Origin of the sequence: Ideonella aquatica (assembly GCF_018069755.1) — a bacterium.
Taxonomy (GTDB): domain Bacteria; phylum Pseudomonadota; class Gammaproteobacteria; order Burkholderiales; family Burkholderiaceae_C; genus Ideonella; species Ideonella aquatica.
The window spans coordinates 1-56,303 of sequence record NZ_JAGQDE010000024.1 but is presented as its reverse complement, the minus strand read 5'-3'; the positions used below and the strand labels follow the sequence as shown (position 1 = coordinate 56,303).

Annotated in this window: 48 protein-coding genes and 1 other RNA gene (1 of these 49 running past the window's edge); 25 read left to right on the top strand and 24 right to left on the bottom strand. The window is 69.7% G+C overall.

Annotated elements, in window-relative coordinates:
* The 6 genes in view from KAK06_RS19965 to gyrA are tightly spaced (at most 35 nt apart) and all read right to left on the bottom strand, a layout consistent with a single transcriptional unit that may run on beyond the window.
* Positions 1–1,755 carry the 5' portion of a bifunctional 3-phosphoshikimate 1-carboxyvinyltransferase/cytidylate kinase gene (locus KAK06_RS19965; RefSeq protein ID WP_210803916.1) on the bottom strand. 264 nt of this gene lie to the left of the window's left edge, so 1,755 of the gene's 2,019 nt are visible here — the first part of the coding sequence; the start codon lies at positions 1,753–1,755; its stop codon lies beyond the left edge, outside the window.
* Positions 1,756–1,790: 35 nt separating this feature from the next.
* A complete protein-coding gene (locus tag KAK06_RS19960) occupies positions 1,791–2,669 on the bottom strand; it encodes a prephenate dehydrogenase (protein WP_210803915.1) in 879 nt (292 codons plus the stop codon).
* 19 nt (positions 2,670–2,688) lie between these two features.
* Positions 2,689–3,822, bottom strand: coding sequence for a prephenate dehydratase (gene pheA, locus KAK06_RS19955; RefSeq protein ID WP_210803914.1), 1,134 nt, complete (start codon positions 3,820–3,822; stop codon positions 2,689–2,691).
* Positions 3,815–4,909, bottom strand: a complete 1,095-nt coding sequence (gene serC, locus KAK06_RS19950; RefSeq protein ID WP_210803913.1) for a 3-phosphoserine/phosphohydroxythreonine transaminase — start codon at positions 4,907–4,909, stop codon at positions 3,815–3,817. The genes pheA and serC overlap by 8 nt, the downstream gene beginning before the upstream one ends.
* On the bottom strand, positions 4,906–5,484 hold the full coding sequence (locus tag KAK06_RS19945; RefSeq protein ID WP_210803912.1) for a DUF2059 domain-containing protein: 579 nt from the start codon (positions 5,482–5,484) through the stop codon (positions 4,906–4,908). Before KAK06_RS19945 ends, serC begins: the two co-directional genes overlap by 4 nt.
* Entirely contained in the window at positions 5,481–8,108 is a 2,628-nt protein-coding gene (gene gyrA, locus KAK06_RS19940) for a DNA gyrase subunit A (protein WP_210803911.1), read from the bottom strand. The genes KAK06_RS19945 and gyrA overlap by 4 nt, the downstream gene beginning before the upstream one ends.
* Positions 8,109–8,379: 271 nt before the next feature.
* On the opposite strand from gyrA, the gene ompA reads away from it, so the two are divergent.
* From ompA to ssrA, 4 genes are all read left to right on the top strand, one after another.
* Positions 8,380–9,042 (top strand): outer membrane protein OmpA, encoded by a 663-nt coding sequence (ompA, locus tag KAK06_RS19935; protein WP_210803910.1) that lies wholly within the window; start codon positions 8,380–8,382, stop codon positions 9,040–9,042.
* A gap of 140 nt (positions 9,043–9,182) precedes the next feature.
* Entirely contained in the window at positions 9,183–9,887 is a 705-nt protein-coding gene (ubiG, locus tag KAK06_RS19930) for a bifunctional 2-polyprenyl-6-hydroxyphenol methylase/3-demethylubiquinol 3-O-methyltransferase UbiG (protein ID WP_210803909.1), read from the top strand.
* The gene (gene gph, locus KAK06_RS19925; RefSeq protein ID WP_210803908.1) at positions 9,884–10,549 is read left to right on the top strand and encodes a phosphoglycolate phosphatase; all 666 of its coding nucleotides are present in this window, start codon (positions 9,884–9,886) and stop codon (positions 10,547–10,549) included. Before ubiG ends, gph begins: the two co-directional genes overlap by 4 nt.
* A 14-nt stretch (positions 10,550–10,563) precedes the next feature.
* Positions 10,564–10,935: a transfer-messenger RNA gene (gene ssrA, locus KAK06_RS19920) on the top strand.
* 64 nt (positions 10,936–10,999) lie between these two features.
* Here the strand turns inward: ssrA and KAK06_RS19915 are convergent.
* Positions 11,000–12,823: a DUF885 domain-containing protein gene (locus tag KAK06_RS19915; RefSeq protein WP_247653002.1), complete on the bottom strand. Its 1,824-nt coding sequence runs from the start codon at positions 12,821–12,823 to the stop codon at positions 11,000–11,002.
* A 115-nt stretch (positions 12,824–12,938) separates the two neighbouring features.
* On the opposite strand from KAK06_RS19915, the gene KAK06_RS19910 reads away from it, so the two are divergent.
* The 11 genes from KAK06_RS19910 to KAK06_RS19860 all read left to right on the top strand — a co-directional run bounded on the left by KAK06_RS19910 (position 12,939) and on the right by KAK06_RS19860 (position 24,244).
* On the top strand, positions 12,939–13,751 hold the full coding sequence (locus KAK06_RS19910) for a TIGR00266 family protein (RefSeq protein WP_210803906.1): 813 nt from the start codon (positions 12,939–12,941) through the stop codon (positions 13,749–13,751).
* Positions 13,752–13,868: 117 nt separating this feature from the next.
* Positions 13,869–14,906: a YncE family protein gene (locus KAK06_RS19905; RefSeq protein ID WP_210803925.1), complete on the top strand. Its 1,038-nt coding sequence runs from the start codon at positions 13,869–13,871 to the stop codon at positions 14,904–14,906.
* Positions 14,890–15,681, top strand: coding sequence for a polysaccharide deacetylase family protein (locus KAK06_RS19900; protein ID WP_210803924.1), 792 nt, complete (start codon positions 14,890–14,892; stop codon positions 15,679–15,681). Before KAK06_RS19905 ends, KAK06_RS19900 begins: the two co-directional genes overlap by 17 nt.
* A complete protein-coding gene (locus KAK06_RS19895) occupies positions 15,678–16,706 on the top strand; it encodes a sterol desaturase family protein (RefSeq protein WP_210803905.1) in 1,029 nt (342 codons plus the stop codon). Before KAK06_RS19900 ends, KAK06_RS19895 begins: the two co-directional genes overlap by 4 nt.
* A 14-nt stretch (positions 16,707–16,720) precedes the next feature.
* A complete protein-coding gene (locus KAK06_RS19890; RefSeq protein ID WP_210803904.1) occupies positions 16,721–17,593 on the top strand; it encodes an EI24 domain-containing protein in 873 nt (290 codons plus the stop codon).
* On the top strand, positions 17,590–18,375 hold the full coding sequence (locus KAK06_RS19885) for a competence/damage-inducible protein A (protein WP_210803903.1): 786 nt from the start codon (positions 17,590–17,592) through the stop codon (positions 18,373–18,375). The genes KAK06_RS19890 and KAK06_RS19885 overlap by 4 nt, the downstream gene beginning before the upstream one ends.
* 274 nt (positions 18,376–18,649) lie before the next feature.
* Positions 18,650–20,065, top strand: a complete 1,416-nt coding sequence (glnA, locus tag KAK06_RS19880; protein ID WP_210803902.1) for a type I glutamate--ammonia ligase — start codon at positions 18,650–18,652, stop codon at positions 20,063–20,065.
* A 146-nt stretch (positions 20,066–20,211) separates the two neighbouring features.
* The gene (locus tag KAK06_RS19875; protein ID WP_210803901.1) at positions 20,212–20,718 is read left to right on the top strand and encodes a hypothetical protein; all 507 of its coding nucleotides are present in this window, start codon (positions 20,212–20,214) and stop codon (positions 20,716–20,718) included.
* Complete coding sequence (glnL, locus tag KAK06_RS19870; protein WP_210803900.1) at positions 20,718–21,812, top strand: nitrogen regulation protein NR(II); 1,095 nt, start codon at positions 20,718–20,720, stop codon at positions 21,810–21,812. The genes KAK06_RS19875 and glnL overlap by 1 nt, the downstream gene beginning before the upstream one ends.
* 9 nt (positions 21,813–21,821) lie before the next feature.
* Positions 21,822–23,318: a nitrogen regulation protein NR(I) gene (gene ntrC / locus KAK06_RS19865; protein ID WP_210803899.1), complete on the top strand. Its 1,497-nt coding sequence runs from the start codon at positions 21,822–21,824 to the stop codon at positions 23,316–23,318.
* A gap of 38 nt (positions 23,319–23,356) precedes the next feature.
* Positions 23,357–24,244, top strand: coding sequence for a DMT family transporter (locus KAK06_RS19860; RefSeq protein ID WP_210803898.1), 888 nt, complete (start codon positions 23,357–23,359; stop codon positions 24,242–24,244).
* Here KAK06_RS19860 and xth read toward each other — a convergent pair.
* From xth to KAK06_RS19835, 5 genes are all read right to left on the bottom strand, one after another.
* A complete protein-coding gene (xth, locus tag KAK06_RS19855; protein ID WP_210803897.1) occupies positions 24,231–24,995 on the bottom strand; it encodes an exodeoxyribonuclease III in 765 nt (254 codons plus the stop codon). The genes KAK06_RS19860 and xth overlap by 14 nt on opposite strands.
* Positions 24,996–25,044: 49 nt before the next feature.
* The gene (gene otnI / locus KAK06_RS19850; RefSeq protein ID WP_210803896.1) at positions 25,045–25,872 is read right to left on the bottom strand and encodes a 2-oxo-tetronate isomerase; all 828 of its coding nucleotides are present in this window, start codon (positions 25,870–25,872) and stop codon (positions 25,045–25,047) included.
* 67 nt (positions 25,873–25,939) lie between these two features.
* Positions 25,940–27,370 (bottom strand): MFS transporter, encoded by a 1,431-nt coding sequence (locus KAK06_RS19845; RefSeq protein WP_210803895.1) that lies wholly within the window; start codon positions 27,368–27,370, stop codon positions 25,940–25,942.
* A complete protein-coding gene (locus tag KAK06_RS19840) occupies positions 27,370–29,130 on the bottom strand; it encodes a glycosyl hydrolase family 17 protein (protein WP_210803894.1) in 1,761 nt (586 codons plus the stop codon). The genes KAK06_RS19845 and KAK06_RS19840 overlap by 1 nt, the downstream gene beginning before the upstream one ends.
* Positions 29,131–29,138: 8 nt before the next feature.
* Positions 29,139–30,506, bottom strand: coding sequence for a porin family protein (locus tag KAK06_RS19835; protein ID WP_210803893.1), 1,368 nt, complete (start codon positions 30,504–30,506; stop codon positions 29,139–29,141).
* 250 nt (positions 30,507–30,756) lie between these two features.
* On the opposite strand from KAK06_RS19835, the gene KAK06_RS19830 reads away from it, so the two are divergent.
* From KAK06_RS19830 to KAK06_RS19815, 4 genes are all read left to right on the top strand, one after another.
* A complete protein-coding gene (locus KAK06_RS19830; RefSeq protein WP_210803892.1) occupies positions 30,757–33,048 on the top strand; it encodes a glycosyl hydrolase in 2,292 nt (763 codons plus the stop codon).
* A gap of 46 nt (positions 33,049–33,094) precedes the next feature.
* A complete protein-coding gene (locus tag KAK06_RS19825) occupies positions 33,095–34,750 on the top strand; it encodes an Ig-like domain-containing protein (protein ID WP_210803891.1) in 1,656 nt (551 codons plus the stop codon).
* A gap of 124 nt (positions 34,751–34,874) precedes the next feature.
* Positions 34,875–35,924, top strand: a complete 1,050-nt coding sequence (locus tag KAK06_RS19820; RefSeq protein WP_210803890.1) for a LacI family DNA-binding transcriptional regulator — start codon at positions 34,875–34,877, stop codon at positions 35,922–35,924.
* A gap of 141 nt (positions 35,925–36,065) precedes the next feature.
* On the top strand, positions 36,066–37,421 hold the full coding sequence (locus KAK06_RS19815) for a GH1 family beta-glucosidase (protein WP_210803889.1): 1,356 nt from the start codon (positions 36,066–36,068) through the stop codon (positions 37,419–37,421).
* A 54-nt stretch (positions 37,422–37,475) separates the two neighbouring features.
* On the opposite strand, the gene KAK06_RS19810 is transcribed toward KAK06_RS19815, so the two are convergent.
* From KAK06_RS19810 to KAK06_RS19800, 3 genes are read right to left on the bottom strand one after another with little or no spacing between them, the layout of a single operon-like run.
* Positions 37,476–37,994 carry a dihydrofolate reductase gene (locus KAK06_RS19810; protein ID WP_210803888.1) on the bottom strand — a complete coding sequence of 173 codons (519 nt, stop codon included), beginning with the start codon at positions 37,992–37,994 and terminating at the stop codon, positions 37,476–37,478.
* Positions 37,991–38,878 carry a DMT family transporter gene (locus tag KAK06_RS19805; protein ID WP_210803887.1) on the bottom strand — a complete coding sequence of 296 codons (888 nt, stop codon included), beginning with the start codon at positions 38,876–38,878 and terminating at the stop codon, positions 37,991–37,993. The genes KAK06_RS19810 and KAK06_RS19805 overlap by 4 nt, the downstream gene beginning before the upstream one ends.
* Before the next feature lie 10 nt (positions 38,879–38,888).
* The gene (locus tag KAK06_RS19800; protein ID WP_210803886.1) at positions 38,889–39,728 is read right to left on the bottom strand and encodes a thymidylate synthase; all 840 of its coding nucleotides are present in this window, start codon (positions 39,726–39,728) and stop codon (positions 38,889–38,891) included.
* Between the two features lie 48 nt (positions 39,729–39,776).
* Here KAK06_RS19800 and KAK06_RS19795 point away from each other — a divergent pair, with 48 nt between their 5' ends.
* A complete protein-coding gene (locus tag KAK06_RS19795; protein ID WP_210803885.1) occupies positions 39,777–40,886 on the top strand; it encodes an acyltransferase family protein in 1,110 nt (369 codons plus the stop codon).
* On the opposite strand, the gene KAK06_RS19790 is transcribed toward KAK06_RS19795, so the two are convergent.
* Positions 40,887–42,674, bottom strand: a complete 1,788-nt coding sequence (locus KAK06_RS19790; RefSeq protein WP_210803884.1) for an ABC transporter transmembrane domain-containing protein — start codon at positions 42,672–42,674, stop codon at positions 40,887–40,889.
* A gap of 119 nt (positions 42,675–42,793) precedes the next feature.
* Between KAK06_RS19790 and KAK06_RS19785 the strand changes: the two genes are divergently transcribed.
* From KAK06_RS19785 to KAK06_RS19770, 4 genes are read left to right on the top strand one after another with little or no spacing between them, the layout of a single operon-like run.
* Positions 42,794–43,306, top strand: coding sequence for a MarR family winged helix-turn-helix transcriptional regulator (locus KAK06_RS19785; RefSeq protein WP_210803883.1), 513 nt, complete (start codon positions 42,794–42,796; stop codon positions 43,304–43,306).
* A complete protein-coding gene (locus KAK06_RS19780; protein WP_210803882.1) occupies positions 43,303–44,727 on the top strand; it encodes an efflux transporter outer membrane subunit in 1,425 nt (474 codons plus the stop codon). Before KAK06_RS19785 ends, KAK06_RS19780 begins: the two co-directional genes overlap by 4 nt.
* A gap of 27 nt (positions 44,728–44,754) precedes the next feature.
* Positions 44,755–45,966, top strand: coding sequence for an HlyD family secretion protein (locus KAK06_RS19775; protein WP_210803881.1), 1,212 nt, complete (start codon positions 44,755–44,757; stop codon positions 45,964–45,966).
* A 13-nt stretch (positions 45,967–45,979) separates the two neighbouring features.
* Entirely contained in the window at positions 45,980–47,554 is a 1,575-nt protein-coding gene (locus tag KAK06_RS19770) for a DHA2 family efflux MFS transporter permease subunit (protein ID WP_210803880.1), read from the top strand.
* Here the strand turns inward: KAK06_RS19770 and KAK06_RS19765 are convergent, their stop codons facing one another.
* The 4 genes from KAK06_RS19765 to KAK06_RS19750 form a co-directional block, all read right to left on the bottom strand.
* Positions 47,555–47,740 (bottom strand): type II toxin-antitoxin system antitoxin, encoded by a 186-nt coding sequence (locus KAK06_RS19765; RefSeq protein ID WP_210803879.1) that lies wholly within the window; start codon positions 47,738–47,740, stop codon positions 47,555–47,557.
* Positions 47,741–47,759: 19 nt separating this feature from the next.
* On the bottom strand, positions 47,760–48,260 hold the full coding sequence (locus KAK06_RS19760) for a hypothetical protein (RefSeq protein ID WP_210803878.1): 501 nt from the start codon (positions 48,258–48,260) through the stop codon (positions 47,760–47,762).
* 19 nt (positions 48,261–48,279) lie between these two features.
* On the bottom strand, positions 48,280–49,167 hold the full coding sequence (locus KAK06_RS19755) for an SPFH domain-containing protein (RefSeq protein ID WP_210803877.1): 888 nt from the start codon (positions 49,165–49,167) through the stop codon (positions 48,280–48,282).
* 80 nt (positions 49,168–49,247) lie between these two features.
* Positions 49,248–51,389 (bottom strand): acetyl-CoA hydrolase/transferase C-terminal domain-containing protein, encoded by a 2,142-nt coding sequence (locus KAK06_RS19750; RefSeq protein ID WP_210803876.1) that lies wholly within the window; start codon positions 51,387–51,389, stop codon positions 49,248–49,250.
* Between the two features lie 201 nt (positions 51,390–51,590).
* Here KAK06_RS19750 and KAK06_RS19745 point away from each other — a divergent pair, with 201 nt between their 5' ends.
* Entirely contained in the window at positions 51,591–52,400 is an 810-nt protein-coding gene (locus KAK06_RS19745) for a GGDEF domain-containing protein (protein WP_210803875.1), read from the top strand.
* Positions 52,401–52,412: 12 nt separating this feature from the next.
* Here KAK06_RS19745 and KAK06_RS19740 read toward each other — a convergent pair whose 3' ends face one another.
* The 4 genes from KAK06_RS19740 to KAK06_RS19725 all read right to left on the bottom strand — a co-directional run.
* The gene (locus KAK06_RS19740) at positions 52,413–53,183 is read right to left on the bottom strand and encodes an oxygen-binding di-iron domain-containing protein (protein ID WP_210803874.1); all 771 of its coding nucleotides are present in this window, start codon (positions 53,181–53,183) and stop codon (positions 52,413–52,415) included.
* 42 nt (positions 53,184–53,225) lie between these two features.
* The gene (gene miaA, locus KAK06_RS19735; RefSeq protein WP_210803873.1) at positions 53,226–54,167 is read right to left on the bottom strand and encodes a tRNA (adenosine(37)-N6)-dimethylallyltransferase MiaA; all 942 of its coding nucleotides are present in this window, start codon (positions 54,165–54,167) and stop codon (positions 53,226–53,228) included.
* Positions 54,148–55,386: a Bcr/CflA family efflux MFS transporter gene (locus KAK06_RS19730; RefSeq protein WP_247653001.1), complete on the bottom strand. Its 1,239-nt coding sequence runs from the start codon at positions 55,384–55,386 to the stop codon at positions 54,148–54,150. The genes miaA and KAK06_RS19730 overlap by 20 nt, the downstream gene beginning before the upstream one ends.
* On the bottom strand, positions 55,373–56,303 hold a 931-nt coding region (locus tag KAK06_RS19725), incomplete at its 5' end, for a pseudouridine synthase (protein WP_247653000.1). The genes KAK06_RS19725 and KAK06_RS19730, both read right to left, overlap by 14 nt.

Here is a 56,303-nt window from a genome sequence, read left to right as displayed (position 1 = left end):
CAGCGCCGCGCCCGGGAACACCACGGTGCCCATGTCGCGGCCGTCGGCCACCAGGCCCGGCACGCGGGCAAACGAGAGCTGCACGTCGTGCAGCGCCTGGCGCACCGCGGGGTGGACGCTCACCTGCGAGGCCAGCGCGCCGGTGGTTTCCAGGCGCAGCTCGTCGCTGATGTCGCGGCCGTCCAGCCAGACCTGCTGGCCCTGGAAACGCAGCGCCATCGCGGCCGCCACCTGGGCGACGCCCGCGCCATCGTCCAGTGCCACGCCCGCCGCCCGGGCGGCCAGGGCGGCAGCGCGGTAGAGCGCACCGGAGTCCAGCAGGTGGTAGCCCAGGCGCTCGGCCAGCTCGGCCGCCAGCGTGCCCTTGCCCGACGCCGTGGGGCCATCCACCGCGATCACCGGCACCGCGCCGGGCAGCGGCTCGACCAGGCTGAACAGCGCCTCGAAATAGTCGGGGAAGGTCTTGGCCACGCACTTCGGGTCGGCAATGCGCACGGGCACCGATCCGCCGGCCAGCGGGTTGAAGGCGGCCAGCGACAGACACATCGCCATGCGGTGGTCGTCGTAGGTGTGGATGTGCGCGGCGCGCCAGGCGTGCAGGGGCTGCACCTCGATGAAGTCGGGGCCTTCGGTGACCGTGGCGCCCAGCTGCCGCAGCTCGGTGGCCATGGCGGCGATGCGGTCGGTCTCCTTGACGCGCCAGCTGGCGATGTTGGTCAACCGGGTCGGGCCGTCGGCATACAGCGCCATCACCGCCAGCGTCATGGCCGCATCCGGGATGTGGTTGCAGTCCAGCGTGATGCCCTTGAGCGGCCAGGCGCCGCGGCGCACCTCCAGCCAGCCGGGTCCGCCGCTGACCTGCGCGCCCATCGCCTGCGCCGCCTCGACAAAGCGGATGTCACCCTGGATGGCGTCCAGGCCCACGCCCTCGATGCGCACCGGTGCATCGGTGCCGGCGATCGCGCCCAGGGCGATGAAGTACGAGGCCGAGGACGCATCGCCCTCGACATGGATGCTGCCCGGGCTGCGGTAGGCCGAGCCCTGCGGGATGGTGAACCGCTGCCAGCCCTCGCGCTGCACCGTGATGCCAAAGCGCGCCAGCAGGTTCAGCGTGATCTCGATGTAGGGCTTGGAGATCAGCTCGCCGACCACCTCGATCACCACCGGCCCGTCAGCGCTGACCAGCGGCAGCGCCAGCAGCAGTGCGGTGAGGAACTGGCTGGAGACGTCGCCTCGCACGGGGATGGGGCGGGCGGTGTGCAGCGCATGCACGGCGCCGTCGCCCACGCGCAAGGGCGGATAGCCCGGCTGGCCCAGGTCGGCCACCGGGCAGCCCAGCGCGCGCAGCGCGTCGACCAGGTCACCGATCGGGCGCTCGTGCATGCGCGGCACGCCAGAGAGTTCGAACGCGCCGCCCTGGGTGGCAGCCAGCACCGCCAGCGCGGCGGTCAGTGGCCGCATGGCGGTGCCCGCATTGCCCAGGAACAGCTGGGCCTGGCGCGCCTGCAGGTGGCCGCCCAGACCGGTGACGTGCAGCACGGCGCCGTCGCGCTGCAGCGTGCAGCCCAGTTGCTCCAGCGCGGCCAGCATCACCCGGGTGTCGTCGGAATCGAGCAGGTCATGCACCGCGGTGCTGCCCTCGGCCAAGCCGGCCAACAGCAGCACGCGGTTGGAGATGCTCTTGGAGCCCGGCAGGCGCACGGTGCCGCGGGCGCTGACGAGGGGCGGCAGGTCGAGGAAGGCGGTGTCGAACATCGGTCGGCGGCCGGCGACACAGCACCGGCAGGGGATCAGTTGTGGCGGGCGCCGGAACTCAGGCGCCAGTGGCTGCGGGCCTGCGAGACGCCCTGGATCAGCGCCTCCAGCGACTCGCCGTGGCAGTCCTGCAGCGCCTTCTCGAGCACGCCCAGCGCGCCGCGGAAGCGCTCGGACTGTTTGATCACTTCCTCGCGGTTGGCGATCAGGATGTCGCGCCAGATAGCGGGGTCGGAGGCGGCGATGCGCGTGAAGTCGCGGAATCCCGGCCCGGCCAGCGCCAGGAACTGCTCGCTGTCCTTTTGCTGCAGCAGCCCGGCCATGTAGGCGAAGGCCAGCAGGTGGGGCAGGTGGCTGACGGCGGCGAAGGCGGCGTCATGGGCCTCGGGCGTCATCACCTGCACATGGGCGCCCACGGCGGTCCAGACGGCGCGGGCCTGGTCGACCAGGCCGGCATCGGTCTGGGCGATCGGGGTGAGGATGACCTGGCGGTCGCGGTAGAGCTGGGCGTCAGCGTGCTGCACACCGGCCTGCTCCTTGCCGGCAATCGGGTGCGCCGGCACGAAGGCCGGTGCGCGCTCCTTGAGCACGCGGCGCACCGCGTCGACCACGTCGCGCTTGGTGCTGCCCACGTCCATGAACAGCGTGGCCGGTGTCACCAGATGGCGGATGGCGCGCAGCGTGGCGTCGGTGGCGGCCACCGGCACGGCCAGCAGCACGATGTCGGCGCCGGAGACCGCCAGCAGTGCGGACTCGGCCACCTGGTCGATCACGCCCAACTGGCGCGCCTTCTCGGTGGTGGTGGGCGACTTGCTGTAGCCGATCACCTTGTCGACCAGGCCGGCCTCTTTCAGCGCCAGCGCGAAGGAGCCGCCCATCAGGCCGCAGCCGATCAGGCCGAGTTGCTTGAACATCGCCATGGTCTGAGGGCCTTCAGTGGACGTCGACGGGGTAGGTGCCCAGCACCTTGAAGAAGGCGCAGGCCTCGCGCAGCTCCTTCATGGCCTGGTCCACGCGCGGCTCGTCCGGGTGGCCTTGCAGGTCGATGAAGAAGTAGTACTCCCACTGGCCCGAGCGCGCCGGGCGTGATTCGAGCCGGCTCATCGACACGCCGTGCTTTTTCAGCGGTGCCAGGATGTCGTACATCGCGCCCGGCCGGTTGTTCACCGAGACCACCAGGCTGGTGCAGTCGTGGCCCGAGGCCTTGGGTGCCGGGTGGCGGTGCGGGTCGGTGACGATGGCGAAGCGGGTGCGGTTGTGGGCGTCGTCCTGGATGGCCGGGGCGACCACGTGCAGGCCGTACTCATTGGCCGCACGCACGCTGGCGATGCCGGCCAGGCGCGCATCCTGACCCGCCAGGCGGGCGCCCTCGGCATTGCTGGCCACCGGGCGGCGCTCGGCCTGCGGCAGGTGCAGCGACAGCCACTCGTGGCACTGCGCCAGCGCCTGCGGATGGGCGCAGACGGCCTCAACGGCGTCGAGCGAGTTGTCCTTGCGCAGCAGGTTGTGGCGCACGAACAGGCTGGTCTCGCCGATGATGAACAGCGGCGTGGTCAGGAAGATGTCCAGCGAGCGCGCGACCATGCCCTCGGTGGAGTTCTCGACCGGCACCACGCCGAAGTCGGCCACGCCGGCCGAGGTGTTGCGGAACACCTCGTCGATGCTGGCGCAGGGCACGCGCACGATCGAGCTGCCGAAGTAGCCCAGCGCCGCTTCTTCACTGAAGGTGCCGGCCGGGCCCAGGTAGGCCACGCGCGTGGGGGTTTCCAGCGCGCGGCAGGCGCTCATGATCTCGCGCCAGATCGGGGCGATGTTGTCGTTCTTCAGCGGGCCGGGGTTGCCGGCCTTGAGGCCGTCGATGACCTGGGCTTCGCGCTCGGGGCGGAAGACCACCGAGCCTTCCTTCTTCTTGATCTCGCCCACCTGCAGCGCGATGCTGGCACGGCGGTTCAGCAGCGCCAGCAGGTCGCGGTCGAGGGCGTCGATCTGGTCGCGCAGCGCCAGCAGCGCCGGCTGGGCGGCGGCCTGGGTGTCGCCCGGCGGCGGTTGGATCGGTTCATCAGCCATGGCGGCGGGCGAAGTCCTGCAGGTAGGTGACCAGCGCCTGCACACCGGCCAGCGGCATGGCGTTGTAGATCGAGGCGCGCATGCCGCCCACGCTCTTGTGGCCCTTGAGTTGCAGCAGCCCGGCCTCGCGGGCACCCGCCAGGAAGGGCTCGTTCAGGCGCTCGTCGGCCAGGAAAAAGGGCACGTTCATCCGCGAGCGGGCGTCGCGGGCGACGCGGTTGGCGTAGAAGCCGCCGTTGTCGTCGAGGTAGCCGTAGAGCAGCGCAGCCTTCTCGAGCGCGCGGCGCTCCATCTCGGCCACGCCGCCCTGCGCCTTGATCCACTGGAAGACCAGGCCGGCGATGTAGATGCCGTAGGTGGGCGGCGTGTTGTACATCGAGGCGTTGTCGGCCACGTTCTTGTAGTCGAAGGCCGAGGGCGTGATCGGCAGCGCATGGCCCAGCAGGTCCTCGCGCACGATGACAATCGTCACGCCGGCCGGGCCGATGTTCTTCTGCGCACCGGCGAAGGCCAGGCCCACGCGCGACCAGTCGATGCTGCGCGAGAGCACGTGTGATGAGCAATCCACCACCAGCGGCGCGCGGTGGCCCAGCGCGGCCAGGTCGGGCAGGGTGTGCATCTCGACGCCGTGGATGGTCTCGTTCGAGCACACATGCACATAGGCGGCGTTGTCGCGCAGTCGCCAGCTGGCCGGCGCGGGCAGCGTGGTGTGACGGTCGGCCTCGTTGCTGGCCGCGGCCTGCGCGTCAGCGTACTTGCGCGCTTCTTGCAGCGACTTCTGGCTCCAGGAGCCAGTGACCACCACGTCGACCGCGCCGCCGCGCGAGCAGTTCATCGGCAGAAAAGCGTTCTCGCCCAGACCGCCACCCTGCATGAACAGGATGCGGAACTGCGATGGCACCGCCAGCAACTCGCGCAGGTCGCGCTCGGCCGCGTCGTAGATCGAGATGAATTCCTTGCCGCGATGGCTCATCTCCATCACGCCCATGCCGCTGCCGTGCCAGTCCAGCATCTCGGCCGCGGCCTGCTGGAGCACAGGCTCCGGCAGCATGGCCGGGCCGGCCGAGAAATTGAAAGGTCGCGTCACTTGCGGGCTCCGGACGCCGCCGGCTTGGGCGCCGACGCGGCCGGGCCGGCGGCCGCAGCCGCCTTCAGCTTGGCCATGACCGTCTGCTCCAGCGCCTTGAGCTTGGGCTCGACCGTGGCGCGCGTCTCGCTGACCACGCGCTCGGAGATGCGGCCCGGCAGCTGGCCGCCGATCTCGCTGTATTTCTTGGACGCGGGCGATTCCAGGAACGCAATGACCAGCTTCAGCTCGTCCTCGCTGAACTTCTCTTCCAGCAGCGCCGGGGCGATCGTCTGGCCCACCTTGCCGGCGCGTTCGGCCAGCATCGGCGCGACGCCGTCGTAGAACTTGCGCACCTCGGCCTGGATCTCCTTGCCCACCGCCTCGCGTCGGTCCGCCGGCAACTGGCCCAGGGCCTGGCCGGCCGCGGACAGCATCTGCTGTGCCGGCTGGCTGGCCACACCGCGGCCAATGGCCTCGTAGTCGGCCTGCTGCAGGGCCACGACGCGCGCCACCAGCTCCTTCTTGGTCTGGGCCCAGGCCGGTGCGGCTGCGATCAGGGCGGCCAGCGCCAGCAGGGTGAAACGGTGCGTCATTCGGTGTCTCCGGGGGTGTCTTCGGCGTCAGTGCCTTGTTCGTTGGCGTCGTTCTCGACGATGCGCTGCAGGCCCGACAGCTTGGCGCCGTCGTCCAGCGCGATCAGCGTGACGCCCTGCGTGGCGCGGCCCAGCTCGCGGATCTCGGCCACGCGGGTGCGCACCAGCACGCCCTTGTCGGTGATCAGCATGATCTCGTCCTCGGCGCGCACCAGCGTGGCGGCCACCACCTTGCCGTTGCGCTCGCTCTGCTGGATCGCGATCATGCCCTTGGTGCCGCGGCCGTGGCGGGTGTATTCAACGATGCTGGTGCGCTTGCCGAAGCCGTTCTCGGTGGCGGTGAGCACGCTTTGAGACTCGTCCTCGGCCACCAGCATGGCAATGACGCTCTGTCCGTCTTCCAGCATCATGCCGCGCACGCCGCGGGCCTGGCGGCCCAGCGGCCGTACATCGTCTTCGTCGAAGCGCACCGCCTTGCCGCCGTCGCTGAACAGCATCACGTCGTGGTGGCCGTCGGTCAGTGCGGCGCCGATCAGGAAGTCGCCCTCGTCCAGGTCGACGGCGATGATGCCGGCCTTGCGCGGGTTGCTGAACTCGTCCAGCGCGGTCTTCTTGACCGTGCCACGCGCGGTGCACATGAACACATAGTGGTCGGCCGGGAAGCTGCGGAACTCGCCGGTCAGCGGCAGCACCACGGTGATCTTCTCGCCCGGCTGCAGCGGGAACATGTTGACGATGGGCTTGCCGCGGCTGCCGCGGCCACCCTGCGGCACCTCCCAGACCTTCAGCCAGTAGACGCGGCCGCGGTCAGAGAAGCACAGGATCCAGTCATGGGTGTTGGCGATGAAGAGCTGGTCGATCCAGTCATCGTCCTTGGTGGCCGTGGCCTGCTTGCCGCGACCACCGCGCTTTTGTGCGCGGTACTCGGTGAGGGGCTGGCTCTTGATGTAGCCGGTGTGGCTGAGCGTGACCACCATGTCGGTGGGCGTGATCAGGTCTTCGGTGCCCAGCTCCTGCACGTTGTGCTCGATGGTGCTGCGGCGCGCGCCAATCTTGGTCTGGCCGAACTCGGTGCGCAGGGCAGTGAGTTCGTCGCCGATGATCGTGGTGACGCGCTCGGGCTTGGCCAGGATGTCCAGCAGATCGGCGATCTGCGCCATCACGTCCTTGTACTCGCCGACGATCTTGTCCTGCTCCAGGCCGGTCAGGCGCTGCAGGCGCATCTGCAGGATCTCGCCGGCCTGGTCGTCGGACAGGCGGTACAGGCCGTCGGCCTGCATGCCGAAGTGCATCGGCAGGCCTTCGGGGCGGTAGGCCGCGGCGCCGCCGGGGTTCTCGCCCTCGGCGCGTGACAGCATCTCGCGCACCAGCGACGAGTCCCAGCTCTGTGCCATCAGCGCGGCCTTGGCCATCGGCGGCGTCGGCGACTCCTTGATGATGCGGATGAACTCGTCGATGTTGGCCAGCGCCACCGCCAGGCCTTCCAGCACATGGCCGCGCTCACGCGCCTTGCGCAGCTCGAACACGGTGCGCCGGGTCACCACCTCGCGGCGGTGCTCCAGGAAGATCTCCAGCAGCTGCTTGAGGTTGCACAGCTTGGGCTGACCATCGATCAGCGCCACCATGTTCATGCCGAAGGTGTCCTGCAGTTGGGTCTGCTTGTAGAGGTTGTTGAGCACCACCTCCGGCACTTCGCCGCGCTTCAACTCGATCACCACCCGCATGCCGGACTTGTCCGACTCGTCCTGGATGTGGCTGATGCCCTCGATCTTCTTTTCATGGACCAGCTCGGCGATGCGCTCGAGCAGGGTCTTCTTGTTCACCTGGTAGGGGATCTCATCGACGATGATCGCCTGGCGCTGGCCGCGGTCGATGTCCTCGAAGTGCACCCGGGCGCGCATCACCACGCGGCCGCGGCCGGTGCGGTAGCCCTCGCGCACGCCGCTCACCCCGTAGATGATGCCGGCGGTGGGGAAGTCGGGGGCGGGGATGATCTCCATCAGCTCGTCGAGCGTGGCCTCGGGCGTGCGCAGCAGGTGCAGGCAGGCGTCGACCACCTCGTTGAGGTTGTGCGGCGGGATATTGGTGGCCATGCCCACCGCGATGCCGGCGGCGCCGTTGACCAGCAGGTTGGGCAGCCGCGTGGGCATGACCAGCGGCTCGGTCTCGGAGCCGTCGTAGTTCGGACCGAAGTCGACGGTTTCCTTGTCGATGTCGGCCAGCATCTCGTGGGCGATCTTGGCCAGCCGGATCTCGGTGTAGCGCATCGCCGCCGCGCTGTCGCCGTCGACCGAGCCGAAGTTGCCCTGGCCATCGACCAGCATGTGGCGCAGGCTGAAATCCTGGGCCATGCGCACGATCGTGTCGTAGACCGCCGTGTCGCCGTGCGGGTGGTACTTACCGATGACGTCACCGACGATACGGGCCGACTTCTTGTAGGGTCGGTTCCAGTCGTTGTTCAGCTCGTGCATCGCATAGAGCACGCGCCGGTGAACAGGCTTGAGGCCATCGCGGGCGTCGGGCAGGGCCCGACCCACGATCACGCTCATCGCGTAGTCCAGGTACGAACGCCGCATCTCCTCTTCGAGGCTGATCGGCAGGGTTTCCTTGGCGAACTGGGTCATGGGGTCGGCGCGGGTCTGCGTGGAGCGCAGAACGGTGGCGGGGCGCGATAAGGCCGAAACCGGGCATTCTAAAGGGGGTGCCCTGTCGCGACGGCGCAACAGGCTGTGTCCTGCGACCACGCCCGGCGCCCAAAATGCGGTGCATCCGACGCCCTATGGCACAATGAGTCGTCGGTGGTGAGCGCTCGCAAGGACCGGGTGTTTGCCAGGTTATCTCGCTTCCGATTTGGACGTATCGCAGGCCTCTGCGGCTTTCCTTGAGAGGAGAATCATGAAGAAACTGAACAAGGTGGCAATGCTGTTCGCAGCTGCCGCGCTTGCTGCCCCGATGTCGAGCGCCTTCGCCCAGAAGACCAACGACAACTGGGTGAATGCTGATGGCTCGCTGGTGTGGAAGAACGGCACCAACGAACTCTGCTGGCGCGATGCCAACTGGACGCCCGCCACGGCTGCGGCCAACTGCGACGGCGCTCTGAAGCCGGCCGCTCCGGCCCCGGCACCCGCCCCGGCTCCGGCCCCGGCGCCGATGCCGCCGAAGCCGGCTCCCGTGCCGCCGAAGGCTCCGGCCGCCCCGGTCAGCGAGAAGGTCACCTACGCTGCCGACGCCTTCTTCGACGTCGACAAGTCGGTGCTGAAGCCTGAAGCCAAGGCCAAGCTGGACGACCTGGTTGCCAAGACCAAGGGCATGAACCTGGAAGTCATCATCGCCGTCGGCCACACCGACAGCGACGGCTCTGACGCCTACAACCAGAAGCTGTCGGTCCGCCGCGCTGACTCCGTGAAGGCCTATCTGGTCGGCAAGGGCGTCGAGAAGAACCGCGTCTACACCGAAGGCAAGGGCGAGAAGCAGCCGGTCGCCGACAACAAGACCCGTGAAGGCAAGGCGAAGAACCGCCGCGTCGAGATCGAGGTCGTCGGTACCCGCAACAAGTAATCCGCTTCGTCGGATGCTTCAAAACCCCGCCTAGGCGGGGTTTTTCACTTGTGCGCCCGCTCCGCGCCCGCTTCGGCGGGTTTTTTCGCTGGCGCGCCCGCTCCGGCGGGATGCGTCGTTTCTGGCCTACCATCACGCCCATGAGCATCAACGCCGACCCGCAGGAACTGGACAAGTTCGGAGATCTGGCCCACAAGTGGTGGGACCCCGACGGCGAGTTCCGCCCCTTGCACCAGATCAACCCGCTGCGCCTGGACTGGATCGCCGAGCAGGTCCCGCTGTCTGGTGTCCGGGCACTGGATGTGGGCTGCGGCGGCGGCATCCTGGCTGAATCCTTGGCCCGCCGAGGTGCCCAGGTCACCGGCATCGACCTGTCGACCAAGCCGCTGAAGGTGGCCCGCCTGCATGCCATGGAGGCCGGCGTGGCCGTGGACTACCGCGAGGTGGCGGCTGAGGCGCTGGCCGCCGAGCAGCCGGGGGCCTTTGGCGTGGTCACCTGCATGGAGATGCTGGAGCATGTGCCCGAGCCGGCCTCGGTGGTGCAGGCCTGCGCCACGCTGGCCCAGCCCGGGGGCTGGGTGTTCTTCTCCACACTCAACCGCAATTTCAAGTCCTGGCTCTTCGCGATCGTCGGCGCCGAATACCTGCTGAAGATGCTGCCGGCGGGCACCCATGACCACCACCGCTTCATCCGCCCCAGCGAGTTGTCGCGCTGGGTGCGTGACGCAGGCCTGGAGCTGGCGTCGATGCGGGGCATGGAATACAACCCGCTGACCGGCCGCTACTGGCTCAGTCACGACACCAGCGTGAACTACCTGATCGCCTGCCGCAAGCCGCTCGCATGAGCTCAGGCGTGCAGGTGGTGCTGTTCGATCTGGACGGCACCCTGGTTGACAGTGCGCCCGATCTGGCCGGCGCCGCCAATGAACTGCGTGCGCGCCACCAGCAGCCCGCCATGCCCTTCGATGCCCTGCGCCCGATGGTGGGGGCGGGCGCGCGTGGCATGCTGGGCGTCGCCTTCGGCGTGGCGCCCGGCGACCCGGACTTCGAGCCGCTGCGCGAAGCTTTCCTGTCGCTCTACGAAGCGCGCATGCTGCGTGAGACGCGGGTGTTCGCCGCGATGGACCCGGTGCTGCAGCGCCTGGAAGCGGCTGGCCTGCGCTGGGGCATCGTCACCAACAAGCACGAGCGCTTTGCCTGGCCGGTGATCCAGGGTCTGGGGCTGGACCGCCGCGCCTCGGCGCTGGTGGCTGGCGACACCACGCCGCACGCCAAGCCGCATCCCGCGCCTCTGCTGGAAGCGGCCCGCCAGGCGGGCGTGGCGCCCGAGGCCTGCATCTACGTCGGCGACGACCTGCGCGACATCCAGGCCGGCCGCGCCGCCGGCATGGCCGCGCTGGCCGCCGCCTGGGGCTACCTGGGTCAGGGCGAATCCATCGACGACTGGGCGGCCGATGCCGTGCTGCGTGTCCCGGCCGATCTCTTGAACTGGCTGAATCTGGCCTAAACTACTTGCTTCCTGGGGCCGACCTGGTTTCGACGTGGGTGCGGAGTCGGGATAGGGCATGCCGAGCACCAGTTCGCTCGTAAAACCACTGGAAACAAGTAACTGCGAACGACGAACGTTTCGCCCTCGCCGCTTAACACCGGTGAGCCTCTCAGCAGTTGGCCGATGGGCTGCGTCTGAGGTCGCAAGACCAAAGACAGAGAGGTCATTCACATTGGCTGGTCGACCGGTGGGCCACTCACCAGGCGACGAGACTCAGTGGCTGGCATCCCGGGCAGCGTGCTGCTGCGCGGCACGGGGTGTGAGAACCAAATCAGTCAGCTAAGCATGTAGATCTACCTGGCGATGGCTTGCGGACGGGGGTTCAATTCCCCCCGGCTCCACCATCACATCGGCACGCGCTGGCGTGCCTGAGCAAGGCCCCGCTGCTTCAATGCAACGGGGCCTTGCTCATTTCGGCTGGGGCTGCGTGTCCAGCATCAGCGCGCGAATGGCGCTGACCGGCGCGTTGCCGTAGCTCAGGAACTGCTCATTGAAGTCCTTCACGCGGAAGCGCTCGCCCAACTGGGCCTGGCGCGCCGCGCGCAGCGCCATGATGTCGTTGTAGCCGCTGAAGTAGCTGGTCAGCTGCACCGAGGTGAGGGTCACGCGGCGCCATTTCTCGCGCGCTTCCTGCCGGGTCTGGAAGGCCTGCCGGGTCAGCAGGTCCACGCCTTCGGCTTCGGTCATGCCCTGTACGTGGACGCTGTAGTCCAGGATGGCGTTGGTGACGCTGCGCAGGTTCCACTTGCACCACATCAGCCACATCTCGGGCGCCTGGTCGCCCCAGCCGTTCTCCAGCATCATGCGTTCGCTGAAGACGGCCCAGCCCTCCACCATGGCGCCATTGCCGAACAGCGTTTTCACCAGCGAGCGCGAGCGGTTGGCATGCACCAGTTGCGTGTAGTGGCCCGGCACGGCCTCGTGGATGTTGAGGATCTGCAGGATCCAGTGGTTGTACTCACGCAGCGTGCTTTCGGCCTGCTCGTCGCTCAGGTCATCGAGTGGCGTGACGTTGTAATAGGTGCGGTCCTGCGGGCGGTAGGGCCCCGGGGCATCGATGCCGGCACCGGCCACGCCGCGCTGGTACACCGGCGTTTCACGCACCACCAAGGGCTTGCGCGGGTCCTGGCTGATCAGGTCTTTCTGGCGCACCCAGGCCTGCAGCGTGGCGATCTGGCGGCGGATCTCGGGGTAGAACTCGGCGCGGGCGACGTGCCGGTGGCTGAGACGCTCGATCACCTGCCCGATCAGCGGCAGACGGTCGGTCGGTGGGCTGGCGGCGCCCATCCACTGTGGCCACAGGCTGCGGGCCAGCTCGGTCATCTGGGCCAGCAATTGCTCGCGGGCCTGCAAGGCCGCTTCATAGGTCTGGGCGGCGCTGCGCTCGGACTGGATCTCCAGCCGGAACTTCGGCTCGTAGAGATCGGCGCCCAGGCGGAATGGGCGGGCGTAGCCGGGCTCGGCATCCATGCGGCGCAGCTGGGCGCGCAGGAACTCGACATAGCCGGCCACCGCGGCCTTGGCGTCGGCCAGCCGGGCCTCGAACTGGCGATGCTCGGCGGCGCCCAGGGCTTTGGAGGCGCGTGCGGCGCGTCCCAGCTCGTCCAGCACCGATAGGTTGCCGGGCGCTTGCTCAATGGCCAGCTGGGTATGCTCGCGCGTGGGTCGTTCGATGGCCTGCTGCGCGGCCTGGTAGTAGGCTGGGATGCCCTGGATTCGCTGCAGCAGCAGACGCAGGCGCCGGGGCTCGGGGGCAAAGCGGGTCTGCAGCATCAGGTCGATCGGGCCGGCCACGCTGTAGCTGGACGGATCCCAGCTGTACTGGCGCAGCACTTCCAGCTCGAAGCGGTCCTGGTCGAGCTTGTTGCGCAGCTGGACCAGGTCGGTGCGCTGGTGGACACCCAGCGACTGGGCGCTCACCGCATCCAGCCGCTGCTGCCATTGGGTGACGAAGGCCAGCCGTGCCGCGCGGGCCGCGGCATCGGGCACGGGCAAGCGGCCGCTGCCCTCGTAGCGGCCGGCATAGATGGCGCCGTCGGGGTCGATGCGCCACAGGGCCTCGATGAAGGCATGGCTTGTCGAGGCAAAGTCTCGCGGCGTGCTGGCGGCCTGGTGCGCGGCGGCGGTGGCGGCCACGCCGGGCACAGGCGCCAGGAGCAGGCCGGCCGCCAGGGCGGTGGTCACCAGCGGTGCGTGGGCGCGGCGGCGCCAGGGGGTCAGGACTGGGCTCATGGTGACAGTCAGCATAGCGCGCCCACGCCGCCTGCGACCATCCGGAGCGAACCAGGGGGCATCGCGCCTTGGTACGATGCGCGCCGTCCCAGATACCCCCGAACAGGAGAGAAACATGGCCATGGATGTGGTGGACTACGAGATCAAGGGCTCGGAAATGCAGTTCGTCGAGGTCGAACTCGACCCCGGCGAGGCGGCGGTCGGCGAGGCCGGCAGCCTGATGTTCATGGAGGCCGGCATCGGCATGGATACCGTCTTCGGTGACGGCTCCAACCAGGGCGGTGGCTTTTTCGGCAAGCTGCTGGGCGCTGGCAAGCGCCTGATCACCGGTGAGTCGCTGTTCACCACGGTCTACACCAACAACGCGCCAGCCAAGCAGCGCGTCGCCTTTGCGGCACCGTACCCGGGCAAGATCATCCCCATGGACCTGCGCCAGATGGGTGGCATGCTGGTTTGCCAGAAGGATGCCTTCCTGTGCGCGGCGCGTGGCGTGTCGCTGGGCATCTACTTCCAGCAGAAGCTGTCGGTGGGCTTCTTCGGCGGCGAGGGCTTCATCATGCAAAAGCTTGAAGGCGATGGCCTGGCGTTCGTGCATGCCGGCGGCACGGTGGTCAAGCGCGAGCTCAAGCCGGGCGAGACCCTGCTGGTCGACACCGGCTGCGTGGTGGCCTTCACACCCAATGTGAACTTCGAGATCCAGTACGTCGGCAAGATCAAGACCGCGCTGTTCGGCGGCGAGGGCCTGTTCTTCGCCAAGCTCAGTGGTCCGGGCACGGTGTGGCTGCAGAGCCTGCCGTTCTCGCGTCTGGCCAGCCGCGTGTTCGCCGCTGCGCCGCAGATGGGCGGCTCGCGCGAGGAGGGCTCGGTGCTGGGCGGCATCGTCGGCGGCGGTCTGCTGGGCGGCGTGTTGGGTGGCGACGACGAGTAAGGGACTTTCGGCCCGGGCGAGCACTTGGCAACGCCGAGGCTGGCATGTCCATGCGGGTTGTCCCAGGGTCGCGTCTACACTGGCAGGTTCGCTGTTTCTGGTGCTGACGTGACCCTTGTGAACCGCCCCTTCCGTGCCCTGGCGGGCGTTGTGGCCAGTGTGCTGACCGCCGCATCGCTGCTGGGCGCGGCGCCGGCCGCTGCCCAGCCAGCCGCTGTGGCGCCGCCGCCGGGTCAGCGACCGATCTTCGTGCTCAACTCGCTGGACGCCAATGTCAGCGTCATCGATCCGGTCAGCTTCAAGGAGATCAAGCGCATCCCGGTGGGCAAGGAGCCGCACCACCTGTACCTGACGCCGGACGAAAAATCGCTGCTGGTGGCCAATGCGGTGGGCGACACCCTGACCTTCATCGACCCCCTGACCGCCACGGTGCAGCGCACGCTGACCGGCATCGTCGACCCCTACCAGCTGCGTTTCTCGCCCGACATGAAGTGGTTCGTCACGCTGGCCAACCGGCTCAACCATGTCGACATCTACCGCTGGCAGCCCGAGAGCAGCACCGAGCCGATGAAGCTGGTCAAGCGCATCGCCACCGGAAAGACGCCCAGCCACCAGTGGATCGACAGCAAGAGCTCGGTGGTCTATGCGTCGATGCAGGACAGCAGCGAGCTGATCGCGGTGGATCTGGCCACCCAGAGCATCCGCTGGCGCGTGCCCACCGGCTCGCTGCCGGCCGATGTCTACCTCACGGCCGATGACAAGACGCTGTTCGTGGGGCTCACCGGCGACCGCTTTGTCGAGGTCTATGACGTCTCCAGCGGTCCGGCCAAGCTGATCAGGCGCATCGAGACCGGCGAGGGCGCACATGCCTTCCGCGCGCTGGGCGACAAGCGCCACATCTTCGTCAGCAACCGCGTGGCGAACACGGTCAGCATGATCGACACCCAGCGCATGACCGTGGTGCGCACGCTGCCCGGCCCGGGCGGCCCGGACTGCATGGACGTGTCAGCCGATGGCAAGACGCTGCTGCTCAGTTCGCGCTGGGCGCGCAAGGTCACCTGGGTCGACATCGAGCAGGGCAAGGTGATCCGCCAGGTCAATGTGGGACGCTCGCCCCATGGGATCTACACGCTGGACCATGCGCCGCGGCAGTGACGCGCTGCGGCGCGGGCTGCTGCTGGCCGCGGTCGCCTGGCCGCTGGCGGCGGGCGCCGCCTGCGATCGACCGATCTATCTGAGCTTCGACACTGGCCACATGGGCGTGGCGCCGCTGGTGGCCGAAGTCTTGCAGCGTCAGCAGGTGCCCGCGGTCTTCTTCCTGGCCAATGAGCGCACGCTGGACGGTGGCGGCAGTCTGGATGATCGCTGGGCGCCGTGGTGGAAAGCGCGGGCCGAAGAGGGCCATGTGTTCGGCAGCCACACCTTTGACCATGTCTACTGGCGCGCCGACCGCGCGGACGGCGGCTTCGACATGCGCCCCAGTGCCGGCCCGCGCAGCGGCCAGGCGCTGCGCTGGAGCGCGCAGGACTACTGCCAGGAACTCGAGCGCGTGCGCACCCGCTTCACGCAGATGACCGGCCGCAGCATGCCGCGCCTGTTTCGTGCGCCGGGTGGCAAGACCTCGCCGGCCCTGCTGCGGGCGGCGGCGTCCTGCGGCTGGGCGCACGTGGGCTGGAGTCCGGCGGGCTTCCTGGGCGACGAGTTGTCCAGCGACCGCTTCCCCAACCGTCAACTGCTTGACAAGGCGCTGCGCGACATCCGGCCCGGCGATGTGCTGCTGGCCCACCTGGGCATCTGGTCGCGCCAGGACCCCTGGGCGCCGGCGGTGCTGGAGCCCTTGATCACCGGCCTGAAGGCCCGCGGCCTGTGCTTTGCGTCGCTGCGCGATCACCCGACCTACCGCGCGGCGCTGGCCGCGTCGGCGCCATGAGCCTCATCGACAGCCTCAACGCCGCGGTCGATGCGCTGACTGGCGCCTTCGGCGACGCACAACAGGCCCTGTTCGAAGGCGTGGTGCAGCCGCTGCTGTTCCACGCCGGGCTGGGCTCGTTCATCAGTGATGGTTTTGACGCCACCGGCTGGCTGCTGGTCGGCCTGCTGCAGATCACCGCCATGCTGCTGCTGATCGCGCCATTGCAGCGTTGGCGGCCCGACGAGGCGCCAGCGGCCACGCCGCAAGCCCGGGCCGAGCGTCGGCGGGCGGTGCGCGTCGATGTGCTCTACACGCTGATCCACCGGCTGGGCCTGTTCCGCGTGGCGCTGTTCTTCGCAGTCGATCCGCTGTTCAACGCGCTGTTCGGCTGGCTGGCGGTGCACGGCGTCGACGGCTGGCACCTGGATCAGTGGATCGCCCCCTGGTGGCCGGGGGTCAGCGACACGCAGCTGGCCGGCTTCCTGGTCTATCTGCTGGTCTTTGACCTGCTGAACTACGGGCTGCACCGCGCCCAGCACCAGTTCAACTGGTGGTGGGCCCTGCATGCAGTGCACCACAGCCAGCGCCACGTGACGATGTGGAGCGACAGCCGCAACCACCTGCTCGACAGCCTGATCGTCGACGCCGTGTTCGTGCTGGCGGCACGGGTCATCGGCGTGGCACCGGGCCAGTTCGTGGCGCTGATCGCCTTGTCGCAGCTGGTCGAGAACCTGGCGCACGCCAATCTGCGCCTGTCCTTTGGCTGGCTCGGCGAGCGGCTGCTGGTGGGGCCGGCCTTCCATCGGCGCCACCACGCCGCCGGCCTCGGCCACGAGTCGCATGGCAAGGGCACGCTGGGCGGCTGCAACTTTGCGGTGCTGTTCCCGCTGTGGGACTGGCTGCTGGGCACCGCCGATTTTCGCCATGACAACGGGCCCTGCGGCATCCGCGACCAATGGCCTGACGAAGGCGCGCGCGACTACGGCGGCGGCTTCTGGGCACAGCAGCGCCTGGGCCTGCTGCGCCTGTGGGGCCGCGCCTGACTTATCCTGCACCCATGAAGCTGCTGCTCGACTCCTTCTGGCGCGCCGGCGCCTACCTGTTCCTGCCCCGGGTCATGGGCCTGACCGTGCTGCCACTGCTGCTGTCCTCGGTGCTGGCGGTCGGGCTGGGCTGGCTGTTCTGGGAGCCGGCGGTGTCCGGTGTGCGGGCCACGCTGGAGGGCTGGTCACTGGTGGCCGCGATGCTGCAGTGGATCGAGGTGAACCTGGGTGCCGCCTGGCGTTCGCTGGTGGGGCCGGTGATCGTGCTGGCACTGGCGGTGCCCTTGGTCGTGGTGCTGAGCCTGCTGTTGGTGGCCTGGTTGGCCACGCCCGCCGTGGCCCGCCTGGTGCGCGAGCGGCGCTTTCCGGCCCTGGAGCAGCGCCATGGCGCGTCCTTCGTGACCGCTGTGCTGTGGTCGGTGGGCTGCACGGCCGTGGCGATGCTGGCGCTGCTGGTGAGCATGCCGCTGTGGCTGATCCCGCCGCTGGTGCTGATCATTCCACCGCTGATCTGGGGCTGGCTGACGCGCCAGGTGATGGGCTTTGACGTGCTGGCCGACACCGCCAGCGCCGCCGAGCGCCGCACGCTGGTGGCCGAGCACCGCTGGCCGCTGCTGCTGATTGGCGTGGTCACCGGCTACCTGGGTGCGGCGCCGTCGCTGATCTGGGCGGTGGGCGGCGCGGCAGCCTTGATCTTCGCACCGGTGATGATCGCGGTGGCCGTGTGGCTGTACACGCTGGTGTTTGCCTTCGCGGCGCTGTGGTTTGCCCACTATGCGCTGGCGGCGCTGGATGAACTGCGCCGCCGCCAGACGGTCGAGGTGGTGCCCGTCGAGCCACCTGCGGCACCGCTGCCTCCGGTCACCGACGCTCCGAGGTTGCCATGAGTTTCGGCCTGCTTGTGATCGGCGACGAGATCCTCTCTGGTCGCCGCCAGGACAAGCACCTGCCCAAGGTGGTCGAACTGCTTGGTGCGCGTGGCCATGCGCTGGGCTGGGCGCAGTTCATCGGTGACGACCGGCCGCGCATCATCGCCGCGCTGAAGGAGGCGCGCGCCAGCGGCGACATCGTCTTCTCCTGTGGCGGCATCGGCGCCACGCCCGACGATCACACGCGCCAGTGCGCGGCACTGGCCGCCGGTCTGCCGCTGTCCCTGCACCCGGGTGCCAAGGCGCTGATCGAGGAGCGCATGCGTGAGGTGGCTGCCGAGCAGGGCGTGGCCTGGGAGCCCGACCGGCCCGACAACGTGCACCGCCTGAACATGGGCGTCTTCCCGGAAGGCGCCACGCTGATCCCCAACCCGTACAACAAGATCCCCGGCTTCAGCCTGGGCCGTCTGCATTTCGTGCCGGGCTTTCCGGTGATGGCGCACCCGATGATCGAGTGGGTGCTCGACACCTGCTATGCCGACCTGCGGCCGCTGCCGCATGCCGAACATGCGCTGTACGTCCACAACGGCCTGGAGGCCACGCTGACGCCGTTGATGGAGTCCATCGAGGCGCGGTTCACCGGCGTGCGGGTCTTCAGCCTGCCCAGCGTCGACCATCCGCAGCGCGGCCGGCACATCGAACTGGGCGTCAAGGGCGAGCCGGCGCTCGCGGCCCAGGCCTTTGAGGCGCTGAAGGACGGGCTGGCGGCCTTTCCCGCCTTGCGCGTCAGCACCGAATGAGGGCGTTCGCGTTGCACCATGGTGGTGCAATGAGTTCACCAAATCAGTGCAATCTCGGAAGGTTTGGCCGTCAAGTCCCGCGCGCCAAGGGGCACTTGGGCCACTGAATCGCGCCGGTCGATCACCAGATTTGGGCACGCTTTCTGCTACATTCCGCCCGCTGCAGTCGGGTTCCACGGGTGAACCCTGAAATGGGGCCTCCCACGGCCCGACCGCCGTCCCCGGATTTCATTCCCGAATCTTCTCAGCCAACCATCCGCCAGGAGCCTTTCTGATGGCCAAGACCGTCGCCGACGTGATGAAGCTCGTGAAGGACAACGACGTCAAGTTCGTTGACTTCCGCTTCACCGATACCCGTGGCAAGGAACAGCACGTCTCCGTGCCCGTGTCCGCTTTTGACGAAGACAAGTTCCAGTCGGGCCATGCGTTCGACGGCTCGTCGATCGCCGGCTGGAAGGGCATCGAAGCGTCGGACATGCTGCTGATGCCGGACCCGAACACGGCCAACATCGACCCGTTCTTCGAAGAGCCGACGCTGATCCTGACCTGCGACGTCATCGATCCCACCGATGGCAAGCCCTACGAGCGCGATCCGCGCTCGCTGGCCAAGCGCGCTGAGGCCTACATGAAGGCCTCGGGCCTGGGCGACGTCGCCTACTTCGGTCCGGAACCCGAGTTCTTCGTGTTCGACAGCGTGCGCTGGGGCAACGAAATGGGCGGCTCGTTCTTCAAGATCGAGTCCGAGGAAGCCGCCTGGAACTCCAGCAAGGAGTACGAGCACGGCAACACCGGCTACCGTCCCACCGTCAAGGGCGGCTACTTCCCGGTCCCGCCGGTCGACAGCGGCCAGGACATGCGCTCCGAGATGTGCCTGCTGCTCGAGCAGCTGGGCATCCCGGTCGAAGTGCACCACCACGAAGTGGCCAACGCCGGCCAGATGGAAATCGGCACCAAGTTCAGCTCGCTCGTTCAGCGCGCTGACTGGCTGCAGCTGCAGAAGTACATCATCGTGAACGTGGCCCATGCCTACGGCAAGACCGCCACCTTCATGCCCAAGCCCATCGTTGGCGACAACGGTTCCGGCATGCACGTGCACCAGTCGGTCTGGAAGGACGGCAAGAACCTGTTCGCGGGCGACGGCTATGCCGGCCTGAGCGAGTTCGCGCTGTACTACATCGGCGGCATCATCAAGCACGCCCGCGCGCTAAACGCCATCACCAACCCCGGCACCAACAGCTACAAGCGCCTGGTCCCCGGTTTCGAAGCCCCGGTCAAGCTGGCCTACTCGGCCAAGAACCGCTCGGCCTCGATCCGCATCCCCTACGTGGCCAACCCGAAGGGCCGCCGCGTGGAAGCCCGCTTCCCGGATCCTTCCGCCAACCCGTACCTGTGCTTCGCCGCGCTGCTGATGGCGGGCCTGGACGGCGTGGAGAACAAGATCCACCCGGGCGAGGCCGCCACCAAGGACCTGTACCACCTGCCGCCGGAAGAGGACGCGAAGATCCCGACCGTCTGCCACAGCCTGGACCAGGCCCTCGAGTACCTGGACAAGGACCGCGCGTTCCTGACCAAGGGCGGCGTGTTCACCGACGCCTACCTCGATGCCTACATCGACCTGAAGATGCAGGAAGTCACCCGCTTCCGCATGGCCGTGCACCCGGTCGAGTACGACATGTACTACGCCCTGTGATCCCTGGCGGGATCGCACGCGAGAGGGACGGCCTGGCCGTCCCTTTTTCTTTGGGGTTGAGCCCCGGCGTCGGCCGGTGGTCCGGTCCGAGCGTTGATCCCCAGCCTGTCATCCCGCTGCGCTGCCAATCCAGCGACAATGCCGCCATGCGATCCTCTCCCGCTCCCCGTGCCTCTGGCGCGTTGCTCGTCCTCGGTCTGTGCCTGCCTGCGGCGTCGGCCGTCCAGGCCCAGGCGGGCTCGCAGGTGTACTACGTCTGCCCCGGCAACGTGTTCACCAACACCATCACCGCCAAGGAAGCCGAGCAGCGCGGCTGCAAGGCCCGCGAAGCCCAGCAGCCCACCTCGGTGGCCATGCCCAAGGCGCGCCCCGCACCGTCGGGCTCGCCCGCCAGCGCCAAGGTCAATGACGCCGACCAGCGCGCCCGCGAGAGCGACGCCCGCCGCATTCTTGAATCCGAGTTGGCCAAGGAAGAAGCCGCGCTGGAAGCCCTGCGCCGTGAGTACAACAATGGCGAGCCCGAGCGCCGTGGCGACGAAGTCCGCAATCCGCAGAAGTACATCGACCGGGTGGCCGAGATGAAGGCGGCGATCACGCGCAAGGAAGCCGACATCGCCGCACTGCGGCGCGAGATCAGCAAAGTGGCCTCGTGATGGCCGTGCGACCGGCGGGCGCGGTGCCCAGTGAGCGCCACTGGGAGGCCTTCGACCAGCTCGCCACGATGGTCGCGGTGGTGCGCCCCGACGGCCAATGCCTGTTCGTCAACAGCGTGCTGGAGTCGGTGATCGGCCTGTCGCGCCGCACGCTCACGTCGCGTTCTCTGCTGGAGTGGTGCCGCGAGCCGGCCCAGCTGCTCGAGGCCCTGCAGGCGCTGGCGGCCAACCAGTTCTCCACCCGCCGCTTCGAGAGCGCACTGCGCCGTGCGGTGGTGGGTGCCACCGAGCCGCTGCCGGTGCACTTCATCGTCAGCCAGATCGATCACTCGCACGAGCGCCTGCTGGTCGAGATGATCGAGATCGAGCAGCAGACCCGCCAGGACCGCGAGGAACGCGTGGCCGGCCAGTCGCAGGTCACGCGCGAGCTGATCCGCAACCTGGCGCACGAGATCAAGAACCCGCTGGGCGGCATCCGCGGCGCGGCGCAGCTGCTGGCGCTGGAGCTGCCCTCGCCCGAGCTGGGCGAATACACCCAGGTCATCATCCACGAGGCCGACCGGCTGCAGGCCCTGGTCGACCGCCTGCTGGCGCCGCACCGCAAGCCGCACATCGTCAGCGACGTCAACATCCACGAAGTCTGCGAGCGCGTGCGCTCGCTGGTGCTGGCTGAGCATCCGCGCGGCCTGCAGGTGCTGCGCGACTACGACGCGTCCATCCCCGAGTTCCGCGGCGACCGCGAGCAGCTGATCCAGGCGGTGCTCAACATCGTCCACAACGCCTGCCAGGCGCTGGCCGAACAGATCGACAACGGCGATGCGCGCATCGTGCTGCGCACGCGCGTGTCGCGGCAGGTGACGATTGGCAAGCAGCGCTTCCGACTGGCACTGGAATTGCATATCCAGGACAACGGACCGGGCGTCCCCGAATCGCTGCGAGACCGCATCTTCTACCCGCTGGTATCGGGGCGGGAGGGCGGCTCAGGCCTCGGGCTCACGCTGGCGCAGACTTTCGTGCAACAACACCAGGGCACGATCGAATGCGACAGCGAGCCGGGACGCACGGTCTTCAAGATCGTGATTCCGTTGCCCTGAGCACCCTGCATGAAACCCATCTGGATCGTTGACGACGACCAATCCATCCGCTTCGTGCTCGAGAAGGCCCTCGCGCGCGAACAGCTGCCGGTGCGCAGCTTCGCCAACCCCCGCGATGTCTTGCACGCCCTGAACGACGGCGACGAGCCGCAGGTGCTGGTCAGCGACATCCGCATGCCGGGTGGCTCCGGCCTGGACCTGCTCAGCCAGGTCAAGCAGCGCCTGCCGGGCCTGCCGGTCATCATCATGACCGCCTACTCCGACCTGGACAGTGCGGTGTCGGCCTTCCAGGGCGGTGCCTTCGAGTACCTGCCCAAGCCCTTCGATCTGACCAAGGCCACCGAGCTGATCCGCCGCGCGGTGGACGAAAGCCTGCGCGAGGAGGTGGGCGACGAGCGCCACCAGCCCGCCCCCGAGATCCTCGGCCAGGCGCCGGCGATGCAGGATGTCTTCCGCGCCATCGGTCGCCTCAGCCAGAGCAACGTGACGGTGCTGATCACCGGCGAGAGCGGCTCGGGCAAGGAGCTGGTGGCCCGCGCGCTGCACCGCCACAGCCCGCGCGGTGACGGCGGCACCAACGGCCCCTTCATCGCGATCAACACCGCCGCCATCCCCAAGGACCTGCTCGAGAGCGAGCTCTTCGGCCATGAGCGCGGCGCCTTCACCGGCGCGCAGACCATGCGCCGCGGTCGCTTCGAGCAGGCCGATGGCGGCACGCTGTTCCTCGATGAGATCGGCGACATGCCCTTCGATCTGCAGACGCGCCTGCTGCGTGTGCTGTCGGACGGCCAGTTCTACCGCGTGGGCGGTCACCAGCCGCTCAAGGCCAATGTGCGCGTCATTGCCGCCACCCACCAGAACCTGGAGCAGCGGGTGCGCGACGGCGCCTTCCGCGAGGACCTGTTCCATCGCCTGAATGTCATCCGCCTGCGCCTGCCGCCGCTGCGCGAGCGCGCCGAGGACATCCCTGCGCTGGCGCGCTTCTTCCTGCAAAAAAGCGCCAAGGAGCTGGGCGTCGAGCCCAAGCGCATCACCGACGAGGCGCTGGACAAGCTCAAGGGCTTCGAATTCCCCGGCAATGTGCGCCAGCTTGAAAACGTCTGCCACTGGCTCACCGTGATGGCGCCGGCCCAGGTGATCGAGCTGAAGGACCTGCCGCCCGAGCTGCTGGGCGCGATGGCCGCCGAGGCCGCCTCGCCCGTGCTGCCCACGCCGGTGATGCAGGAGCCCGTCGCCCCGTTGCCGGTGTCTGCGCCCGCGGTGCTGGCCGCCCCCGCGGCGCCGATGCCGGCCGGCTGGCTCGACGACCTAGAGGGCGTGGCTCGACGCATGCTGGAATCTGGCGCGCCCGAAGTGTGGGATGCGCTGACCCGCCAGTTCGAGGCGCGCCTGATCCACACCGCGCTGCTGATCACCCGCGGGCGCCGCATCGAGGCGGCGCAGAAGCTGGGCATCGGCCGCAACACCATCACGCGCAAGATCCAGGAACTGCAGATCGACGACTGAACTGGGCTGGGCAGCAGGGCGTGCGACACTGCCCCGCGATGCCCTCGTCCGTGCTGTTTGTCGTCTGCGTGCTCATCTGGGGCACGACCTGGTTTGCCATCCTCTACCAGTTGGACGCCATCGCCCCAGGCGCTGGCGTGGCGCTGCGCTTTGCATTGGCGGCGCTGGCCATGATCCTGTGGGCGTTGTGGCGCGGTGAGCGTCTGCGCTTTGCGGCATCCCTGCACCGATGGTTCGCACTGCAGGGATTGGCCGGATTTGCATTGGCCTACTGGGGTGTCTACGAGGCCGAGCGCCATGTGGTCACCGGCTTGGTGGCGGTGGGCTATGCGGCCTCGCCGCTGCTCAACATGGTGCTGGCGCGCTGGACGCTGGGCACGCCGCTGTCGCGCCGCGTGGGCTGGGGCGGCGTGGCGGGCGTGGGCGGTGTGGCGATGATCTTCTGGCACGAGTTTGCCCGCCTGTCGGCCTCGCCCGCGGTGCTGACCGGCGCGGCGCTGACCGCGGCCGCGGTGCTGATGTCCTCGGTGTCCAGCCTGTGCGCGGCGCACTATCACCGCCAGCAGGTCAGCGGGCCGGCGCCGCTGGCCTGGGCCATGGGCTACGGAGCGGCGTTCATGACGGCGCTGTCGCTGGCCAGCGGCGAGCTGTGGACGCTGCGCTGGAGCCCGGCCTTCGGCTGGTCATTGGCCTACCTGGTGCTGGCCGGCTCGGTGCTGGCCTTTGGCTGCTACTACGCGCTGATGCAGCGCATCGGCCCGGCGCGCGCGGCCTATGTGGGTGTGAGCACGCCGGTGGTGGCGATGAGCGTGTCGTACGTGGCCGAGGGCTACCGGCCCGATGGCCTGGCGATGGCCGGCGCGCTGCTGGCGGTGGCCGGCAATGTCTGGGCGCTGTGGCCCCAGAAGACGGTCACACCAGCGTGACGATCACCGGGGCGTGATCGCTGGGCCGCTCGTTCTTGCGCGGCGCCTTGTCAATCTCGCAGGCGCTCACGCGCGGCTGCAGCGCCTGGCTGACCAGGATGTGGTCGATGCGCAGCCCCTGGTTCTTGCGGAAGGCCAGGTTGCGGTAATCCCACCAGCTCCAGCTCTTGGGCGGCTGCTCGAAGAGGCGGAAGGCATCCACCAGGCCCAGGTCCAGCAGCGCGCGGAAATGGGCGCGCTCCTGGTCGGTGCAGTGGATCTGGCCGGCCCAGGCGACCGGGTCGTAGACGTCGCGGTCTTCCGGCGCGATGTTGAAGTCGCCCATCAGCACCAACTGAGTGTGCCTGGCCAGCTCGCTGCGCAGCCAGTCCTGCAGTGCCTGCAGCCAGCCCATCTTGTAGACGAACTTCTCGCTGTCGGGGGCCTGGCCGTTGGGAAAGTAGCCGCCCACCACACGCACACCATCCACCGTGCCGGCAATCACGCGGGCCTGTTCATCGGCCAAGCCGGGGATGTTGCGCACCACGTCGGTGGCCTCGCTGCGCGACAGCAGCGCCACGCCGTTGTAGGTCTTCTGGCCATGGAAGACCACGCGGTAGCCGGCAGCCTCGATCTCGGCCCGCGGAAACTTGTCGTCGGTGAGCTTGGTCTCTTGCAGCACCAGTGCATCCACCGGATGCGCGGCCAGCCAGTCCAGCAGTTGGGGCAGGCGCACGGCCAGCGAGTTGACGTTCCAGGTGGCGAGTTGCACGGTGATGCTCTGCAGTCGGGCGTGAGCGGCATCGTACAGGGAGTTGTCGTCACCCTGCCGGGGGCCGAACGCCAAGGGTGTCCAACCAGCCCAGACCGGCTGACGTGGCGCCCGCCACGCTGCCCCGGGCAGGCCGGTATTCACAGCCGATCCAGCCCGTCCAGCCGCAGCTGGCAGCGACCTCGTCAATCACCTCGAACAGGTAGCCGTGGTTCAGCTCACCCAGGTCGGGCTCGTGGCGCATCGGTACGCCGGCGATCTGGATGTGGCCGACGCGGCCGGTGGGCAGGTACTGGCGGATCTTCATGGCCACGTCGCCCTCAACGATCTGGCAGTGGTACAGATCGAACTGCACCTTCAGGTTGGGGGCCTGGATCACCTGCACGATGCGGTGCGCCTCGTCCTGCCGGTTGAGGAAGTAGCCGGGCATGTCGCGGGTATTGATCGGCTCGATCAGCAGCTCGCGGCCGGCGGCGCGGGCCTGTTCGGCGGCCCAGGCCAGGTTGGCCTCGTAGACGGCCTGCAGCGCGGCCGGCTCGACGCCTGCGGGCGCCAGGCCGGCCATGAGGTGGATGCGCGGGCAATCCAGCGCCTGCGCGTAGTCCAGCGCCCGGGCGACACCGGCGCGGAAGTCGGCCTCGCGCCCCGGCAGGCAGGCCAGGCCGCGCTCGCCGGCCTCCCAGTCGCCTGGCGGCGCATTGAACAGCACCTGCTGCAGGCCATGGTCGCGCAGCCGCTGGGCGAGCTCCTCGGCGGGGAAGGCATAGGGAAACAGGAACTCGACGCCCCGGAAACCGTCAGCGGCCGCGGCGGCAAAGCGCTCAAGGAAGGCATGCTCGTTGTAGAGCATCGTGAGGTTGGCGGCGAAGCGGGGCATGGGCGGACGGGGCGAGCACGGGTGATGGGGCCGCCGGCCGCGGCCGCGGCGGCGCTGACCCGGCGCACTATACGGCGGCAGCCGCAGCCGTCGAGCGCCTTGCCAGCTCGGCCTTCACCTGGGCGGCGCGCTGCTCGTCCAGGTCGTAGTCGCGCATCACCCACATCGCCAGCAGCGTGCCCACGATCGGCACGCCGGAGTAGAAGAGGCGCAGTCCATCCACCGCGCCCGCGGCCTGGCTGGCGGCGCCTGGCGTGAAGCCCACCAGGCTCATGATGGCGCCACTGAGCAGGCCGGCGATCGCGAAGCCGAACTTCACCATCCACCAGTAGATGGCGCCGAAGATGCCTTCGCGGCGCTTGCCGGTGGCCAGCTCATCCAGGTCGCAGACATCGGCGGTCATGGACATCATCAGCGTGAACAGGCCACCGATGCCGAAGGAGAAGAAAGGCAGGGCGATGATGAACAGCGCCGGCTGGCCGGGCACCATCAGGAACCACAGCAGCACGTAGCCGATGACCGACAGGCCTTGCGACAGCATGAAGGCGTTCTTCTTGCCCAGGCGGCGCGACAACCAGGCCACGGTGGGGATGACCGCGAAGGTGGTGATCAGCGCGCCAATGCTGCCGAACAAGGTGGGCCAGGTGCCGGCCGCCGCGGTGTCGCCGCCGAACAGGTGGTAGACCACGATGAAGAACGAGAACGCTGCCACGGTGTTGAAGGCGTTGAAGATCAGGAAGGTGGCAAAGCACAGCTGACGGAAGGGCGCCGAGCCAAAGGCTTCCTGGAAGCCGTTCAGGATCTCGCGCACGCCGCCGCCCAGGTGGCGCCAGGTCAGCGGGATCAGGTGGGTGTCGTCCGCGCTGGAGCGCCGCGGGATGAACAGCGCAGGCACCATCGCCAGCAGCATGCAGATGCCGCCCACCCACCAGGCCAGGTGCCGGGTGGCGGCGTCGGCGTTGTCGAACCAGCGGCGGTCGTACATCACCACCCAGAACCACGGTGCAATCACCCAGGCCCACTGGCCGACCCACTGCGCCACCGCCATGATGCTGGTGCGCTCATGGAAGTCGTCACTCATCTCGTAGCCGATCGCCACGTAGGGAATGCTGAACAGCGTCAGCCCGGTATAGAACACCAGGGACCAGAGCAGGAAGTAGACGAAGTTGTGGGTGAGGCCGTCGCTGCGGTGGAGCTGCCACATCGCGATGAAGGACACCCCCATCACGATCGCGCCCAGGAACACGTAGTGGTGACGCCGGCCCCAGCGCGAGCGGGTGTTGTCGGAGATGAACCCCATGATGGGGTCACTGACGGCGTCAAAGACCCGTGGCAGGAAGAACAGGATGCCCCACATCCAGCTGGGAAAGCCCATGTCCTGCACCAGCACCACCATGAAGATGCCCAGCGCCGCCGGGAACATCTGGTTGGCCAGCATGCCCAGACCGAAGGCGAGCTTGTGGCGCCAGGCCACCCGCTGCGGTGCGCTGGCAGCCATCAGCGCGACCAGTGCAGATCGTCGATGTTCAGCACTGGCAGGCCCGTGTAATTCAGGGGCTTGCCGGTGAAGCTGAAGCGGTCAGCGATGATGAAGCGGAAGTTCACATAGCGCAGGTCCAGCTTCGGGTTCACCGCCAGGAAGGCGCTGACTGGAATCGACACCTGGCACCAGCCGCCACTGTTGCAGTAGCCATGGTCGCCCGGTCCCACCTGCAGGAAGGCTTCCTGGATATCGCGGTCCTCGGTGTCGGTGGTGATGCCGACCTCGATCTTGCCGGGGTAGCCGTCGCTGTGCACCTGGAAGTTCAGCCGGCCGTTGGCGAAGCCGGAGAGGTTCTCCAGCACGCCGCTGCCCGAGTAGCGGAACAGGCCCCAGCCGTAGTCCAGCGGGTTGGGCGAGATTTCGAGGTACACGCCACCATCGCCGGAGGCCAGCCCTGACGCGGACTCGCGGTAGCCGCTGAGCGCGAACGGGTCCCAGCGCAGGCCGGTGGCGAACACCTCGTCAGCCGCCGCCGTGTCGGCGAACAGCGTGTAGCGCGCGGCCGTCACCGCGGGCGCCAACGTGGGCTGCACCCACTTGGTGGCATCGGCCGGGGTGTAGCTGCCGGCCTCGCAGGTCCAGGTCACGCCACAGGTGCCCAGGGCCTGCACCGCGTAGCGGGCCTGGCGTTGCGCGTTGAACAGGCCCCAGCCGTCGTCGCCCTGTTTCCAGGGCTCGTCGAAGGCCTGGAAGATGAAGATGGCCTTCGGGCCCTGGGCGTCCTGGCGGCCCTGCTGCACCCAGCTCTCCAGGCCGTCGAGGTAGAGCTTCTGGTTCACCGGGTGGGCGCGGAAGGCCAGGTTGGGGCCGCCCGCGGTATCCACCGCGGCCCAGCCGGTTTCGCCGATCAGCATCGGCAGGCTGCCCAGGTTGAGCTTGACCAGGCCCTGACGGGCGCGCTCGAACTGCGATTTCGCCTCGGTGAGCGTGGCGTCAATCATTGCCTGGGCGCGCTGCGGCTCGGCCACGGCCTTCTGCCGCCAGTCGTAGGCGCTGGGGTTGTAGTAGGTGTCCAGGAAGGGGTAGACGTGCACCGCGGCAAAGTCCACCACTTCGGCGATCGACTTGGGTACCGAGGCCCAGAACAGGAAGTTGTCGTCGGTGGTGACCGGCTGGGTGATGGCGTCGCGCACATGCTTGATGTAGCGCGCCATGTCGGCCACCGCGATCTTGTGGGCCGACCATTCGACCATGGTCTCGTTGCCCACGCTGACGGCCACCACCGTGTCCGGGAAGTCCTTGGCCAGCGCGATGCAGGCCTCCAGCTCGGCCAGGTTGTCGGCCTCGGCGGCCGCGTCGGTGACCGGGTTGGGATAGGCGCCCAGGTAGACCTTCAGGTCCAGCGCGTTGTCGCGGATCACCTCCAGCACGGTGCGCGCGAAGGCGCGGCTGCTGAACAGGCGGATCGTGCCGATGCCGGTGGCCTGCACCAGCCGCAGGTCCTGCAGCACCTGGGCCGGCGTGATCACCTCGTTGGCAAGCTGGCTGGCGTTGGCCGACGTGCGGTAGGGCGAGTAATTGACCGCAGCGCGGGTCATCAGGCTGCTGGGCAGCAGGCGCCGCTCGCTGGTCTGCGAGACGGCCTGCTCGGTGTAGCCGCCGCTGCCACCGCCGCCACAGCCAGCCAGGGCCAGCACGCTGCCCGTCAGCACCAGGGCGGCCAGGGCCATCAGCGAACGCGCACGCCGCAGGGCAGGGGGGAGTCGAGGAGTCATGGCAGGCCTCAGAACGTGAAGTTGACGCCGACGGCGACCGCGTTGCCGCGCTTGGCGACGCGCGCGTCGATGCGCGTGAAGGCGTCATGGGCCGGCACCGACAGCGGCGCCAGACCCTTGCGCCCGTACTGGTAGGCGCTGGCCGAGGCGTAGAGGTTGACGTGTTCGTTGAGCGTGTAGCCCACACTGGCGCTGGCCACCGTCAGCGTGTTGCTCTGGCCGCGCTCGCTGGGGTTCTTGGTGCGGGCCTGGCCCAGGTGGACCAGGCCGCCGCCGATGGTGAGCTTGTCGTCCCAGCGGTAGCGAACGCCCAGCATGCCATCGGTGGAGCGTGCGGCGTAGCCGGGGTTGGGCACGCCGTTGGCGTCAACGCCCCCCCAGTCGACGTTGAACATGCTGTTCCAGCGGCCTTGCGCGCCGGGTGTGGTCTGCACGGCGTAGGCGCCGCTCCATCGGTTCAGGCGCAGGCCGCCCGACAGTTCCAGCTGCGGGTTCAGCAGGTGGCGCACCATCAGCATCGCCATGCCCTGGCTGGAGCCGCCCAGCAGCGGGTCGTCGGCAGGGAAGGGTGTCAGGCCGCCGAAGGGCGCCTTGCCCCAGGCCACGGGTTCGCCGTTCTTCGCCGATTGCACGATGAGGTCGACCAGCAGGTCGCGGCCGATGTACTTGGCGTAGAGCTCCAGAAAGGACGGACGGTTGCGCGTCCAGCCGGACTTGCCAAAGTCGTAGGTGGCTTCGAGCAGCACGTCGCCGCCGAGGAACTCCACCGGGCGCGACATGTAGCGCACCGCGCGGCTCAGCAGACCGTAGGCGGCGCCGCTGTCGCTCCAGGCGGTGGATGAGCCCACGCCACCGCCCCAGAAGTCCGAGCCGATGGCCTTGAACGAGTAGGGGTAGTCCGGCACGCTCCAGCCGCGCGTGGTCATGGCGCCAACCGTCAGGCGGCCCCAGTCCTCGTGGGCGATGCCGACATTGCGTTCGTAGAGCCAGCCGTCCAGATCCACCCGGCCGTCACGCCAGCGCTGGCTCAGCAGGCCGAAGAGCTCGAAGCCGCCGCCGACACGCTGCTTGGCGCCCAGGTAGGGCTGGAACAGCGTGACATGCTCGCTGCGCGTGCCAAAGCGCTTGCCAAAGGCCAGGTCGTCGGCCCAGATGCGCTGGCGGTTCTCGCCCAGTTCGCGCTGGCAGTCCTCGCAGACATTGGTGGTGCTGGTCCACTCGGCCTTGGCGAAGCCGGTGAGGCTGAAGGGGCCGAACTCCACGGCGGTGGCCGGCGCGGCCATCAGTGCAGCGCCCAGGGCCAGCACGGCGGTGCCGGTGCGCTGGGGCCGGAGCGGGCGAGGCTGGTGCGGGAGGCGGCGGTTCGGTGGCGGCATGGAGGGCCTCGGGACGGCAGAACGGAGGTGGGCGTCGCCAGGCTCGGGTGATGGAGGGCAGGGCCTCGGCACATCAAACCTGAAAGCGCTTTCAAACGATAGAGCCGATGCCCCGTCGGGTCAACGGATCAAGCGTCCGTGTTTTCCCGCAACCCCGGATCGACGATATTCGGGAAAACGACAGCCAATTCTGAAAGCGCTTTCAAACACAATCATCTGGCCGTTCACTTCGGGCTCACGAGACGCCGCCATGACCCTCACCCGCCGCGATCTCCTTGGCATTCTGCCCGCGCTGGGCTTTGGCTGCGCGGGCGTGGGCAGCCCGGCCTGGGCCCAGGCCGACGGGGTGGCGCTGGGCGCAGGGCGCGTCAGCCTGAGCCCTCGAGGCAACGCCAGCGTCCCGCGGGCGCCACACCGCACCGAGGCCATGGCCCGCCGCGCAGCGCCCACCAACCAGTGGTACTCCACGCTGATCTTCAGCGATCAGCCCGAGCCCATCTACGCACTGCCGCTGACGGTGAAACCCACCGCCGCCGGGCTGGAGGTGTCGCTGCCGAAGAAGGCGGTGGTGCCCACCGAGCGCCGCGACGTCGAGATCCACCACGCCCACCGGGACGATCTGCTGATCGCGCCCACCGCCTTCGAGCCGGGCCGGGCCCTGCTGGCCGGCGCCAGCGACTGGACGGTGGACATCGCCATGGGCCGCGGCGCCGACCGCTTCGATGCCACCATCGCCCACGGCAGCCCCTACGTCTGGCTGCGCGTCGGCCGCGGTGACCTGCGGGTACGCCTGAAGCAGCCGGCCGAGCGCCTGCCGTCGGCCGACCCGCGGGTGTTGCTGCTGCGCCTGGCCGGCACGCCCTACGCGCTCTACGGCCCGACCGGCGTGCAGTGGGAGCAGGCCGCGCCGGCCGAGTGGGTTGCCCGTCTGCCGGCCGGCCAGGGCTACCTGGTCGCCGCGGCCCTGCCCGACGACAGCGCTGCCACGCAGGCCCTGCTGCTGAAGCACGCCTATGCCGCGGTCACCGACACCCGGGTCAGCTGGAGCGTCGACCGCGCCAGCGGCCGCGTCGAGACCGTCTTCACCGCCACCACCCAGCCGCTTGAGGGCAACGAAGCCACGCCGCTGCTGGGTCTGTACCCGCACCACTGGCACGGCAACGCCAGCGTCGAGGGCCGCCTGGGCCCGGCCTACGCCACGCTGCGCGGACCGATGAAGCTGCTGGCCGACAAGCGCTTCACCACCACCAGCCGCTACACCGGCTTCGTGCCCTACTGGCCCGCCGTGCCCGACAGCAGCCCGCGCGTGGGCGATCTGCGCGAGGCCATGAAGGCCGACGTGCGCAACGCCCACCGCATGCTGCAGCAGGGCGGCGAGGGGCCCTACTGGCAGGGCAAGGGCCTGCTGCGCCTGGTCAAGATGCTTGACGTCTGCGAACAGCAGGGCGACCGCGAAGGCGCCGAACGCCTGCTGGGCCTGCTGAAGAAGCGCGTCGAGGAGTGGTTCTCGGGCGGCGACAAGCGGCGCTTCTTCCACTGGGACCAGGCCATGGGCACGGTGGTGGGCTACCCCGAGGAGTACTTTGCGGTGGTGCAGATGAACGACCACCACTTCCACTACGGCTACTGGATCCGCGCGGTGGCCGAGATCGCGCTGCGCGACCCCGACTGGGCGGCACGCGGCCGCTGGGGCGACATGGTCGACCTGCTGGTCAAGGACATCGCCACCGCCGAGCGCGGTCGCGCCGACTTCCCCTTTCTGCGCAACTTTGACCCCTATGAGGGCCACAGCTGGGCCTCGGGCATTGGCCTGGGTGAGTGGGGCAACAACCAGGAGTCGTCCAGCGAGGCGCTCAACGCCTGGGCCGGCCTGATCCTGTGGGGTGAGGTCACTGGCGACCAGGCGCTGCGCGATCTGGGCACCTGGATGCTGGTCACCGAGACCGAGGCGGTGCGCCACTATTGGTTCGACCTGCACCGCATCGTCTTCGCACCCGAATACCGCAACGCCGACGTCAGCATGGTCTTCGGCGGCAAGTACGCCCACAACACCTGGTGGATCGACGAGCCGCGGCAGATCACCGGCATCAACCTGCTGCCGATCACCACCGTCTCCACCTACTTTGCCAGCCACCCCGACTACATCCGGCGCAACCTGGCGTCGCTGAAGGACGAGCAGAAGATCTGGGCCGAGCGCGGCAAGCGCTTTGACCCGCCGGACATCTGGCAGGACATCTTCGCCAAGTACGGCGCGCTGGCCGACCCCGAGGCGGCGCTGGCGGGCTGGGACCGCTGGGGCGCTGTTGAAGCCGGGGACAGCCGCAGCCACACGCTGCACTTCCTGCTCAGCCTGGCGGCGATGGGCGCGCCCGACACCAGCATCAGCGCCGACACCACGCTCTACCAGGTGTTCCGTCGCCCCGATGGCCGCCGCACCTACCTGGCCTTCAATGCCGGCCGTCAGCCCATTCGGGTGCGCTTCTCGGATGGCCGCGAGCTGGCGGTACCGCCCGGTCGGCTGGCCCGCGCCGAGGGCACCTGACTCCCGGCTGCCCGGCGCGACCGCAGCGACCACCTGGACCACCACCATGACCACCCGTCGACTCCGTCTGAACCTTGCCGCCGCGGCCGCCGCCGTGCTGATCGTCTCCCTGGCTGCCTGTGGCGGTGGCAATGGGGTTGCGCCGCCGCAGGACGGTGGCCATGAGGTCACGGCGACCGTGCCGGTGGTGACGATCACCCACAACATCACCGACGAGACGGCCAGCGGCGACATCACCTTCACCTTCTCGTTCAACGTCGATGTCGGCACCAGCTTCACCGCGGACGACATCGCGGTCAGCGGCGGGACCAAGGGCGCCTTCATCCGGCGCTCGGGCACCGCTGCCACGCTGGTGGTCACACCCACGCCAGCGTCCTCGGGTACGGTGCAGGTGACGGTGCTTGCGGCTGGCGTCACCGACGCCGTGGGCACGGTCAATGCAGAGACCTCGGCCAGCCAGGCTTTCAACACCACGCTGCGCTCCGGCGTGGTGAGCTTCGACGAGACCACCGCCCCCATCCTGGCAGGCTTTGGCGGCGCCGAAGACGCTGCGGTGGTGGTCGACCCCAGCCGTGCCGGCAACCTGGTGGCCCGCATCGTCAAGAGCGCCACGGCCGAGCCCTGGGCCGGAACCACCTTGTCCACCGCGGCGGGCAACACCCTCCCGCGCATCGGCTTCGCCGCCGGCCGGTCGACGATCACCGCGCGCATCTGGTCGCCGGTGGCCGGCATCCCAGTGCGCATGAAGGTGGAGGACTCGACCCGGCCAGCCAAGACGGTCGAGACCGAGGCCACTGTCACCACGGCCTCCGGCTGGCAGACGCTGAGTTTCGACTTCTCCCGGCCGGTGCCGGGCACCCCGACGCTGGACCTGGCGGCCAGCTACGACCGGCTGTCGGTGTTCTTTGACTTCGGCACCCCGGGCGCCACCGTGGGGGCTGCGCGCACCTACTACCTCGACAACCTCATCTATCCCTGGCCGGCCGGCGGCGGCAGCACGGGCCCGTTGGTGTTCTCCAGCGGCTTTGGTGCGGGCAACCGCACCGTCGAGGGGGGTGAGTTCGGCGGCTTCAGCGGCAGCAACCTGGACGGCTATGCCTGCAACGGCGACCCGGCGAACTGCGGCAGCGGCGGTGGGTTCACGCCCGCCGTGTCCGCCGCTGACAGCTACTTCTTCTACTACCACCAGACCGCCACGCCGGCCACCGACCTGTTCATGGGCATCTACGTGCAGGCACCCGGCGTGAGCGGCGGCCTGACGGGCGGCGTTGACACAGCCGGCCTGCAGGTGGGCTCGCAGACGCAGCTGAAGTTCAAACTGGGCCAGAACGCCGAGTGGTTCAGCGCACCCAACCACAACGTCCTGATCGTTGCTGACCTGGGCAAGCGCTTCACCGTGGGCGCCAATACCGACTGCCGGCTGCAGCTGCACCGCGTGCTCACCGCCACGGCGGCCTCGGCCACCGACTACGCGGTGCCGCTGAGCTCCTTCGTGCTGTCGCAGGACTGCGGCGGGGCGGCCAGCAGCGTGGCTGATGCCTTGGCCAAGTCGCCGCTGTCGCAGCTCTCGTTCCAGGGCGTGGGTGGTGGCATCGCGGTGTCGGACGGGACGCTCAGCAGCGGTGCCAATCTGTCGGTGCTCAATGGCTCGGGCGTCTACCCGAGCACGCTGGTTCTGGTGGGCGGCATCACCATCGAGTGAGACCGACGGCGATCTGGCGGCCTGGCGTGCCAGCGGACTGCCACAATGCATCCATGCCTGGACTGCCGTGGCGCGCCTTGTCCGGCGCGGCCGGTCGGTCCCACTGTGTGCTGGAGTGCCCCTGATGAGCAACACCTCGCCCCGCCGTGTCCGGGGTTCTGCAACCCCTGCCGCCGGTGTGGTGACGCTGGAGATGGTCGCCCAGGCGGCCGGGGTGTCGCCCAGCACGGTCTCGCGCATCCTCAACGGCACCGCGCGCGTCAGCCAGGTCAAGCAGCAGGCGGTGGATGCGGCGATCCAGTCGCTGGGTTTTCGCCCCAATCCGGTGGCCCGCGGCCTGGCCGGGGGGCGCACGCTGAGCATCGGCGTGCTGACCCAGACGATCAGCAGTCCGTTCTACGGCGAAGCGCTGCATGGCATCGAGGACCGCCTGGACGAGGCCGGCTACATCCCGATCTTCGTCAGCGGCCATTGGCAGGAGGCCGAGGAGCGCAAGGCACTGGACGCGCTGATGGCCCGCCGCGTGGACGGGCTGATCGTGCTGGCCGGGCGGCTGTCGAACCGGGCGCTGCAGGCCGGCGCCGGCAACGTGCCGATGGTGGTGGTGGGCCGCCAGATGCAGGGTCCGCGTGTGCATGGCCTGTGTTTCGACAACCGCGCCGGTGCGGCCATGGCCACGCAACACCTGATCGATTGCGGCCATGCGCGCATCGCCTACATCGGCGGCGAGCCCGACCACGCCGATGCCCATGAGCGCCTGGCCGGCTACCGCGAGGCGTTGGACCGCGCCGGCCTGCCCTTTGACCCCGCGCTGGTCACGCCGGGCGACTACACCGAGGCTGGCGGCCTGCTGGCGGTGAACCGCCTGTTGGATGCCCGGCTGCCCTTCACCGCGATCTTTGCCGCCAACGACCAGACCGCCATCGGCGCCGCACTGGGCCTGTACCGTCGCAATGTGCGGGTGCCCGACGACGTTTCGCTGGTGGGCTTCGACGACCTGGCGCCGGCACGCTTCGCGATTCCGCCGCTGACCACGGTGCGCCAGCCGGTGTACGAGATGGGCTTTCAGGCGGCAGCCGCGATGATGGCGCTGTTGCGTGGCGAGACCGCGCAGGTGTCGCTGCCGTCGCTGCAGCTGGTGCCGCGCGAGTCGGTGCGTCGATTGCAGCGCTGATCCGCCGCCTCGACGGCGCCGCGCATTCGGGGTTAACCAGCAGTGTGCCGGGCGGCCACTCACCGCAGAATCAGGGCATTCTGAAAGCGCTTTCACACCTGCTCACGCACGTGGCGATCGCCCCTGCCTACGCTGTCATCCATGACCCGGACACCTGCCCACGATCCCTTTTTCCCGCCCGAGTTCGTCTGGGGTGTGGCCACCAGCGCCTTCCAGATCGAGGGCGCGGCCCGCGAGGCCGGCAAGGGCGAATCGATCTGGGACCGCTTCTGCCGCCAGCCCGGGGCGATCGCCGATGGCTCGAATGGCGATGTGGCCTGCGACCACTTCCACCGGCTCGACCAGGACCTGGACCTGATCGCCCGGCTGGGGGTGGACGCCTACCGCTTCTCGATCAGCTGGCCGCGCGTGCAGCCCGACGGTCGCGGCGCCTTCAATGAGGCCGGACTGGCCTTCTACGACCGCCTGGTCGACGGTCTGTTGTCGCGCGGACTGCGCCCCTACCTGACGCTGAACCACTGGGACCTGCCCCAGACGCTGCAGGACGGCGGCGGCTGGGCGGTGCGCGACACCGTACACCGCTTTGTCGACTACGCCCGCGCGATCAACGCCCGGCTGGGCGACCGCCTGTCGGCCATCACCACCCACAACGAACCCTGGGTGATGGCGGTGCTGGGCCACGAGAGCGGCATCTTCGCGCCCGGCGTGCGCCACCGGGGCATCGCCATGCAGGTGGCGCACCACCTGCTGCTGAGCCACGGCCTGGCGCTGCAGGCGCTGCGCGCCGACGGCTGCCCCAGTCGCCTGGGCATCGTGCTGAACCTGTCGCCGATCGGTCCGGCCACCGACAGCCCCGAGGACCGCGCCGCCGCCTGGCTGGAGGATGGCCGGCTGGTGCGCTGGTACCTGGATCCACTGCTGCGCGGTCGCTACCCCGATGACGTCTGGCAGCACCTGGGTGCCGACGCGCCCCGCATCGAGCCCGGCGATCTGGCCGCCATCGCCACGCCGATGGACTACCTGGGCATCAACTACTACACGCGCGGCGTGGTCAGTGCCAGCGGCGCGTGGAGCGTGCAGGCCAGCGGCCTGCCGCTGACCGACATGGGTTGGGAGGTCGTGCCCGAGGGCCTGACCGAGCTGCTGCTGCGCATGCACCGTGACTGGACCCTGCCGCCGATCTACGTGATGGAGAACGGCGCCGCGTTCATCGATCAGGTGGTCGACGGCCAGGTGATGGACACCGCGCGCCGCGACTACATCGCCCGCCACATCGAGGCCACCGGCCGCGCACTGGCCGCCGGGGTGCCCATGGCTGGCTACATGGTGTGGAGCCTGATGGACAACTTCGAGTGGGCCTCGGGCTACGCCAAGCGCTTTGGCATCGTCCACGTCGACTATGCCTCCCTGGCCCGCACGCCCAAGCTCAGCTACCACTGGTACCGCGAGTTCCTGCGGGCCCAGCGCGCACAGCGACCGCAGCGCCACGCCGCCTGACACCCGTCGCCACGTGGTTCGACCGAGCCCGCGGCGCGTGCCGGGCGCGGGCGCTCAGCGCGGTCGACGGCGGTAGGTGACGAAAGCGACGTCGAACTCGTTAGGCGGGGCTGGGCGGATCGTCTGGCGCGCCACCTCGGCAAACTCGGCCGCCGGCCAGTCGGGGAAGAAGGCGTCAGCGTCCGGCACATCCAGCGCCAGTTCGGTCAGCAGCAACTCATCGGCCAGCGGCAGCGCCTGCACGTACAGCTCAGCCCCACCGATCACGAAGACGCGCGGCACACCGGCGCAGCGCGCCAGCGCCTCGGGCACGCTGCCCACCACCTCGGCACCAGGGCAGGCCAGGCCAGCCTGGCGGCTCAGCACCAGGTTGCGACGGCCCGGCAGCGGGCGGAAGCGCTCCGGCAGGGACTCCCAGGTGCGCCGGCCCATCAGCACCGGCGCACCCTGGGTGCTGCGGCGGAAGTGCGCCAGGTCCTCGGGCAGGTGCCAGGGCAGCTGGTTGGCGCGGCCGATCGCACGGCCGCGGGCCAGCGCGGCGATCAGGACCAGGTCGGGGCGGGTGTCGCTCATGCGGCCGATTGTCGTCGTGGCAGCAGCGCGCTGGCGATGGCCAGCACGATGGCCACGGCGGCCACCAGGTCCAGCGGCCGAGGCCATTCGCCGACGATGGCTGTGGCCGCCGCGGTGCCCACCAGCGGCACCGCCATGATCGAGAAGGCGCTGGCCGAGGGCGGCAGCGTGCGCGCCATGCCGAACCAGATGACCTGCGCCACGCCATAGTTCAGCAACACGCCGTACAGCAGCGACCACCACAGGCCCGTGCTCCAGGCTGCCGGCTGCGGGGCGGGCTCCATCAGCGGCGCCACGATCCAGAAGAAGGCTGAGCCCAGCGCCATCATCCACACCGTCACCGCCTCGGTGGGCATGGCGCAGGTGGTGCGGCGCATCAGCACCGTGCCGGCCGCCCAGCTGAGGGCGGCGGCCTGCATCCACAGCACGCCCTCGGGTCGGCCGGCCAAGTGCGCCAGCTCTTGCCACGACAGCATCAGCACCGCGGCCAGTGCCGCGCCGGCGGACAGCAGCACGCGGCCGCTGGGCCGCTCGTGCGCCAGCACCAGCGTGATCAGCACCGTCCACACCGGCATCGTGAAGCCCAGGATTGCCGCGCGGCCCGAGGCCAGTGCATGCAGTCCGGTGATCGAGCAGAAATGCCAGGCGATGATGTTGGGCAGGGCCAGCAGCGCCACCCGGCGCCACTCGGCGCGCGGCCAGCGCATGTCCACGCCCCGCCCAAAACGGTAGTACAGGTACAGCGACAGCGCGCCGCCGGTCATCGTGATCGCACGGAAATACAGCGGTGACAGCTCGCGCAGGCTGAACTTCATCATCGGCCAATTGACGCCCCACATCAGTGTGAGGGCCACCAGCACCGCGATCTGGCGCGGCTGCAACATCACAGGGCTTTCAGACCGCGACGTCCGCCTTGATGGCGGGGTGGTGCTGGTACTCCAGCACCTCGAAGTCCTCGTACTGGTAGTCGAAGATCGAGTCGGGACGGCGCTTGATGTTCAGCACCGGGTAGGGGAAGGGCGTGCGCGCGAGCTGGGTCTGCACCTGCTCGAAGTGGTTGGTGTAGAGGTGGCAGTCGCCGCCGGTCCAGATGAAATCGCCCACGTCCAGGTCGCACTGCTGGGCCAGCATGTGGGTCAGCAGCGCGTAGCTGGCGATGTTGAAGGGCACGCCCAGGAAGATGTCGGCGCTGCGCTGGTACAGCTGGCAGCTGAGCTTGCCGCGCCCGCCCGGTTGGGTGGCCGGCGCGACATAGAACTGGAAGAAGGCGTGGCAGGGCATCAGCGCCATCTTGTCGAGCTCGGCCACGTTCCAGGCGCTGACGATGATGCGGCGGCTGTCCGGGTTGGTCTTGAGCTGCTGCACGACCTGGGCGATCTGGTCGATGTGGCCGCCCCCCGGCGTGGGCCAGTTGCGCCACTGCACACCATAGACGGGGCCGAGCTCGCCATCCTCGCGCGCCCACTCGTCCCAGATCGTGCAGCCACGCTCCTGCAGCCACTTCACGTTGCTGTCGCCACGCAGGAACCACAGCAGCTCGACGATGATGGCTTTCAGGAAGACCTTCTTGGTGGTCACCAGCGGAAAGCCCTCCGACAGGTCGAAGCGCATCTGGTGGCCGAACACGCTGCGCGTGCCGGTGCCGGTGCGGTCGCCCTTGGCCACGCCGTGTTCCCAGACATGGCGCATGAAATCTTCGTACTGGGAGCGAGCGGGACGGGCGGCAGAACTCATGGCTGCGATTATCCCGCGCGGCCGGTGTCACACTTGGCCACCCCTGCCATGACCCCAGACCGCCGCCTGCACTTCCTGGATCACCTGCGCATTGCCGCGCTGGGCCTGCTGCTGCTCTATCACCTGGGCATGGCCTATGTGCCCTGGCCCTGGCATGTGAAAGGATCGACCACCAGCGCGGCGCTGGAACCCTGGATGCAGCTGCTGAACCCCTGGCGCATGAGCCTGCTGTTCCTGATTTCGGGCGCGGTGACCGGCCTGCTGCTGCCGGGCGCCGCACCGGGCTGGTTGCGTGCGCGCCTGAAACGCCTGGGCCTTCCGTTGCTGGCGGGTGTGCTGCTGATCGTGCCGCCGCAGGCCTGGTGGCAGGTGCGCGAGCAGCTCGGCTACGGCGGCAGCCTGGCCGCGTTCATGGGCCTGTACCTGCGCGGCTACGGCGGCTTCTGCGACGCGGCCGGCGCCTGCCTGGTGCTGCCCACCTGGAACCACCTGTGGTTCCTGCCCTACCTGATGCTGTACACCGCGGGCCTGTGGGCGCTGCTGCGCCGCTGGCCGGGTGCGCTGGACCGGGCTGGCGCCTGGCTGGCGCCGCGCCTGGGCGCGCTCAGCCTGCTGGCGCTGCCGTGGCTGCTGCTCGCGGTGTTGCGCCTGGCGCTGCGGCCCTGGTTCGAGGTCACGCACGATCTGATCCACGACCCCCTGGCCCACGCGCAGTACCTGCCGGCCTTCCTGGTCGGCGCGCTGCTGGCGCGCACGCCCGGGGCCTGGCTGGCGATCGAGCGCCTGCGCTGGTGGGCGCTGGGTGGGGTGCTGCTGGGCTGGGGCGCGGCGCAGAGCGGGGGCGATCAGATGCCGCTGGTGCTGGCACGCGCCGGCTTCGCGCTGGAGCAATGGTGTGGCGTGCTGGCAGCGCTGGGCTTCGGTCATCGATGGCTGGGCCGGACCACGGCGCACACGCGCACGGCCTCGCGCCTGGTCTTTCCGGTCTATGTGCTGCACCAGACCGTGCTGATCGGCCTGCTGGTGGCGCTCAAGCCGCTGGGCCTGGCGCCGGGGCTGGAGGCCACGCTCGTGCTGGTCGGCACGCTGGCGATCTCGCTGATGGCGGCGGCCGCCGCGCTGCGCTGGCGCGGGCTGGCGCCCTGGCTGGGCGCGTGATCAGCCAGCGGTCTGGAACTGCATTGCGGCCAGGCGCGCGTACAGCCCGCCGCGCGCCACCAGTTCGGCGTGCGTGCCCTGCTCGACGATGCGGCCGTGTTCCAGCACGACGATGCGGTCGGCGCGCTGCACCGTGGCCAGGCGGTGGGCAATGACCAGCGTGGTGCGGTCCTGCATGGCGGATTCCAGCGCCGCCTGCACCATGCGCTCGCTCTCGGCATCCAGCGCGCTGGTGGCCTCGTCCAGCAGCAGCAGCGGCGGGTTCTTCAGCATCGCCCGCGCGATCGACAGGCGCTGACGCTGGCCGCCCGACAGGCGCACGCCGCGCTCGCCCAGGAAGCTGGCGTAGCCCTCGGGCAGGGCCAGGATGAAGTCGTGCGCGAAGGCGGCCTTGGCGGCGGCGATGACCTCCTCGTCGGTGGCCTCAGGGCGGCCGTAGCGGATGTTCTCCATCGCGCTGGCGCTGAAGATCACGCTGTCCTGCGGCACGATGCCGATGCGCGCGCGCAGCGCGGCCAGGTCGGCCTGGCGCACGTCCACGCCGTCCACCTGCACCGAGCCCTCGGCCACATCGTAGAAGCGCAGCAGCAGCTGCAGCACGGTGCTCTTGCCGGCACCGCTGGGGCCGACCAGGGCCACGGTCTCGCCGGGTTGCACGCTCAGGCTGATGTCGTCCAGCGCCGCCTGCTGCGGCCGCGACGGGTAGCGGAAACGCACGCCCTGCAACTGCAGCGCCGAGCCGCCGCGCGTGGCCGGCAGCGGCTGCGGCGTGGCCGGCGATTCGATCGGGGAGCGGGCGTGCAGCAGCTCCATCAGGCGTTCGGTGGCACCGGCGGCGCGCAGCAGGTCGCCCCACACCTCGGACAGCACCGCCACCGAGCTGACCAGCAGGATCACGTACAGCACCGTCTGGCCCAGGTGGCCGGCGCTGATCTCGCCCTGCAGCACCGCCTGCGTGCCCTGGTACAGGCCCCACAGCAGCGCGCCGAACGTGGCGGTGATCAGGAAGGCCACCAGGAAGGAGCGCACGCGGGTGCGTTTGCGGGCGGTGTCGAAGGCGGCCTCGGTGGCGGCCGAGAAGCGCGCGGCCTCGCGCGGTTCGGCCACATAGCTCTGCACCACCGGCATCGCGTTGAGTACCTCGGCGGCAATCGCTGACGAATCGGCCACGCGGTCCTGGCTGGCGCGGCTGAGCTTGCGCACCCGGCGGCCGAAGGCCAGCGCCGGCAGCACCACCACCACCAGGATGCCCATCACCTGGAACATCACCCAGGGGTTGGTGACGATCAGCATCGCCAGCGCACCGATGCCCATCACGGTGTTGCGCAGGCCCATGCTGAGGCTCGATCCCACCACCGTCTGCACCAGCGTGGTGTCGGTGGTCAGGCGCGAGAGCACCTCGCCGGTGGCGGTGGTCTCGAAGAACTCGGGGCTTTGCTGCAGCACATGCGCGTAGACGGCATCGCGCAGGTCGGCGGTGATGCGCTCGCCCAGCCAGGTCACCATGTAGAAGCGGCTGGCCGAGAACACGCCCAGCGCCGCGCCCACGCCGAACAGCGCCAGGAAATGCTCGCGCAGCGCCATCACGCGCTGCCCCGGATCGGCCGCCACGATGCCCTGGTCGACCAGCGACTTCAGCGCCGCCGGCAGCAGCAGCGTGGAGACCGCCGCCATGATGAGGAAGAGCAGTGCCAGCGCGATCTGCAGGCGGTAGGGACGCAGAAAGGGCAGCAGGCCGGACAGCGATTGCGGGCTGCTGCCGGTGGGACGGTCGGGACGATTGGCCATGGCTGCAGTGTAGGCAGCCGAGGGGGCCTGGGACGCGCCCCCGCATAAACCCTGTCAAAACACTGGACTATTCAAATAATGCTCAGGCAATGATTGCATAGGCAATTAAACTGCAGCGCATGCCGAAGAAAGACACCGAGCCCGCCGCCTTCTACCAGCCGGGCCAGTACCGGCCCGACGAGAGCGTGGGCTACCTGATGCGCAAGGTCATCAGCTCCATCCTGGCGCAGGCCGATGCCCAACTGGCCAGCTGCGACCTGACCTATGTGCAGTGGCTGCCGCTGTACAAGCTGGTGATGAAGGAGGGCCACACCGTGGCCGGCCTGGCGCGCGACCTGGAAATTGACCCGGGCGCGATGACCCGCTCGCTCGACCGCCTCGAGGCCAAGGGCCTGGTGCGGCGCGAGCGCTCCACCGAGGACCGCCGCGTGGTCAACCTGGTGCTGACCGACGAAGGCCGCAAGGTGGCGCGCCGCGTGCCCCAGGTGCTGGCCGAGGTGCTCAACGGCCACCTGCGCGGCTTCAGCCACGACGAGTGGCGCACCCTGGTCGATCTGCTGACGCGCATGCTGGCCAATGGCGAGCGCCTGCGCCAGGGCGGCGATCCCGCCGAACCCAAGGAGCCGGCATGACCTCTCCAACCCGCCAGCGTCTGGCCGCGCTGGGCCTGAGCGTCGCGTTGCTGGCCGGCTGCGCCACCCCCGGTGAGCGTGCGCCAGCTGCCCGGCTCGACGATGGTCACGCCCTGGTGCTGGCCGCGCAGACCGATGCCTTGCCCGACGCCCACTGGTGGCGCGTGCTGGGCGATGCCCAGCTTGACGCGCTGATCGAGCAGGCCCTGCGCGATCAGCCCGGGCTGGCGGTGGCACGCGAGCGCGTGCGCCGCGCCCAGGCCCAGGCCGATGTGCTGGGGGCCACCCATGGCCCGCAGGCCCAGCTGAGCGCCAGCCTGACGCGCCAGCGCTACTCGGAACATGGCTTGGTGCCTGCGCCCATTGCTGGTGACACCTGGAGCTCGGGCGAGCTGCAGGCCGCACTGGCCTGGTCACCCGACCTGTTCGGCGCCCAGGCCGCCGAGCAGGCGGCGGCGCTGGGCCAGGCCCGTGCGGCCCGTGCCGACGCCGCTGCCGCCGCCAATGGCCTGGCCGCGCAGATCGCCCGCGGCCATGTGGCGCTGGCCCGGCTGCTGGCACAGCGCGAGGTGCTGCAGGCCCAGTGGGCGCAGCGCGAGCGCATCCGCCAGATCACCCAGCGCCGCGTGGCCGCCGGTCTGGACACGCGCGCCGAGCAGGTGCAGGCCGATGCCGCGCTGCCCGACCTGCGCGTGCAGCTCGAAGCGCTGGACGAACAGCTCACGCTGCTGCGTCGCCAGTTGGCCGTGCTCAGCGGGCAGGCGCCCGACGCGCTGAGCGGCCTAGCGCCGCGCCTGGACGCGCTGCGCAGTCCCGCGCTGCCGACCGCGCTGGGCGCCGACCTGCTGGGCCGACGACCCGATCTGGTGGCGGCGCGCTGGCGCGTCGAGGCTGGCCTGGCCGACGTGCGTGCCGCCGAGGCCGCCTTCTATCCCAGCATCAACCTGGTGGCCTACGCGGGCCTGTCGGCGCTGGGCCTGGACCGCGTGTTCGACCTGGGCAGCCGCCAACTGGGCGTGCAGCCCGCGCTGCGCCTGCCGCTGTTCGACGGCGGCCGCCTGCGCGCCGCGCTGCAGGGCCGCGAGTCCGAGCGCAACGCCGCGATCGCCCAGTACAACGCCACGCTGCTCGAGGCGGTGCGCGAGACCGGCGATGCGCTGGCCTCCGAACAGTCGCTGCAGCGCCAGCGCGCCGAGCAGGCGCGCGCCCTGGCCGCGGCTGAGCGGGCCCACCAGATCGCCGAGAAGCGCTACGACGCCGGCCTGGGCAACCAGCTCACCGTGCTGGCCACCGAAACCGCCGTGCTGGCCCAGCGCCGCCACGCCGTGGACCTGCAGGCCCGCCAGCTCGACAACCGCATTGTCCTGATGAAGGCGTTGGGCGGTGGCTGGACCGACGACACCGCACTGGCGGCCCGCTGAGCGACCGCGCACGAACGAAAGACGACGATGAACGCTCCCGCCTCTCCCCCCACCTCCAACCCGGCCCGCGCGCGCGGCCTGACCGCGATCGCCCTGGTCGTGCTGCTGGCCGGCGGCGCCTGGGCCGGCTGGCACTGGCTGCATGGCCGCCACCAGCAGAGCACCGACAACGCCTATGTGGGCGGCAACGTGGTGCAGATCACGCCGCAGATCGGCGGCACGGTGGTGTCGCTGGGCGCCGACGACAACGACGCCGTGCGCGCCGGCCAGGTGCTGGTGGCACTGGACCCGGCCGAGGCCCGGGTGGCCCTGGCCCAGGCCGAGGCCACGCTGGACCAGACGGTGCGCGAGGTGCGTGCGCTGTACGCCAACAACACCACCCTGAAGGCGCAGATCGCGCTGCGCGAGGCCGACGTGGGCCGCGTCCAGGCCGAGCTCGCTCGCGCCGACGACGACGTCAAGCGCCGTGCCCCGCTGGTGGGCGAGGGCCTGGTCGGGCAGGAGGAGTTCAACCACGCCAAGGCGCAGCAGGCCGCCGCGCGCAGCGCGCTGGCGGCGGCGCAGTCGGCGGCCCAGGCCGCGCGCGACCAATTGGCCGCCGGCCTGACGCAGACCGACGGCACCAGCGTCGAGCAGCACCCCAACGTGCTGCGCGCCGCCGCCAAGGTGCGTGAGGCCCACCTGGCGCTGCAGCGTGTCGCCCTGGTGGCACCGATCGACGGCCATGTGGCCAAGCGCAACGTGCAGCTGGGTCAGCGCGTGCAGGCCGGCACCCCGCTGCTGACGGTGGTGGCGATGAACCAGCTGTGGGTGGACGCCAACTTCAAGGAAGGCCAGCTGAAGGACCTGCGCATCGGCCAGCCGGCCGAGCTGACGGCCGATGTGTTCGGCGACCAGGTGGTCTTCCATGGCCGCATCGCCGGCCTGGGCGCCGGCACCGGCGCGGCCTTCGCGCTGCTGCCGGCACAGAACGCCACCGGCAACTGGATCAAGGTGGTGCAGCGGGTGCCGGTGCGCATCGCGCTGGACCCGAAGGAGCTGGCCGAGCATCCGCTGCGCGTAGGGCTGTCGATGGAGGTCAGCGTGGACACCCAGGACGCCTCCGGCAAGTCGCTGGCCGATGCGCCGCGCACCGAGCCGCTGGCCCGCACCACCGTCTTCGAGGCGCAGCAGCAGGCGGCCGATGCCGATGTCCAGCGCATCGTGGCCGCCGCGCTGGGCCGCGGCCAGGTTCACTGAGGGGCCGGGCACCATGGCCGATGATGCCGCGCCGCAGGGCCAGCCGCCCCGGCCGCCACCGCTGAGCGGCACGCCGCTGCTGCTGGGCACGCTGTCGCTGTCGCTGGCGACCTTCATGAACGTGCTGGACTCGTCGATCGCCAATGTGTCGCTGCCGGCGATCGCGGGTGACCTGGGTGTCAGCCCCGGCCAGGGCACCTGGGTCATCACCAGCTTCGGCATCGCCAACGCGATCTCGGTGCCGCTGACCGGCTGGCTGGTGCAGCGCTTCGGCGCGGTGCGCCTGTTCGTGGCCACGGTGCTGCTGTTCGTGCTGGCCAGCTGGCTGTGCGGCTTTGCGCCGTCGCTGGAGTGGCTGGTGGCGTTCCGGGTGCTGCAGGGCCTGGTGGCCGGGCCGATGATCCCGCTGTCACAGACCCTCTTGATGGCCACCTACCCACCGCACAAGACCGGCCTGGCCTTGGCGCTGTGGGGCATGACCACGCTGGTGGCGCCGGTGGTCGGGCCCCTGCTGGGCGGCTGGATCACCGACAACATCAGCTGGCCCTGGATCTTCTACATCAACGTGCCCGTGGGCCTGTTCGCCGCCGGCCTGACCTGGGCCATTTACCGCAAGCGCGAGACGCCGATCCGCACGCTGCCGATCGACGCCGTGGGCCTGGGCCTGCTGGTGCTGTGGATCGGCTCGCTGCAGCTGATGCTGGACAAGGGCAAGGAGCTGGACTGGTTCGCGTCGCCGCTGATCGTCGGCCTGGCGATCACCGCGGTCGTGGGTCTGGCGGTGTTCGTGGTCTGGGAGCTGAGCGCCGAGCATCCGGTGGTGGACCTGCGCTTCTTCCAGCGACGCAACTTCGTCTTCGGTGCCGCCTCGCTGTCCATTGCCTACGGCCTGTTCTTCGGCAACGTGGTGCTGATGCCGCTGTGGCTGCAGCAGTGGATGGGCTACACCGCCACCAGCGCCGGCCTGGCGCTGGCGCCGGTGGGCCTGCTGGCGATCCTGCTGACGCCGCTGGCGGGCCGCAAGGTCACGGTCTGGGATCCGCGCTGGATGGCCAGCGTGGCCTTCGTGATCTTCGCTGGCGTGCTGTGGGCGCGCTCACAGTTCACCGTCCAGACCGACCTGGCGCACATCATGGTGCCGACCCTGGTGCAGGGCGCGGCGATGGCGATGTTCTTCATCCCGCTGACCACGCTGACGCTGGCTGGCGTGACGCCTGATCGCATCCCCGCCGCAGCCGGCCTGTCCAACTTCACCCGCATCACCGCGGGGGCGATGGGCACCTCGATCTCCACCACGTTGTGGGACGACCGCGCGGCCCTGCACCACGCCCACCTCAGCGAGGCCCTGGGCAGCGGGCAGGGCGGTGCGCTGGCCAGCACGCTGGCCAACCTGCAGGCCGCCGGCCTGTCGCGCGAGCAGGCACTGGCGCAGATCAACCGGCTGGTCGACCAGCAGGCCTACACCCGCGCGGCCGACGACATCTTCCTGGCCTCGTCGATGATCTTCCTGGCGCTGATCGCGCTGGTCTGGGTGGCACGGCGCCCGCCGCGCCAGGCGCCGCCGGCCGACGCCGCCGGCGCGCACTGATCAGGACCCGGGCGCGGGTTTCGGCGGCGGCGCCGGCTTGATGCCGCGCCGCGCCAGCGCCTCGCGCAGCAGGAACTCGACCTGCGCGTTGGCGCTGCGCAGCTCTTGCGCCGCCAGGCGCTCGATCTCGGCCCACAGCGCGGGGTCGATGCGCAGCGGGTAGCTCTTCTTGCCGGGGCTGGCCATCAGCGCAGGTGTCCGCGGTTCATCGGGTGCGCCCGAAGCGCAGGTTCAGCTCCACCACCCAGGCCAGCATGCCCAGGACCAGCACGCCGTGCAGGGCCAGCATCAGGCCGTGCGACAGGTGTGGCGGCTGCTGCCGCTGGGCGTGGACGATCAGCAGGTGCAGGCCGATCGGATAGGCGGCCAGCAGCGTCGCCATCACCTTGACGCGTGCTTCCATGGCCGCGAGCGTGGCCATGCGGCGCTCGGGGGCCAGCCAGTAGGCCTTTTGGGGGATGCTCAGCCGCTGGCCCTCGCGACCGGCGAGCAGGCCCATGCCGTAGCCCAGGGGCAGGGGTAGCCCCACGGCCAGCAGCGTCATCATCCACAGGTGCAGGTGGCGCTCACCGTAGCCGGTGGCCTCACCCAGCACGCCGAAACCCGTGGCGATGTGCGAGGGCAGTGCCAGGCCGGTGCCCCAGATCACGGCAATGGCGGTGGCCACGGTGGCCAGCAGCAGCGCATCGATCAGACGCGGGTTCATCGCGACTCTCCATCAGAGGTCAGTTGTAGAGCGTGCCGGCGTTGACGATCGGCTGCGTGTCCTTGTCCGAGCACAGCACGACCAGCAGGTTGCTGACCATCGCGGCCTTGCGCTCGTCGTCGAGCTGCACGATCTCGCGCTCGGACAGGCCCTTGAGCGCCGCCTCGACCATGCTGACCGCGCCATGCACGATCTTGGCGCGCGCGGCGATCACCGCCTCGGCCTGCTGGCGGCGCAGCATCGCCTGGGCGATCTCGGGCGCGTAGGCCAGGTGGGTCAGCTTGGCGTCCTGCACCCGCACGCCGGCCGGCTCGAAACGCTGCTGCAGCTCGGCCTGCAGCGCCTGCGCCACCTCGTCCAGGCTGCCGCGCAGCGTGGGCTCGTGGCCAACCTCGGCGTCGCCGTCGTCATAGGCGTAGCGCGAGGCCAGGTGGCGCAGCGCGCTCTCGGCCTGCAGTGCGACGAAGCGCTCCACGTCATCCACCGAGAAGCTGGCCTGCGCGGTGTCGTGCACCTGCCAGACCACGGCGGCGGCGATCTCGACCGGGTTGCCGCGCTTGTCGTTGACCTTCAGGGTGCTCATGTTGAGCGTGCGGGCGCGCAGCGACACGGTGCGCTTGAGCAGCAGCGGATTGGTCCAGCGCAGGCCCTCGCGGCGATCGGTGCCGCGGTAGGCGCCGAACAGCATCAGCAGCGCGCCGGTGTTGGGCTGCAGCATGTACAGCCCCGAGGCCAGGAGGACCGCCAGCACCACCGACACGCCGATGACCAGGAACGACCCCGCCTGGTCATTGGCCAGCTGGAAGACCTGCCAGGCCGCGGTGCCCGCGAGCCCCGCGATCAGCAGCACGATGGGGTAGCCACTGGTGGTGGTCGCCGAGCGTTCGACGTGCTCCAAGCGGTTCATGCGGGTCTCCTGGATATCAGATCAAAGTGATATCACTTTAGGCCGGCTTTCAGCCACCGTCAAGCCGCCCGGCACGGCCCTCAGAGATTGCCGGCGAACAGCTTGCGGATGAACAGCCGCTTGAAGTCGGTGGCCTCGTCCAGGCCCAGGCGCTGCAGGTAGGCCGGGGGCGCCTCGCGGTTTTCCCACAGGGCCTTGAGTGCCAGCATCACCAGCTCCACCGGGTGCTCAGTGGCCTTCTTCAGGCGCTTGAGGGCGCGCACGATGTGCAACTCGTCGGGCGTCAGATCGGTGCCGAAGGGGAAATCGGGCAGGGCGCCGGCCTCGCTCCAGGGGTGCAGCCGCTGATCCAGCGTGGCCGGCAGGTTGTGGCGGTGGGCCTCGGGCACCTGCCAGCCGGCCTCCAGCTTGCCGTGCGACTGCGCGGCCAGGACCAGCTCATCCTGGAAGCGCGCATCGGCAATGCAGATCAGGCGCTTGACCACCTCGCCATCCGACTGGCCGCGCAGGTCGGCCACGCCGTACTCGGTGATGACGATGTCGCGCAGGTGGCGCGGGATGGTGGCGTGGCCGTAGGACCAGACGATGCTGCTCTTGAGCCCGTCGGGGTGCTCGTGGGTGGCGCGCAGCATCAGGATCGAGCGCGCATCGGGCAGCGCATGGGCCATCGCCACGAAGTTGTACTGGCCGCCCACGCCCGAGACCACCTGACCGCTCTCCAGGCCGTCGGACACCGCGGCACCCAGCAGCGTCACCATCATTGTGGTGTTGATGAACGAGGCCTGGCGGCGCTGGGCGCGCTTCAGCTCCATCTCGCCGCGGTGCTGGCCGTAGAGCTGGTTGATGAAGTCGATGCGCGTCATGTCGATTTTCGCCAGCCGGCTGCGCGGCAGGTGGCGCAGGCGCTCGTAGAAGTCGCCCGGACCGAGGAAGAAACCGCCGGTCATGAACACGCCATGCGCCAGCCGCGTGCCCAGCCAGGCCGCGCAGATCGCCTGAAAGGCTTCGGCATCGTCCAGGTCGTTGCGCAGGCGGATGTCGCCGTCAACCAGCTCCTGCCCGTCGCGCCGCAGGCCGGCCTTCAGGATGCCGAAGCGGCCCAGGAAGTCGAGGTCGCGCTGGCGCAGCGGGGAGTCGATGCGCTCGGCGGCCTGCAGCGCCCGCAGCGTGTCGGGGGTGACGGCCAGGTCGGGGATGCGGCCGGCGTTGATCAGCTCCTGCAGCACCGCGTCATCAAACACTTCGCGCCGCACGATGCCCGCCTCGATCAGCTGCAGGAAGCCGTTGACGAACATCTCCGAGCAGCCGTAGAGGCCCTGGTCGAAGCGACCGGTTTCGCGGCCGGCCAGGCCGTCGGGGCACAGGGTTTCAAGGATGCGGCGGTAGTCGGCGCCCTGGCGATCGCGCAGGACCAGGGCCTGGGCGATCGCGTCGCCCAGCGAGCCGATGCCGATCTGCAGCGTGCCGCCGTCGCGCACCAGGCTGGAGGCGTGCAGGCCGATCGCGTAGTCGGCGGTGCTGACCTTGCCATTGGGCGGCGCGAACAGTTCATGGCTGGCGCGCGGATCGGTCACCACCAGGTCGAAGAAGCCGGGTGCCACCTCGGCGTGGTTGGGCATGAAGGGCATGCGCTGGTTGACCACCGCCACCTTGAGCAGTGGCAGGCCCTGGGCTGTGTAGCGCTCGGCGATCTCGAAGCTCAGGTCCGGGTTGCTCGACAGCGACAGCCGCCAGTCCTCGCCCTGTCCCTCGCTGGCCACGGCCTGGGCCAGTACGTTCATGCCCTGCAGGGCCATGTCGCGGGCGACAAAGGTGTAGTTGGTGCTGATGTAGCCCTGCTGCGCAGCGGCATTGCCCAGGTAGTCGCCCGTCTTCAGAAAGAACTCGCGCACCTCGATGTGGGCGGGCAGGGTGCCGGCGCGGCAGTCCTTGACATAGTCCAGGTCGGGATAGTCGCCGAACACGCGCTCGACCAGGGGCGCCAGGAAATGGCGTTCCAGCTCGCTCTTGCCCACCGGCTTTTCCAGTGACAGGGCGGTGACGATGCGCAGCCGGCGTGTGTCCTGGGCCTTGAGCCGGCGGTACAGCGCGTTGACGAAGGGATTGGGCTTGCCGATGCCCAGCGGGATGCCCAGCACGATGTCGCCGGGCACGCGCTCAAGCACCGCGTCCACCGCGCGGTCCAGGTCATCCAGCACCAAGGGGGCGGCGGGTGGGGTCATGGTCTCCTCGTCGGGCGCCCGCGCGGGCGAGTGGTTCTGGGGGCAGTGTCGTGCACCGCGGCGGTGCGGGCCTTGACGCCAGGCAAGACCGGCGCCGACGCTGCAGCCGTTGCCTTTGTCACGCGGGGTCCGGCCGCGATCGCCACAGCGCCACGGCTTTGTGATGCAATGTTGGCCTTGCCACGATAGCCCGCCGCCATCTTGACCCGCTCGTCCACCGCCACTCCGCTGACGCAACGCCTGGCTCTGGCGGCCATTCGCCTGGGCACTGGTGCGGCCTGGATCTTCGAGCTCAGCGTCGGCCTGGCCGTGGCGCTGGCGGTGGCCACGCTGCTGGTGCTGCTCGACGGCATGAGCTGGGGCACGGCGGTGCTGGCCGGGCTGCTGGCCCTGGTACCGGCACTGCTGGCCGGCGGGGTGGCGCTGCATCTGGCACGCGCGCTGGCCGAGTCACAGCAGCAGCGCGAGATGCTGATGCTCGATGACGACCTCACCGGCGTCAGTTCGCGCCGCCAGTTCCTGCGTCTGGCCGAGCGTGAATGGTCGCGCTGCCGCCGCTACGGCGACGACGGCGCGATGCTGCTGATCGACACCGACCACCTCAAGCGCATCAACGACGGCCTGGGCCTGCGCTGCGGCGATGCCGTGCTGCTGGAGGTGACCCGCCGCGTCAATGCCACGCTGCGCCAGTCGGACGTGCTGGGCCGCTTTGGCGGTGCCGAGCTGGCCGTCTTCCTGCCGCACACCGATCCGCTGGGCGCGCTGGACGCCGCCGAGCGCATCCGCCAGCAGGTGGCCGGTGCGGCCTTCCGCTGGGAGCAGTCGCATCTGGTGGTCACGGTCAGCGTGGGCGTGTCGGCGGTGCATGCCAACCAGGCCTCGCTCGACGCCCAGATCCAGGAGGCCGAGGCTGCGCTGGAACTGGCCAAGGACGCCGGCCGCAACTGCGTGCGCGCCGCGCCCATCATCCCGCGCCCCTCGGGCGAAACCGCGCCTGCCGCGCGCAGCTGAGCGCTGCGCCGCTCAGGCCGGCACGCGGTAGGTTTGCGGGCCCACCAGGTCGATGCCGCAGGCCAGGGTGCGCACCCAGGCGATGAACTCCTTCACCGCCGGGCCGGCCAGTGGCGCGCCGTGCTGCGGCACGATCATGTCGATCGCCATCGGCTCGACCATGTCGGCCCACAGGCGCAGCACCTTGTTCGAGACCATGTAGCGGCGATGAAACGCCTCCATCCGCGGCAGCAGGGTGGCCAGCGAGGTGGCCGGCTGCTTGGCGTCCTGGCCGCCGCCCAGTGACACGCCCAGGTCGCCCGAGAACAGGATCTTGCTGATCGGGTCGTAGAACTGGAAGTTGCCCTCGGCGTGCAGGAAGTGCGCCGGCAGTGCGATCAGCTCGCTGGTGCCGATGGGGATGCGCATGCCGCTGTCGGGGATGCCCACCACGCGGCCGGCGGTCTTGCCCGGCTTGCAGAAGTGCGGCACGAAGCGCTCCCAAATGGTGGAGACGTAGATCTTGGCCTGGGTGGACGTGGTCCAGCGGTCCAGCGAGCCGATGATGTCGGGGTCGGCGTGCGAGGCCACGATCGCCGACAGCTTGTGCGGCGGAAAGTGCTGCGTCATCGTCAGGTACAGCTCGCTGTAGGCGAGGTTGCCACCCGGGTCGATGATCGCCCCGGTGTCGTCGTTGACGACCAGGAACTGGTTGGACTGCACCGCCTCCGCCGCATGGTCATCGGCCAGGTCGGTGAACATGAGGCACTTGTGGCTGCCGTGTTGGTAGAGGGTGACGGGCATGCGGCAATGTAGCCGCTGTTCTGCGCATCTGCTTGATCTTGGTTAAGGCGAAATCGCTTGCAGCGCTGCATCGCACAGCGCTGGCGTGTTCAGGCGGTCGATGGGCAGGGATGCACGCGCCATCCCGCGCAGCCAGGTGAGCTGGCGCTTGGCGAGTTGGCGGGTGGCAGCGGCACCGCGGTTGGCCACGTCGTCGCGCAGCGCGCTGCCCTGCAGGCCGGCGTCCAGCGCCTCCCAGGCCTGGCGGTAGCCGACGCAGCGCATCGACGCCAGGCCGGGCTGCAGGTCGCCGCGCGCGCGCAGGCCTCGCACCTCGTCCAGCAGGCCAGCGTCCAGCATCTGGGTGAAGCGCTGGTCGATGCGCGCATGCAGCCAGGCACGCTCCTGTGGCTCCAGCGAGATCAGCCGGTGCGACAGCCCGGCGCTGCGTGGGCCGGTGTGGAAGGCCGACAGCGGCCGGCCCGTCTGGCGCCACACCTCCAGCGCGCGCTGGATGCGCTGCGCATCGGTGGCGTGCAGGCGCGCGGCGGTGACCGGGTCGACCTGCGCCAGCTCGGCATGCAGCGCCGGCCAGCCGCGTTCGGCGGCTTCGGCCTCCAGGGCGGCGCGCACGGCGGGCTCGGTGGCCGGGATTTCGTCCAGGCCGTCGATCAGGGCCTTGAAGTACAGCATCGTGCCGCCCACCAGCAGCGGCAGGCGGCCACGAGCGCGGATCTCGGCGATCAGCCGGGTGGCGTCCTGCACGAAGCGGGCGGCCGAGTAGGCCTCGGTGGGTTCGATCAGGTCGATCAGGTGGTGCGGCACCGCGGCGCGCTCGGCGGCACTGGGCTTGGCGGTGCCGATGTCCATGCCGCGGTAGACCAGGGCCGAGTCGACGCTGACCACCTCCAGCGGCAGCCGCTCGGCCAGCGCCAGGGCCAGCGCGGTCTTGCCCGAGGCGGTCGGCCCGGCCAGGCCAACCCAGTCAAGGCCGGGCGTCACCATGCCGGCGCACCAGTGTCCAGGCGATCGTGGCCGTCACCACCGCCGGCACGGCCAGGCCCCAGCCCAGCATCGCCAGCGAGCCGTCCAGCGCGCGACCCAGCCACAGGCCCATGCCGAAGGCCACCACGGCCAGGATGAAGCCCGCCAGCGCCGAGGCCGTGCCGGCCGCGCGCGGAAAGGGCGCCACTGCGCCGACTTGACCGCAGGGCTGGTGAAAGCCGTGGCCCCAGCTGTACAGCCACTGCGCGCCGATCACCAGCGGCACCGAGCGCACATCGCCCAGCCCCAGCGCCAGCATGGCCAGCCCACCGGCCAGCGTGAAGTAGCCGCCCACCCGCGCCGCGCCGGTCAGCCCATGGCTGGGCAGCAGGCGCCGGCAGTGGAAGGTGCCGGCGATATAGGACAACGAGCAGGTGGCCAGCGTCACGCCGTACTGCGCCGGGCTCATGCCCAGCGTGCCGATGTAGACGAAGGAGGTGCCGGCCAGCAGCACGTACAGGCCGGCGTAGGTGCTGGCCACCAGCAGCGCCCAGGCGCGAAAGCCCGGGTGGGCGGCAATCTCGGCCAGGCGGCGCAGCAGCGGGCCGGGCGCGGTGGCCTGCGGGTCGCGCCGAGGCGCGGTCTCGGGCAGCTTCAGCAGCACGAAGACCAGGATGGCCGCGCTGCACAGCGACAGCGCCGCCATCGAGCTGCGCCAGCCGCCCCAGGCCGCCAGCAGGCCGCCCAGCGTGGGCGAGGCAAAGGCGATCACGCCCAGGCCCGACAGTCCCTGGCTCATCACCGTGGCGCCTTGGTGCGGCTCGAAGAGGTCGCGCACCATCGCACGGGCGCAGACCACCGACGCCGCCAGCCCCACGCCCTGTACCGCACGCAGTGCAATGAAGACGACGATGTCCCCCGCCAGTGCCGCCCCGGCCGCGCCGGCCGCATGCAGGGCCAGGCCACCCAGCAGCGCCGGGCGGCGGCCGAAGCGGTCGGACAGCGGACCCATCATCAGCTGGCCGGCGCCGAAGGCCAGCAGCAGCGCGGCCATGGTCATCTGCACGCGCTCCATCGGCGCGTCCAGACCCGCCTTGAGCAGCGGCAGCGCCGGCAGGTAGAGGTCGGTGGTGATCGGCTGCAGGCCCAGCAGCAGGGCCAGCGCCAGCACCACCACCTGCGGCGGCAGTGCGCGGGCAGCGGCGTTCAGCGGCAGCGCCGCGCTGTCAGAAACGCTCATCGTCGCGCAGGTAGCGCCACTGACCCACCGGCAGCTTGCCCAGCACCACCGAGCCGATGCGCACCCGCTTGAGCGCCAGCACGTTCAGCCCCACCAGCTCGCACATGCGGCGGATCTGGCGCTTGCGGCCCTCGCGCAGCACGAAGCGCAGCTGGTCTTCGTTGGCCCAGCTGACCTTGGCGGGCTTGAGCTTCACGCCGTCGAGTTCCAGGCCGTGGTTCAGGCGCTGCAGGTCGGCCTCGGGCAGCTGTTCGCCACGGGTGTATTCCACCCGCACCAGGTACTCCTTCTCGACGCTGGAGTCCTCGCCGATCAGGTGCTTGGCGATGCGGCCGTCCTGCGTGAGTACCAGCAGCCCGGTGGAGTCGATGTCCAGCCGCCCGGCCGGCGCCAGGCCGCGGGCATGGCCCGGGTGGAAGGGCTTGCGCGACGGGTCCTCGGCCCAGTGGTGGGCCGGCGCCACCAGCACGCTGGCGGGCTCGTAGCCGTCCTCGGCCTGGCCCGAGACATAGCCGATCGGCTTGTGCAGCAGGATGGTCACGCGCCTGGCCTGCTGGGTGCGGGCGGCGGGGTCGATCTCGATCACCGCATCGGGAGCGACGCGCTGGCCCAGCGTGGCCATGTGTCCGCCCACCTTGACCCAGCCGGCCTCGATCCACTCGTCGGCCTCGCGGCGCGAGGCCAGGCCGCGCTCGGCCAACACTTTGGACAGGCGCTCGCCGGCGCCTTCGGGGGCCAGGCGCGGGGGCACGACGCGTTCGCCGGCCGCAGGATCGCGGCGCGGGCGGTCGGTGCGGGGGCGGGGCTCGTCGCGCCAGGCCGGGGCGGCGTCGCGCGGCGGGCGCGGATTGGGCGGGCGGCCTGGGCGGTCGCCGGTGCGCTCATCACGGCGTTCATCGCGGCGGGGCGGACGCGCG

What these genes read in the sequence shown, in the direction of transcription:
- gph (WP_210803908.1), top strand. Translation starts at nt 9,884, where the DNA reads ATGAGCTCAGGCGTGCAGGTGGTGCTGTTCGATCTGGACGGCACCCTG.
- KAK06_RS19910 (WP_210803906.1), top strand. Translation starts at nt 12,939, where the DNA reads ATGGCCATGGATGTGGTGGACTACGAGATCAAGGGCTCGGAAATGCAG.
- glnA (WP_210803902.1), top strand. Translation starts at nt 18,650, where the DNA reads ATGGCCAAGACCGTCGCCGACGTGATGAAGCTCGTGAAGGACAACGAC.
- KAK06_RS19860 (WP_210803898.1), top strand. Translation starts at nt 23,357, where the DNA reads ATGCCCTCGTCCGTGCTGTTTGTCGTCTGCGTGCTCATCTGGGGCACG.
- KAK06_RS19815 (WP_210803889.1), top strand. Translation starts at nt 36,066, where the DNA reads ATGACCCGGACACCTGCCCACGATCCCTTTTTCCCGCCCGAGTTCGTC.
- KAK06_RS19765 (WP_210803879.1), bottom strand. Translation starts at nt 47,740, where the DNA reads ATGGCCAGCCCCGGCAAGAAGAGCTACCCGCTGCGCATCGACCCCGCG.
- ubiG (WP_210803909.1), top strand. Translation starts at nt 9,183, where the DNA reads ATGAGCATCAACGCCGACCCGCAGGAACTGGACAAGTTCGGAGATCTG.
- KAK06_RS19875 (WP_210803901.1), top strand. Translation starts at nt 20,212, where the DNA reads ATGCGATCCTCTCCCGCTCCCCGTGCCTCTGGCGCGTTGCTCGTCCTC.
- KAK06_RS19775 (WP_210803881.1), top strand. Translation starts at nt 44,755, where the DNA reads ATGAACGCTCCCGCCTCTCCCCCCACCTCCAACCCGGCCCGCGCGCGC.
- KAK06_RS19820 (WP_210803890.1), top strand. Translation starts at nt 34,875, where the DNA reads ATGAGCAACACCTCGCCCCGCCGTGTCCGGGGTTCTGCAACCCCTGCC.
- KAK06_RS19760 (WP_210803878.1), bottom strand. Translation starts at nt 48,260, where the DNA reads ATGAACCCGCGTCTGATCGATGCGCTGCTGCTGGCCACCGTGGCCACC.
- glnL (WP_210803900.1), top strand. Translation starts at nt 20,718, where the DNA reads ATGGCCGTGCGACCGGCGGGCGCGGTGCCCAGTGAGCGCCACTGGGAG.
- KAK06_RS19840 (WP_210803894.1), bottom strand. Translation starts at nt 29,130, where the DNA reads ATGACTCCTCGACTCCCCCCTGCCCTGCGGCGTGCGCGTTCGCTGATG.
- KAK06_RS19800 (WP_210803886.1), bottom strand. Translation starts at nt 39,728, where the DNA reads ATGAGTTCTGCCGCCCGTCCCGCTCGCTCCCAGTACGAAGATTTCATG.
- KAK06_RS19895 (WP_210803905.1), top strand. Translation starts at nt 15,678, where the DNA reads ATGAGCCTCATCGACAGCCTCAACGCCGCGGTCGATGCGCTGACTGGC.
- KAK06_RS19825 (WP_210803891.1), top strand. Translation starts at nt 33,095, where the DNA reads ATGACCACCCGTCGACTCCGTCTGAACCTTGCCGCCGCGGCCGCCGCC.
- miaA (WP_210803873.1), bottom strand. Translation starts at nt 54,167, where the DNA reads ATGGTGACGCCCGGCCTTGACTGGGTTGGCCTGGCCGGGCCGACCGCC.
- KAK06_RS19900 (WP_210803924.1), top strand. Translation starts at nt 14,890, where the DNA reads ATGCGCCGCGGCAGTGACGCGCTGCGGCGCGGGCTGCTGCTGGCCGCG.
- KAK06_RS19885 (WP_210803903.1), top strand. Translation starts at nt 17,590, where the DNA reads ATGAGTTTCGGCCTGCTTGTGATCGGCGACGAGATCCTCTCTGGTCGC.
- ntrC (WP_210803899.1), top strand. Translation starts at nt 21,822, where the DNA reads ATGAAACCCATCTGGATCGTTGACGACGACCAATCCATCCGCTTCGTG.
- KAK06_RS19755 (WP_210803877.1), bottom strand. Translation starts at nt 49,167, where the DNA reads ATGAACCGCTTGGAGCACGTCGAACGCTCGGCGACCACCACCAGTGGC.
- KAK06_RS19805 (WP_210803887.1), bottom strand. Translation starts at nt 38,878, where the DNA reads ATGTTGCAGCCGCGCCAGATCGCGGTGCTGGTGGCCCTCACACTGATG.
- KAK06_RS19740 (WP_210803874.1), bottom strand. Translation starts at nt 53,183, where the DNA reads ATGCCCGTCACCCTCTACCAACACGGCAGCCACAAGTGCCTCATGTTC.
- KAK06_RS19790 (WP_210803884.1), bottom strand. Translation starts at nt 42,674, where the DNA reads ATGGCCAATCGTCCCGACCGTCCCACCGGCAGCAGCCCGCAATCGCTG.
- pheA (WP_210803914.1), bottom strand. Translation starts at nt 3,822, where the DNA reads ATGGCTGATGAACCGATCCAACCGCCGCCGGGCGACACCCAGGCCGCC.
- KAK06_RS19785 (WP_210803883.1), top strand. Translation starts at nt 42,794, where the DNA reads ATGCCGAAGAAAGACACCGAGCCCGCCGCCTTCTACCAGCCGGGCCAG.
- KAK06_RS19945 (WP_210803912.1), bottom strand. Translation starts at nt 5,484, where the DNA reads ATGACGCACCGTTTCACCCTGCTGGCGCTGGCCGCCCTGATCGCAGCC.
- KAK06_RS19795 (WP_210803885.1), top strand. Translation starts at nt 39,777, where the DNA reads ATGACCCCAGACCGCCGCCTGCACTTCCTGGATCACCTGCGCATTGCC.
- KAK06_RS19845 (WP_210803895.1), bottom strand. Translation starts at nt 27,370, where the DNA reads ATGGCTGCCAGCGCACCGCAGCGGGTGGCCTGGCGCCACAAGCTCGCC.
- KAK06_RS19730 (WP_247653001.1), bottom strand. Translation starts at nt 55,386, where the DNA reads ATGAGCGTTTCTGACAGCGCGGCGCTGCCGCTGAACGCCGCTGCCCGC.
- KAK06_RS19830 (WP_210803892.1), top strand. Translation starts at nt 30,757, where the DNA reads ATGACCCTCACCCGCCGCGATCTCCTTGGCATTCTGCCCGCGCTGGGC.
- gyrA (WP_210803911.1), bottom strand. Translation starts at nt 8,108, where the DNA reads ATGACCCAGTTCGCCAAGGAAACCCTGCCGATCAGCCTCGAAGAGGAG.
- KAK06_RS19810 (WP_210803888.1), bottom strand. Translation starts at nt 37,994, where the DNA reads ATGAGCGACACCCGCCCCGACCTGGTCCTGATCGCCGCGCTGGCCCGC.
- otnI (WP_210803896.1), bottom strand. Translation starts at nt 25,872, where the DNA reads ATGCCCCGCTTCGCCGCCAACCTCACGATGCTCTACAACGAGCATGCC.
- KAK06_RS19750 (WP_210803876.1), bottom strand. Translation starts at nt 51,389, where the DNA reads ATGACCCCACCCGCCGCCCCCTTGGTGCTGGATGACCTGGACCGCGCG.
- KAK06_RS19770 (WP_210803880.1), top strand. Translation starts at nt 45,980, where the DNA reads ATGGCCGATGATGCCGCGCCGCAGGGCCAGCCGCCCCGGCCGCCACCG.
- KAK06_RS19915 (WP_247653002.1), bottom strand. Translation starts at nt 12,823, where the DNA reads ATGAGCCCAGTCCTGACCCCCTGGCGCCGCCGCGCCCACGCACCGCTG.
- KAK06_RS19960 (WP_210803915.1), bottom strand. Translation starts at nt 2,669, where the DNA reads ATGTTCAAGCAACTCGGCCTGATCGGCTGCGGCCTGATGGGCGGCTCC.
- ompA (WP_210803910.1), top strand. Translation starts at nt 8,380, where the DNA reads ATGAAGAAACTGAACAAGGTGGCAATGCTGTTCGCAGCTGCCGCGCTT.
- KAK06_RS19835 (WP_210803893.1), bottom strand. Translation starts at nt 30,506, where the DNA reads ATGCCGCCACCGAACCGCCGCCTCCCGCACCAGCCTCGCCCGCTCCGG.
- KAK06_RS19780 (WP_210803882.1), top strand. Translation starts at nt 43,303, where the DNA reads ATGACCTCTCCAACCCGCCAGCGTCTGGCCGCGCTGGGCCTGAGCGTC.
- KAK06_RS19890 (WP_210803904.1), top strand. Translation starts at nt 16,721, where the DNA reads ATGAAGCTGCTGCTCGACTCCTTCTGGCGCGCCGGCGCCTACCTGTTC.